This is a genomic window from Streptomyces siamensis, from assembly GCF_039543605.1.
Lineage (GTDB): Bacteria > Actinomycetota > Actinomycetes > Streptomycetales > Streptomycetaceae > Streptomyces > Streptomyces siamensis.
The window spans coordinates 1-57,278 of sequence record NZ_BAABKB010000043.1; the positions used below are offsets into that span (position 1 = coordinate 1).

Sequence of the window (57,278 nt, forward strand, 5' to 3'; positions counted from 1 at the left end):
CCGCGCGCCGGGCCGGCGCGCGGCTCCCCGCCACGGCTCAGGGCTGTGGAGTGCTCGGCGCGGGACGCTTGTACATCCGCGTCGCCGTGATCTCGCTGTGCACGGCCTCCCCCGCCTGCGGCTGCTGCGGCAGTCCCGGCCGCAGGTGCTCCTCCACGCTGATGTACTTCAGGCCGGCACGCAGGTCGGCGTCGTTGCGCAGCCGGATCACCAGCGGGAACTCGGCGAGCGCCGTCGTGTCGAACAGGCCCGTGGTGTACAGGAGCTGGACGCCGAGCGCGTCCGAGACGGCCCGCTGGAGCTCCAGCAGGTACGTCGCGTTGGCGCGGCCGATGGGGTTGTCGAGGAAGAGCGTGCCCGCGTGGCGGTGCTTGTCGCGGCCCCGGTCGTTGCTGCGCAGCGCGGCCATCGTGCAGTACAGGGCGATGGCCGCGGTGAGCAGCTGGCCGCCGGAGAAGACGTCGCCCATCTGTCCGACCGGGACACGCTCGGCGCGCAGCACGGCGTCCGGCTTGAGGATCTCGACGGCGATGCCCTTCGGCTGGAGCGCCGCGCTGACCCCGCGCAGCAGCAGCGACATGCCGTCGCGGCGCATGTCCGAGTTCTTCCTGACCGCCGCGCGGGTCGCCTCGTCGACGACCTCGCCGAGCCGCTCGGTGAGCGTGGCCTGGTCGGGCTCCTCGAAGCGGATCCGCAGGAACTCCTGTCCGGACCACTCGCCGAGCCCTTCGGGGAGGCGGGACAGCCGCTGCGCGGACCGCAGAGTGGCGAGCGACGACTCCACGAGCCCGCGCAGCCGGTCCACGATCGAGTCGCGGTTGCGCTCCAGCTGTGCCAGCTCGTCGGTCAGCACCCGCAGCCGGGGCGCGAACGCGTCCGCCCACTTCTGCGCGTGCTCCGGCAGCGCGGCGGCGGGAAGCTCGCGGATCTGCTGCCGTGCGGGGGTGCGCACCTGCTCGTACCGCGTGGAGTTGGCATGCCGTACGAGGACGTCACCGGCCTCGCGGACGGCGGACTCGGCGGCGGACAGGTCGGCGGCGCAGCCCCGCAGCGAGCGGCGGGTCTCGGCGGCAAAGTGGCGTGCCTCTTCGAGCGTGCCGGGGTAGGGCTCGGGCTCCTCCTGCTCCTCGTCGGCGTGCTCCCGCAGGAGATCCCTGAGCAGGGCAGACGTCTCGTCGAAGCCGCCGGCTGCGTCCTCGGCGGCGCGGTGGGCGGCGAGCAGTTCGGCGTGGGCCTCGCGGGCCTGGTCCAACGCCTCGACACGGGAGGTCAGTTCGCCCGTGGCGGTGCGCAGCAGGCTCTGCGCGTGCTCGGCGTCGCGGGGCAGCAGTTCCTCGGGCAGCCGAGTGTGGGCCTCGCCGTCCTCGGGCGCGTGCCGCTCGGCCTCGCCGCGCAGTCGTCCGAGCTGCTCGCTCGCGGTCGACATGCGGGTCTCCAGGAGCTGCACGAGCTCCTCGGCACGGGCGGCGGCGGCCTGCCGGGAGGGCCCGTCGGAGCCGTCGGGCGATTCGAGGAGCTGGGCCGCGCGTGTGCGTACCTTGTTGCTGAGCCGGTCCAGTTCGGCGAGCGCGGCGCTCTCGTCGCTCTCGGCGCGGGCCTGCTCGGCGCGGAGGTCGGCGCCGACGCCGACCTTCTCGTACAGCTGGGACGCGGCGCGGTAGGCCTCGCGCAGCGCGGGCAGCGGGGACTGCGACGCTGCCGTCTCGTCCTCCGGTACGTCATCGGGGGCGCCGGCGATCTCCGCTCGCTCGGCGCGCAGCGCGCGGGCCGTGCGCCGGGCGTCGTCGGCCGCGCGCTGCGCGGCACGGCGGTCCTCGTCGGCGGCACGGGCGCGCTCCAGGCAGACCTGGGCCCGAGCTTCCGACTCCGCGGCCTCGTCGGCGAGTTCACGGACCTTGACCTGCCAGCCGGCGCGCTCACGCAGCCGGAACGCGAGCCCGGCGAGCGCGTCGGCGGCACGCCGGGCACGCTGCGCGGCCTCCTGGCGTTCGTCGCGCACATGGGCCGCTTCGGCCGCGGCCTCGTCGGCCTCCGCCCGGACGGTGCGGGCCTCGGCCAGCTCCGCCTCGGCCTCGTCGGCGAACGCGCGTGCTTCCCCCGCGGCCGTCGCGAGCTCGGTGAGCCGCCCGGCCGGGCATCCGGTGCGCCAGGACGCGAGGCGTGCCGCCAGCTCTCGGTCCTTGGCGAGCCGCCCGGCCAGGACGCGGATCTCCTCGTCCCGTTGGGTGGCGCGGCTGCGCAGCGTCTGCCGCTCCTCGTCGGCGGCGTGCTCGTCGTGCATGGCCGGGTTCGGCGGTACGAGGAAGACTCCGCCGTCTCCCGCGTCGGGGGCCGGGGTGGGGGCGAGCAGCGCGGCGGCGGTGCCGACGGCCACGGCCGAACGGGGCAGCAGCGCGGCGTCGCCGAGCACCTCGCGGGCCCGCGCGTGCGTGTCCGGGTCCGTGATGATCACGCCGTCGACCAGCTCCGGGCGGGCGGCGAGCACGCGCGCGTGGTCGGCGGGGTCGACGGCCTGGGCGAGATAGCGCCAGCCGGGCAGGGCGGGGATGCCGTGTTCGCCGAGGTACTCCACGGTGGCGAGCACGTCGGGGCCCGGCGGCAGCAGACCGCCGTCACCGAGGGCGCCGAGGATGCGCGCGTCGTCCGCGGCGGCGGTCCGCAGTTCGAACAGCTGGCGCTCGGCGGCGGCGACCCCGTCGTCGAGGAGCTCGCGGAGCTCGTCGGCGTAGTGGTCCAACTCGTGCGGGGCCAGGGGGCTTTCGGCCGTGTCCCAGGTGTCGTCCGCGCCGCTCCGCCCCGCCCCGGCACCGTCTTCCCTGCCGTGGCCGACACCGCCGCGGACGTCCTCGGCCGGGCTGTCGCCGGTGCGGGGTACGGGCACGGTGCCGAGGAACGTGCGGGCGGCACCCGGCAGACCGAGCAGCTCGGCCAGCCTCTCCTCCTGGGCCAGCGTCTCCGCCGTACGGCGCTCCGCCTCGTGGGACCGCTCGGCCGCCGTGGCGGCGTCCGCCGCGCGTGCGGCCGTCAGTTCCGCGCGGGACTCGGCGGAGGCCGCCTCGCGGGCGTGCTCGAAGGCACGGCGCGCGGCCTCGCGTGCGGTGTCCCAGGAGGCGACGGCCGTCTTCTCGGCGTCGCTGGCGGCGAGCGCGGCGCGGGCCGGGTCGGCGTCCGGGGCGCTGTCGTCGAGCCAGCCGGCGCGCACCGCCTCGGCGGTCTCCTGCTCGACCTCGGCGAGGCGCTGGCGCAGATGCCCGACCTCGCTGCGGGCGCGCTGCGCCGCGGTCGCCGCGGCGGTCGAGTCCGCGTAGGCCGTCTCGCCGACCTCCTGAAGACCGGCCGAGCGCTCCTCCTCCTCGTTGGCGAGGGTCTCGGCGCTCTCGGCGGCGCGGTGCAGGGCGCGGACCAGATCGACGGCGGCCTTGGCGCGCGCAGCGAGCGCGGGCGCGGCGTCGCGTTCGGCCTCCCGGATCGCGGCGGCCACGCGCGCGGAGCGGTCGGCGGCCGCGCGGTGCCGCAGCACGGCCTCGGCGGCCTGCCAGGCGGAGTGCAGGGTGCGCGCGTCGGCGAGCTCGCGCTTCTGTGCCGCCGCGGACTTCTCGGCTCCTGCCAGCGCCAACGAGGCGTGCCGGTAGGCGAGTTCGGCGGCGATCAGGGCGCTGCGCTCGCGGGCGCCCTCGGCGTGGGTGACGGCGTACGCGGCGGCGGTCACGCGCTGGGCGAGCTCACCGGCCCGCACGCGCTCCTGCACGGCACGCGCGGACAGCCGGCGTGCCAGTGTCCGGGTCCGCCGCTCCGCGCCGGCGTGGATGTCACGCGCGTGTGCGCGCGCCTCGCTGGCCTCGACGATCCGACCGAGGAGCTCGACGGAGCCGGCCGTGAAGTCGCGCTCGGCGATGAGTTCGGCCCGGCGCCCCAGCTTGTTGCCGAAGCCGCCCACCAGGTCGGCGAGTCCGTCGGTGTCCCGGGTGTCGGTGACCGCGCGGAGCAGCAGGTCGGTGAAGTCGGAGTCCTTCTTGACCGCGAAGAGGCCTGCGGCCTCACCCTCGTCGGCATTCATCTCCCGCTGGTAGCGGAAGAGTTCGGGGTCCAGGCCCAGGTCGCCGAGGTGTTCGTTCCACCGGTCGTGGATCTCCTCCCAGTGCACTTCGAGGTGCGGGTAGGCCTTGCCCGCCTCGGTGATCGCGTCCCGGAAGCCCTTCATGGTGCGGCGGCGTCCCTGCGCCCCGGACGCGCCCTCCACGGGCGGGCGCACCGCGGTGGACTCCGCGACGGGCAGATTGTCCAGGCTCAGTCCGGGGCCGGGCCGGAAGGAGTACCAGGCCTCGGCGAACTTCCGCGGGTCGTTGGAGACCTGCCGTCCGCGCCATTCGCTGGCCTTGCCGACCACGACGCACTCGCCGGTCAGCGTGTGCTGCCACTCCAGCGCGACGTGCCCGCAGTCGTCGGCGAGCAGGAACTTGCGCAGGACGCCGGAGCTGGCGCCGCCGAGGGTGTTGCGGTGGCCGGGGAGCATCACGGAGAAGATCAGCTTGAGCAGCACCGACTTGCCGCCGCCGTTCTCCAGGAAGAGCACGCCCGCGGGAGCGGGCCGGCGCGGCGGCCCGACCGGCTCCTCCTCGAAGAACTCCGCCTGGATGGGCGCGGGGTCGGGCACGGGCTCGCCGACACCCCGCAGGTCCAGCACGGTGTCGGCGTAGCGCGCACCGGCAGGCCCGATGGAGTAGAGGCGGACCCGGGACAGCTCGTACATGGCGGCGGACTCTCGTAGTCGTGAGGGGGGTGAGTCGGTCAGGAGTGGAAGGGCAGTCCGGCGTCGGCGGCCAGCTCGAGGTCGTCGGTGTCCTCGGCGGGCATCAGGGACGCGGTGCCGTCGGTCACCGGGACGACGCCCAGTTCCAGGAGCTCGGCCATGGCCGCGCTGCCGGCCATGTCACGGACCTGGAGCTGATAGCGGGCCGTCGTGCGGTAGGTGCCTCCTGCGTCGTCCCCGGTGCGCTGGAGGAATCCCGAGTCGGTGAGGAAGGCGGCCGCCTTGCCGACGATGCCGGTGGTCGAGCCGGCCAGTCGTCTCGCGTCCTTGGTGGCGCCGGTGGAGCTGCGGCGCGCCCAGATCCGCCAGGCCGCCTCCAGCCCCGGGGCGTCCGTCGCCGGGTCGGTGTTCTCGCCCTGGTCGCCCGCCCGCTCCTCCAGGCGTCGGCAGGCCTGTCGGACGAACGCGTCGACGCCGTTGACCGAGACGCGTCCGATGTATCCGTCGTCCGCGAGGTCCTCGGGGCGCGGGAAGGCGAGGGCGGCGATCGCGAGGTGGGCGAGTCCGTGCAGGAAGCGGTCGCCGGAGTCGGCAGACGCGCGGCGGGCGTAGTCGCCCATCCGGACGGCGAACACGGAGTCCTCGGCGGCGGTCACCGCCATCCCCGCGCGCGGGGACACCTCCAGCACGACCAGCCCGAGTCCGGCGGCCACGGCGTCGGCGAGCCGTGCGAACGGCGGGTCCTCCCGGTAGCGGCGCAGCAGCTCGGTGTACTCCTGGTCGCGGGCGGGCTGGAGCTTGGGCTGGAGCCCGAAGGCGACGAGCCGCGCCGCGTCGGCGGCGTCGGCCGGGGTGACGGGGGCGTGCGCCGGAGCGGCGGTGGCCTCCGCTTCACTCCACTCGACGTGCTCGGTCACGGCTGGGGCTCCTTGGTCGGCTGGTGCTTCATCACATACGTCAATGTCAGGGGGCTGTCGCCCGGTGTCTCGTGCGGCTCGCGCCGGGCCGCGTGTCCGGTCCGGTCCTGGTCGCTCGCGCGGCTCCCCGCCGGTGTCACGCGGGCTCCGTCACGGAGCCCGGCGCCACGTCCGGCCGGGGTCAGGCGGGCGTCGGTCCGGCCCCGCGTCCGGCTGCGGTCCGGCATCTCATGCGGCTTCCGTGCGGTCCGCCGCCATCCCCGCCGCGTCCAGCAGCGCGGTGCCGACGATGAGGTCGGCGCCGCCGAACTCCGGGTCGTCCAGCTCCGTGCCGTCGTCCACCGCGAAGAGCAGCTTCTCCTCGCCCTGCCGGTAGGCGGTGCCGACCGGAGGGCTGGCCGCGTGGACGGCCAGCAGCGCGACCAGGTAGGGCAGTTCGGGATCGCGGCGGCGGGCTTCGGCGAGGAGTCCGGACAGGCGGCGCGGCGCGTCCGCGGGCAGGTCCAGCAGCTCCCTCGCGGAGGCGAGCTGCTCCTCACTGAACCGGCTGTCGTCCGGCGTGGCGATCAGATCGGGCTCGGGCATCTCGGCGCCGAGGTGCTCCCGCTCCACGGGCGGGGTCAGGAGCAGGTCGACGAGATCCCCGACGCGTACGGCGACGGGGGTGCGCAGCCCCGTCCCGCGGGCGAAGAAGGCGTCGGTGACGCGCAGGGCCTGTTCCACCGGCAGGGGCAGCACGGGGGCGACGAGATGTCCGTACAGGTCGATGCCGGACGTCGTCATGGGGGTCGCGAAGGCCTGCCGGTCCTGCTCCGCGCGGAACAGGGGGCCCGCCTCCAGCAGCCGGGACTGGAGCTGGGTGTGCCTGCGGATGCAGTCCTTGACGATGTCGACGAGCTCGGCGGCCCGCCGCTTGTGCTCCGGATCCTCGGACTCGTCCCGGGCCTTGCGGATGTTGGTGAGGATCGCGTTCTCGTGGCGGTACCGGTCGGCCACGTGGTCCAGCGCCTCGGCGATCATGTCCGGGACGGCCTGGAGCCAGTCGACGGCCCGCACATTGCGGCGGGTCGCGTCCAGCGCCCGGCGGAGCGTCTCGGAGTACTGCACGGTGCGGTAGCGGGCCTGCTCGGCGGCGAGCTGGGCGTCCGCGAGCCGGCCCCTGCTGATCAGCACCTCCAGCTTGACCTCGGCGGCGATCTGCGCGCTGGTGACGTCGGTGTCGAGGGCGCCGACGAGGACGTTGACCGCTTCGTCGGTCGTACGGAGGTAGACGCTGCCGCCGTATCCGGGCACCTCCTCGATCAGCTTGAAGTCGTAGTCGCGGCGGACGTAGGAGCCGTCGGGCGCGAAGGTGCCGTACACCGCGCGGAAGCCGCGGTCGACGCTGCCGACGTTGATCAGGTTCTCCAGGACCCAGCGGGCCACGCGCTCGTGCTCGGCGACGGGCCGTCGCGGGGCCTGCGCGGCGATGCGCGGGATGAGCCTGGCCACTATCTGGTCGTGGTCGGCACCCGTGTCGAAGTCCATGTTGAGTGTGACGAGGTCGATGGCGGCGAGGGCGATCTCCGCCATTCCGTAGACCGTGTACTCACCCGCGAGGTTCGCCTTGCGTGCGTCGAGGTCGTGCAGCGGCGCGGTGCAGGCGAGCGCGCGCAGGCGCCGCGCCAGGCCCTCGTCGGCGGCCGGGCCCGGTGCAGGACGCGGCCCCGCGCTGAGCTGGGGCGGAACGCTGTCCGTCGATGCAGGCGAAGTCACGGTGCACAGACTAGGTCCTCGGTCTGACAACGGTCGAAACGACGCAGATGCGACCGGCGGTCACGACGGGCACGGCGGTGGCCCCCGGCCCGGTCAGGCGGTGCCCTGCGCCGCGTCGGCCACCCGCCGCCCGTACACCTCGACGAGGCCTCTGAGCGAGTCGTCGAGATAGACCGAGAGCAGTTGCTCGGCACGGTCCCGGTCGCCGTCCTGGAGGGTGCCGAGAATGTCACGGTTGCGGAGGAGGTAAGGCTCGTGCAGCCGCCGGGGGTCGTCGACCACATGGAAGGCGAGGCGGAGTTCGGCGAAGACGCTGCGCATCAGCTCGTCGGTGCGGTCGCTCCCGGCGAGCGCCACCAGTTCCCGGTGGAAGTGGATGTTGGCGGTGGAAACGCCCTTCCAGTCGCCCTCGCGCGCCGCCCGCTGTCCGTCGGCGACGGCGCGGGCGAGGCCGTCCACGGCGTACGGCGGCTCGCCGAGGCCCCGGACCACGGCGCACTCGACGAGGGAGCGGGTGCGGTAGATGTCCTCGACGTCGTCGACGGTCAACACCCGTACGAAGACGCCGCGGTTGAGCTCGTGGACCAGCAGCCGTTCGTGCGTGAGCAGCCGGAAGGCCTCCCGCAGGGTGTTGCGGGAGACGCCGAGCGCCCCGCCGATGCTGTCCTCGGACAATCGCGTGCCGGGCGGGAAGAACCCGTCGGCGATGCGGCTCCTGAGGATGTCCGAGACCCGCTCGGCGGTGCTGGTGCGGCCCAGCAGGGCGCGATCGTCGGCCAGTCCCGTCAGCTCTGCCATGCCCGGAATTCAATCGCAGATACAAGAACGAAACAACATGGGTATTGAGGGATCGTTCAACGATCCTCTACCTTGACGGTCAGGCGTCATCCGCTCGGCTTCACCGCACCACCGAAACAACTGCGGACAAATCGCCCATAAAACCGCATAGATGGTGCTCGCGCGGCTGCGGGCGCACTTGCAGCGCAGCCACGAACCGCACACGCACGCACCTGCTCGCACGACCGCACATGCCAGACCGCAGGACTCGCACACGCACCCGCTCGCACGACCGCGCACGCCAAGCCGCACGACCGCACACGCCAAGCCGCACCACCCGCACGACCGCGCACGGCAGGCCGCCGAACCGCACCGCTCCGGCGTCCGCCGCCGCGCGCCGCATCGCTCAGCCCAAAGCACCCTCCGTCCCCTCACTGTGAGGTGCCCATGAGCACAACCCCTCCGTCCCAGGCCCTGACCCCGGACGCCCGGCCGGGCGCACCCGAACCCGCCGATCAGGACGGCGCGTTCGGCTGGCTGCGGGCACTCGGCCCGCGGGGCCGCCGCGCCTTCGGTGGCGCCTTCGGTGGCTACGCCCTCGACTCCTACGACTACTTCACGCTGCCGCTCAGCATGGTCGCGCTCGCCGCGTACTTCGGCCTGGACAGCGGCCAGACAGGCCTGTTCACCACGGTCACGCTGGTCGTCTCGGCGATCGGCGGCGCGGTCGCCGGCGTCGTCGCGGACCGCATCGGGCGCGTGAAGGCGCTGCTGCTCACCGTGGCCACCTACGCGGTGTTCACCGTGGCCTGCGGCTTCGCGCCCAACTACGAGACGCTGCTGGTCTTCCGGGCCCTTCAGGGCCTCGGCTTCGGCGGCGAGTGGGCGGTCGGCGCGATCCTGGTCGCCGAGTACGCGAGCCCGCGCCACCGCGGCCGTACGCTCGGCGCGGTCCAGAGCTCCTGGGCCGTCGGCTGGGGGCTCGCGGTCGTCGTCTACACGCTGGTCTTCCAGTACGTCGACGACGACCTCGCCTGGCGCGTGATGTTCTGGACCGGCGCACTGCCCGCCCTGCTCGTCGTCTGGGTCCGCCGCAAGGTGCAGGACGCCCCCGAGGCGGCCGCCCAGCGCGAGAAGAGCGCCCGGAAGGGCTCGTTCACCGCCATCTTCAAGCCCGCCGGCGCCGACGGTCCCGGCCTGCTGCGCACCACGTTCTTCGCGGTCCTGCTCTCCACCGGAGTCCAGGGCGGCTACTACACGCTGGCCACCTGGGTGCCCACCTACCTGAAGACGGAACGCGGTCTGTCCGTCGTCGGCACCGGCAGCTACCTCACGTTCCTGATCTCCGGGGCCTTCATCGGCTACCTCACCGGCGGCTACCTCACCGACAAGCTCGGCCGCAAGCGCAACATCCTGCTCTTCGCGATCCTGTCGGCGGCCTGCATCCTCGCGTACGCGAACATCCCCAGCGGCGCCGACGACCTGCTCCTCGTGCTCGGTTTCCCGCTGGGCTTCTGCATGTCGGCCATCTTTAGCGGTTTCGGCTCGTTCCTGAGCGAGCTGTACCCGGCGGCGGTGCGCGGCACGGGGCAGGGCTTCACGTACAACACCGGGCGTGCCGTGGGCGCGGTCTTCCCCACCACCGTCGGTTTCCTGGCCGACAGTTGGGGCGTGGGCGGCGCTCTGGTCTTCGGCGCGATCGGCTACGCCCTCGCCGCGGTGGCCCTCCTCGGGCTCCCCGAGACGCGCGGGAAGGAGCTCCGGTGAAGGACACCCTCCAGGTGCGCCCGTCGAGTCTCCCCGGCCGGCGACTCCCCGCGGCCGGCGCGCCCGACCGCGACGGCCACTCGCACGCGTGGACGCCCGCAGAGGCGCGGGCCCGCTACCGTTCGGGTCTGTCCGGCCCCACCGCGGGGGTTGCCGCGGGCCACACGCAGGCGAACCTCATCTCGGTCCCCGCCGACTGGGCGTACGAGATGCTGCTGTTCTGCCAGCGCAACCCCAAGCCCTGCCCGGTGCTGGACGTCACCGACGCCGGCGCCTGGACCACTCCGCTCGCCGAGGGTGCCGACCTGCGCACCGACCTCCCGCGCTACCGGGTGTGGGAACACGGCGAGTTGGTCGACGAGCCGACGGACGTGCTGGACCGCTGGCGTGACGACCTGGTGTCCTTCCTCATCGGGTGCAGCTTCACCTTCGAGTGGGCGCTGAGCGAGGCGGGGGTACCGATGCGCCACATCGAACAGGGCCGCAACGTCTCGATGTACGTGACGGCACGTCAGTGCCGTCCCGCGGGGCGGCTGCACGGCCCGATGGTGGTGTCGATGCGCCCGGTCCCGCCCGAGCACCTGGCAGCGGCGATCAGGGAGAGCAGCCTGCTGCCCGCCGTGCACGGCGGGCCGGTGCACTGCGGTGAACCGTCGGGGCTGGGCGTCGAGGACCTCGCACGCCCCGACTTCGGCGATCCCGCCGACTTCGCGCCGGACGACATCCCGGTGTTCTGGGCGTGCGGTGTCACGCCCCAGGCGGCCGTGATGGCCTCCCGACCCCCTTTCGCGATCACCCACGCACCCGGTCAGATGTTCCTCACGGACACCCGTGACGAGCAGTACCGCGTGGCGTGACACGGCCCACGACGACCGAACAGGAGGGACCGCCCCCCATGACCCCGATCGATCTCAACGCCGACCTCGGCGAGGGCTTCGGCCGCTGGCGGCTGACCGACGACGAACAACTGCTGTCCGTCGTCACCAGCGCCAACGTGGCCTGCGGCTTCCACGCCGGGGACGCGGCCACCATGCGGCGCGTGTGCGCGCTGGCGGCCGAGCGCGGCGTGCGGATCGGTGCCCAGGTCTCCTACCGGGACCTGGCGGGGTTCGGACGGCGCGCGATGGACGTGCCGTCGGACGAGCTGGCCGCCGAAGTGGCGTACCAGATCGGCGCCTTGGAGGTCTTCGCGCGCGCGGCCGGCTCACGTGTCGCGTATGTGAAGCCGCACGGCGCGCTCTACAACCGTGTGGTGCACGACGAGGAGCAGGCGGCGGCGGTCGTCGAGGGCGTCCGGCTCGCGGACACCGCCCTGCCCGTCCTCGGCCTGCCGTCGTCCCGCTTCCTGAAACTCGCCGAACAGGCCGGACTGCCCACCGCCACCGAGGCGTTCGCGGACCGCGCGTACACCGAGGAGGGCACGCTGGTGCCGCGGGGCCAGGACGGCGCGGTCATCACGGACGCCGAGGCCGTGGTCGAGCGCTCGGTGGGACTGGCCCGCCTCGGTGAGGTGAGCGCCCTGTCCGGGACCCGCATCCCGGTCCGGGCACGCTCCCTGTGCCTGCACGGGGACACCCCGGGCGCGGTCGACCTGGCCCGCCGCGTGCGCGAACGCCTGGAGTCCTCCGGCGTCCGCGTCGAGGCGTTCGCATGACGGCCGCTCCCCTCGGGGAAGGCTCCGCCCCGTCCGCCGGGACCGGGGTCGCGGCCCGGCCCCCGGAGGACGGCGTGCGGGCGCTGCCCGTCGGGGAGAGCGCCCTGCTCGTCGAGGTCCCTTCCGGCGACGCCGCCCAGGCCCTGCACGCGGAGCTGCTGCGCCGTCGCGCCGAGGGGTCCCTGTCCGTGCGGGAGATCGTCCCGGCGGCCCGTACCGTCCTCCTGGACGGTGTGGACGACCCGGTCGGGCTGGCCGGGCGGCTGCCCTCGTGGCACGTCCCGCCGCTGCCCGCGCGCGCGGACGGCACCGTCGAGATCCCCGTGCGGTACGACGGCCCCGACCTGGCGGACGTCGCGGCGCTGTGGGGTGTCGACGAGCGGGAGGTGCCCGCGATCCACGCGGCGGCCGAGTTCCGGGTCGCCTTCTGCGGGTTCGCCCCCGGCTTCGGCTATCTCACGGGGCTGCCGTCCCGGTACGACGTGCCCCGCCGGGCGACCCCGCGCACGGCGGTCCCGGCGGGTTCCGTGGCGCTCGCCGGCCCGTACACGGGCGTGTACCCGCGTTCCTCGCCGGGCGGCTGGCAGCTGATCGGCACGACGGACGCGGTGTTGTGGGACCACGCGCGTGTGCCCGCGGCGCTGCTGACACCGGGTGCCCGCGTCCGCTTCGTCCCGGTGGAGCCCTCATGACGGACCGTGCGCTGTCCGTCGTCCGATCCGGAGCCCTCACCACCGTCCAGGACGAGGGCCGCCCCGGCCACGCGCACCTCGGCGTGCCGCGCTCCGGCGCGCTCGACCCGCCCGCGGCGGCACTGGCCAACCGGCTCGTCGGCAATCCGGCGGAGGCGGCCGTCCTGGAGACGACGCTCGACGGCTGCGCCCTGCGGCCGCGTTCGGCGGTCGTCGTGGCGGTGACGGGAGCGCCCTGCCCGGTGACCGTGGACGGCCGTCCCGCCGCCTGGGGCGCGCCCGTGCACGTGCCCGCCGGGGCACTCCTGGACATCGGCTCCGCGCGCGCGGGGCTGCGCAGTTACGTGGCATTCTCGGGAGGCGTGGCCGTGGAGCCGGTCCTCGGGAGCCGGTCCACCGACCTCCTCTCGGGCCTCGGACCGGCGCCCCTCACGGACGGCACGGTGCTGCCCCTGGGCCGACCCGGCGTGCTCCACGCGCGCGTGGACGTCGTCCCGCACGTCGCGCCGCCCTCCGAACTGGTACTGCGCGTGACGCCCGGTCCGCGCGACGACTGGTTCACGGCGTCGGCGCTGCGCACCCTCACCACACGCGCGTACCGGGTGTCCTCGGCGAGCAACCGCATCGGCCTGCGGACGGACGGGCCCTCGCTGGAGAGGTCCGTCTCAGGCGAACTCCCCAGCGAGGGCCTGGTCCTGGGCGCCGTCCAGGTACCGCCGGACGGCAGACCGGTGGTGTTCCTCGCCGACCATCCGACCACCGGCGGGTACCCGGTGATCGCGGTCGTCCGTCGCGTCGACCTCCCGGCGGCCGCTCAGGCGGTGCCGGGCACGCCGGTCCGCTTCACGCTCGTACGCCGCCGCTGAGCACGCGGCCGACGAGCGCGGGCACAGCACTGAGGCGCGGCCGCACGCCGACACCGAACGCCCCTCGGCCGCTGCCACGCGGTCGCAGACCGCCACCGAGCATCCGTACGCCGCCGCCGCGCGGTCGCACACCGACACCCAGCATCCGTACGCCGATGCCACGCAGTCGCGCACCGACACCCGGCGGCAGTGCGCCGCCCCGAGGAGGTCGCGCCCCGCTCCTCATGCCACGTCCGGCTGTTCGGCCGCCGAGAGGGCGGCGAGCGCGGACGCCACGGCGTGCGAGGCGCTCAGGTCGAGCCGGGCGCTGGTGCCGCGCGCCCGGTGCCGTACCTCGGCGGCGGCGAGGGTGAGGAGCTGCGGCAGCAGGTCCGTGCACCGGCGGGCCACCCACCCCGTGCCCGCGGTGGCCAGCCACCACAGGCCGGCCGACCGGGTGGGCGGCGGGAACTCGAGCTCGGCGCCGGGCGCCGTCCCGTCGGCGACGCCCTCGCGCGTGAGCACCGCATGGAAGCGGAGGGCGAGTTGCCGGTGCCCGCGCTCTCCGGGGTGCAGCCGGTCCGCGCTCCACATCGCGCGGTCCCGCAGCCACGCGCCCTCCGCGGCGTGCAGGTGCACCGCCCCGTACCGCTCGGACAGCGCGTGCACGACGGTGTTGACGGCCCGCTGCCGCCGGGCCAGGGGGCGGGCCAGGGCGCCCGGCAGCCCGAGCATGGCGCCGGGGTCCGGCAGGCACGCGGTGAGCAGGACGGCGTCCTGGCCCCGGAAGGCCGCGTACACCTTGTCGAGCCGGGCGGCCACGGCATGGATGTCGAAGGTGCACCGCAGGGTGTCGTTGACGCCGATCACGACGGACACCACGTCCGGCCGCAGGGCCAGCGCCACCGGTGTCTGCCGCTCCAGCACGTCGCGGGTCTGCGCCCCGCTCACGGCGAGGTTGGTGAAGTCGACGGACCGGGCGAGACCGTCGGCGAGCAGCGCGGCCCATCCCCGACGGCGCTCGCCCACGGGGTCGCCCACGCCTTCCGTGAGCGAGTCGCCGAGGGCCACGAACCGAAGCGGTCTCATCCCACGCCCTCCTGGAGACGCGGCCGCACCTGGACCTCGGCGTCGTGCGCGGCGAGGAAGCCCGCCACGGCGTCGCCCCAGCCGAAGCACTCCGCACGCGCGCGTGCCGCTTGCCTGCGGTCGCGTTCGGGCCGGCCGAGCAGCAGCCGTACCGCGTCCGCGAAGGACTCCCCGCTGTCCGCCGCCGTGGCGCCGGCCGCGCCGACGATCTCCGGGAGCGCGGACAGCGCGCTGGCCACCACGGGGGTCCCGCAAGCCATGGCCTCCAGCGCGGCCAGCCCGAACGTCTCGGCGGGACCGGGCGCCAGGCACACGTCGGCGGTGGCCTGGAGGGCGCCCAGAGCGGCACGGTCGGCGACGTGCCCGAGGAACGTGACGGGCAGGTTCCGCTCCCGTGCGCGCTGTTCGAGCCGGGTCCTGAGCGGCCCGTCCCCGGCGACGACGAGAACGGCCCGCCGTCCTCGCCGCAGCAGCGCCTCCAGCGCGTCGAGCGCCGTGCCCGGCCGCTTCTCGACCGACAGCCGCGAGCACATCACGAGCAACACCTCGCCCCCGCGCGCGTGGCGGGCCCGCAGCGTCTCGTCCCGCAGCGCGGGATGCCGCCCCACCAGGTCGACGCCCAGGGGGGCGCGTACGACGTTGCGGGCGCCGATCCGGACGAACTCGCGCTCGGCGAACTCGGTGGTGCACACCACGCGCGCGTAGGTGTGCGCGGTGCGGACGTTGAGGGCGTCGGCGGTCCGCCGGGCCAGGCCTTCCGGCAGCCCCCAGGTCCGCAGCACGCCGTCGGCGGTCTCGTGGGAGACCATCACGGCGGGCACCCTGGCCCGCCGTGCCCACACCCCGGTCCAGCGCAGGGTGGTCCGGTCGGAGACCTCCAGGCGGTCGGGCGCGAGGGACTCCAGGAGCCCGGCCACCCGCCGCTTGTCGGTGAGCACCCGGTAGCCGCCCGTCCCGGGCAGCAGCGGTCCGGGCAGCGTGATCACCCGGCCCTGTTCGGTCTCCTCGTCGCTCGCGCGCTCGCCGGGGACGACCAGGACCGGTTCGTGCCCGGCCGCCCGGTAGCCGGCGCCCAGCTCGCGCAGCGCGGTGCGCAGGCCGCCGGAGGCGGGGGCGACGAAGTTGGCGAGCCGTACGATGCGCAGCTTCATGCCGCCACCGGCTTCCGTGCGAAGAGCACGTCCGTGTAGTGCCCGATGAGCTGGTCGCCCACGGCGGCCCAGGTACGGCCCTCGACCATGTCCCGCGCCGCGGTGCCGTACGCCCTGCGCAGGCCCGGGTCGGCGGCCAGGGCGGCCACCGCGTCCCGTACGGCGTCGGCGTCGCGCGGCGGCACCAGCAGTCCCGTGCGGCCGTGGGCGACCAGGTCGAGCGGTCCACCCGCTGCGGGTGCGACGACGGGTACCCCGCTCGCCATGGCCTCCTGCACGGTCTGGCAGAAGGTCTCGAAGGGGCCGGTGTGCACGAAGACGTCCAAGGAGGCGAAGATGCGGGCGAGTTCGTCGCCGGTGCGACGGCCGAGGAAGACGGCGCCGGGGAGGGCACCCCTCAGGGTCGTCCCGCTCGGGCCGTCGCCGACCACGACCACGCGCACGCCGTCGAGGCCGCAGGCGCCCGCCAGCAGTTCGATGTGCTTCTCGGGGGCGAGCCGACCGACGTAGCCCACGATCAGTCGGCCGTCGGGCGCCAGTTCGCGGCGCAGCCTTTCGTCCCGGTGTCCGGGGCGGAAGCGGACCGTGTCGACGCCCCGCGGCCACAGTCGAACCCGGGGCACGCCGTGCGCCTCCAGGTCGGCCAGGGCGGCGCTGGACGGGGCGAGGGTCCGGTCGGCGGCGGCGTGCACGGAGCGTATGCGCCGCCAGGCGGTGGCTTCGCCGGCGCCCATGTAGGTGCGGGCGTAGCCGGCGAGGTCGGTCTGGTAGACGGCGACGGCGGGGATGCCGAGCCGGGAGGCGGCGGCCATGCCGCGCACGCCGAGGACGAAGGGGCTGGCCAGGTGGACGATGTCGGCACGGTGTTCGGTGATCGCGGCGGCGACGCGTCGGCTGGGGAGGGCGACGCGGACCTGGGGATAGCCCGGGAGCGGGAGGGAGGGGACACGGACGACGGGGCACGGCGCCGAGGCGTCGGCCCCCGTCCCGGCGACGGGTTCACCGCCCCGCCCGTGGGCGTCCGCCCACCCGGGCGCAGCGGAGAACGGGGAATCGGTCGGGGACGGGACGGACTTGGCGGACGCCGAGGACTTGGGGGACGCCGAGGACTTGGGGGACGCCGAGGACTTGGGGGACGCCGGAGCGACGACGAGGGGAGCGTGACCGCGATCGACGAGGTGCCGGGCGGTCTGGAGCGCGCAGTGGGCCACGCCGTTCACATCGGGGGGAAAGGATTCGGTCACGATGACGACACGCATACCGGTGTTGTCGCCGTGCCGGACGTGGACGCGTCAAAGTGGATCTTTCCGCGCGGGGAACGTCCCATGAGCGTTGCGCTGCGCCCCTGTCCAGGTCAGCCCGCGTCCACGCCCCCCTGACTCACGGGTCACCGAACGTTCATACGGCGGGCATGTCGGGTCCGATCCGGCTGCGGACCGCTGTCTGGACATCGGCCTCCTCGGCCGGATCCGCGGCCAGTCGGCGCAATTGGTCCACCACGCGCGCGTCACCGGTCTCGGCGTGCCGTGCGGCGACCTCGCGGGTGGTCTCCTCGCAGTCCCACAGGCATTCGACGGCGAAGCCGGCGGGGAACGAGGGGTCGGTGGCGGCCAGGGCGCGTGCGGCGCGCCCGCGCAGATGGGACGACGCCGTCTCCCGGTAGATGTGCCGCAGCACGGGGGCGGCACAGGCGATGCCGAGCCGTCCGGCGCCGTCGACGAGGGTCCACAGGGTGGGTGCGTCGGGGCCTTCGCCGCGTACCGCCTCGCGCAGTGCGCCGAGGACCAGTTCGCTGTCCTGGGCCCCGCCCCGGCAGGCGAGCATCCGCCCGGCGGCGGCCCCCAGGACGTCGGGCCGGTGCGCCCAGCCGCGCGCCCGGTCGACGGCGGCGACGCTGCGCATCCGCTCGAAGGCGTCGACGGCGGCGTCCACGACGGCCGTCGAACCGGTGGCGACGGCCGTCTCGATCAGGTCGGGGGCTTCGGGGTCGTTGCCGTCGGCGAGATAGCGCAGGGCGGTGCAGCGCGCACCCTCCCCGCCGTCGCGTGCGGCCGCGACGATCTCCGCCCGGTCCTCGGGACCCGCGACGGCCATGAGGCAGCGGGCGGCGGGGACGTGCAGTGCCGCGCCGCGGTCGATGCCCTGCTGCGCCCAGTCGAAGACCGCCTGCACGCTCCAGCCGGGCCGGGGCCCGCTGGGTCGCATCTGGCGCTGCCAGCGGTCGAAGGAGCCGGCCTCCTGGGCGCCGCGCACACGCGTGCCGACGAATGCGCGGGGATCGTCGGCCCACAGCCGCCAGGGCCGGGGTTCGAAGGCGTCGCGCACGGCGGTGGCGAGGGCGGCCTCGCCCTCCGGATCGGCCGGGAAGCGGGCGAGCACGGGCTCGGCCAGGGCGCGCAGTCCCGCGTCGTCGTCACGCAGCGCCAGCTCGTCCAGGGCCCAGGCCCAGTTGGTGCCCACGGCGGCGTACCTGCGCAGCAGTTCGAGCGCGTCGCGCCTGCCGTACGAAGCGAGGTGGCCGAGCACCGCCAGGGCGAGCCCGGTGCGTGACTCGCACTCGTCGAGGGTGTCCTCGACGTCGAAGAGGTGGCGCTCGATCTCGTCGAGTTCGCCGCTCAGGTCGAGGTAGAGGCGGGCGTAGTAAAGGGAGCGGTTCTCCACCTGCCAGTCGTGGCGGGGGTCCCGCAGCACACAGTGGTTCAGAGCCGCGAGCGCTTCGGCTCGCGGTGCGGTGAGCGCGTGCAGCGTGCCGTCGCCGCGGCCCCTCTGGAGCAGGCCGAGCAGCGTGGCGCTGGGCGCTATGACCGGATCGAACATGGGAAACAGCCTCACATCAAGCGTCGACGCAACCGGGAACCTGGATTACCTGGCCGCGTGACAACACGTCGGAGCGCCCGCCGTTTCTTGCTTGCTGTAGACCATCTTCCTCTGCCTCTCGTCGGTGGCCCATGCGGGCCGCATCACGGCCCGCGCGGTGCGGCAACACCTGCCCAGCCATCGCGTCCGTGAATCACGACGTCATGATGACTCGGCAGTTCTTCCTGCCGCGACCGTATTTCCGGCGGCCCCGTACCGCCTCCCCCGTTTTTTACGTTTCGCCTGGTCAGGACATACGCGTCAGTGCGCGCCGAACAATTCGAGCAGTTCGGTCTTGCCGAACATGCGCGCGGTGTCGACGGCCGAGGGCGTCCCGGCGGCGGGATCGGCACCGGCGTCCAGGAGCACCCGGATCACGGCCTCCTCGCCCTTGAAGACGGCACCGGCGAGCGGTGTCTGGCCTCGGTCGTTCACACGGTCGGCCTCGGCGCCGCGCTCCAGCAGGGCGCGGACGGCCTCGGCGTGGCCGTGGTAGGCGGCGAGCATCACGAGCGAGTCGCCGCGGTCGTTGGTGAGGTTGGCCGGAACACCCGCGTCGACGTACGCCACGAGCGTCTCGGTCTCGCCGCGGCGGGCCAGATCGAAGATCTTGGTCGCCAGCTCCACGACCTCGGGGTCGGGGGCTTCACTCATCGGCCGGACCGCCTCTCACAACGACTACAACGGGGACTGCGGGAGCTTACGACAGCGAGCGGAGCTGTCACGCCCGGACCTGCACGGGGCCGGGGATGCGCCCGTACGGGTGAATCGCCAGCGTACTGGCTCCGGCGGCACATGACCGGCCCCGCCGACGGCAAAGATCACAGCGGATCCACGGGCCGACGACGGACGCATCAGGCCCGCCCGGGCGCCTCAGGACGACTCTGCCACTTGGATGAAATCGCCAGAAAATCACCCAGTTGCACCTTTTATCGTATGGATACATCCTGTGATCCTGGAAGTACTCATGGTGACTGTCCCCACGAACCAGGAGAGCTCAAATGATCCTGTCCATCTCAGGTGTGGTCCTGCTCGGCGTCATCGTCTTTCTCTTCTTCCGCAAGGACGGCCTCAAGGCGTCGCACTGCCTGGTGTCGACCCTGTTCGGCTTCTACCTGGCGAGCACGGCCATCGCACCGAGCATCAAGGCCGGTGGCGAGAGCCTGGCGAGCCTCCTCGGCGGGATCAAGTTCTGACGCCCCTCCCCCTCGCACGCACCACCAGGAGACAGCAGTGGCCCGGCGCCCCCTCCCCCGCATTCTCAGCAACGGCAGCGCGCAGATCGCCCGAAGCCGGGAGCTGGCCAGGACGGCGGCCGACAGCGCCACCGATGTCCTCCACCCGCTGATCACGATCACCCGTGGACTGCGCCGGCTGGCCGGGGCCGGACGGCGCAAGTGGGCCGACACCCCCAAGGACCGGCGCGGGCCGCTGCTGTTCCTGGCGGCCTCCGCGGTCCTGGTCGTGGCTCTGCTGCCATACGGACCGCTGCTCGCCGCCATCAGCCTGATGGCGGCGGCAGCGTGGACCGGACGCGAACGCGCGGCGCCCGCGCCCACGGGCCCCGACGAGTCCCAGATCCAGCGCCTCCAGTCCCTGTACGAGGCCCTGGTCCCGTACTTCTCGACAGCCGACGACCCCGCTCCCCTGTACGCCCACGGCGGCGACTGGGAGAAGGCCTTCCCCACGTTCGAGTTCGACGACGACGGGCGCGTGTCCCGTCTCCTCGTCCGCTATCCGGCGTACTTCACGGACGGCGAGGCGGAGTCCCGGGCCCGGATCGAGCAGTTGCTGCACGCGAAGTCGGGGCGCGGTCGCGAGTACCACTTCGCGTGGGACGAGGAGGGCAACGAACTCACGGTCGACGTGCTGCCTCCCCTCCCCACCGACATCGCCGCCCAGCGCTTCGTCACCGCGCCGGGCGAGACGGTCCTCGGCTTCACCGACCCGGCCGACGTCCAGCGCACGCTGCCCCTCACCCACGGCGAGGAACAGCGTGACGTCCCGCCCGTCGTCTGGCGCACGGGTGTCCGCTCGACCGAGCCGCACCTGCTGATCGCGGGCCAGCCCGGCAGCGGCACGACCACCCTGCTGCGCTCCATCGCCCTCCAGGCCCTCCAGCACGGCGACGTGGTCGTCGTCGAGGGCGCGGGCACCGGCGAGTACGCCTGCCTGACCGGCAGGGACGGTGTGCTGGCCGTCGAGTGCGCGCCGGCCGGGGCTCTCGCGAGCCTCGAGTGGGCGGCGCACGAGACGGAGCGGCGGCTGATCGCCGCCAACCGCGCCCGGCAGGCGGGGCACCCCGCTCCGGACGACGTCAAGAACCCGTTGTGGATCCTGCTGGACCGGCCCAGCGCTCTGGGCCACCTCGCCGCCGCCGACGGGCGCAACGACCCGCAGGGGCTCCTCCAGGTCCCCCTCCGCCACGGCAGGGCGGCCGGCGTCATGGTGGTGGTGGCGGAGCACTTCGACAGCCTCGACTGCCTCAGCGACGCCGTGCGGCAGCACACCCGCGCGCGCGTGGTGCTCGGCGCGGCGTCCTGCGAGCAGCTGGAAGCGGTGCTCGGGGCCCCGCCGCACACCACGCCGACCCGGGACGTCCCGCCCGGGCGCGGCTACGCCCGGCTCGGGAGCGGGCCCGTCCTCCGCCTCCAGGTTCCGGCGACTCCGGACCCGTACGACGACACGACCAGCGAGGCGCAACGGCAGGCCGTGCTCGGCCTGCTTCCCGGACGGACGACTCCGGGTGCGCCGGACGCCCGGCCCGCCGAGGCACTCCCCGTGGAGGCGCAACCCACGAAGTCCCTCACCGCGGACGCCCAGCCCACGGCGTCCCTCCCGGTGGTGGCCGAGGGCTGAGACCCCCGTCCCGTTCCGCACCTTCTCGTCAGGCCTGAGCCGAAGTCCCTCGGCTCAGGCCTGACGCTGTCGAAGCCCGGTGCACGCGCGGCGGCGTGGTCCTCGGCCGTACGGTTTCGGGGCTTCGGGGCTTCGGGGCTTCGGGGCTTCGGGGCTTCGGGGCTTCGGGGCTTCGGGGCTTCGGGGCTTCGGGGCTTCGGGGCTTCGGGGCTTCGGGGCTTCGGGGCTTCGGGGCTTCGGGNGGCACTACGCCACGAACGTGCGCGGCGCCTCGTTCCCGGTGCTCGCGCCGCTCTCGACCAGGCGGGCCGCCGCCGCCAGGCGCACCGCGGCCTCCTCGGCCACGGCGCCCCCCACGGTGAACGGCAGGCGCACATAGCCCTCGAAGGCGCCGTCCACACCGAAACGGGGGCCGGAGGGGACGCGTACGCCGACGCGTTCGCCCATCTCGGCCAGGCGGGAGCCGGACAGCCCACCGGTCCGCACCCACAGCGTGAGGCCGCCCCGGGGCACCGAGAACTCCCATCCGGGCAGCTCACGCCGCACCGCGGCCACGAGGGCGTCGCGGTTCTCCCGGGCCTGGCCGCGCCGGATGTCCACGGCCTGCTCCCAGCCCCCGGTGCTGAGCAGCCAGTTCACGGCGAGCTGCTCCAGCACGGGTGTGCCCAGGTCGGCGTAGGCGCGGGCGGCGACCAGGCTGCGGATGACGTCGGGAGCGGCGCGCACCCAGCCGATCCGCATCCCGGCCCAGAAGGCCTTGCTCGCGGAGCCGACGGTGATGACGGTCGATCCCGCCGGGTCGAAGCCGCACACCGGGCGCGGCATGTCCAGACCGTCCTCCAGATGCAGCTCGCTCATCGTCTCGTCGACGACGAGCACCGTGCCCGCCGAGCGTGCCGCCTCCACGAGCCCCCGCCGTCGGCCCTCGTCCGCGAGGGCACCGGTCGGGTTGTGGAAGTCGGCGACCACATAGGCGAGGCGGGGGGCCGCGTCGCGCAGGACCTGCCGCCAGCGGTCCATGTCCCAGCCCGCGAGCCCCTCTGCCATGGCGACGGGCACCAGCCGGGCTCCGGCCTCGCGCATCAGCTGGAGGATGTTGGCGTAGGAGGGGGACTCGACGGCGATGCGTTCGCCACGTCCCGCGAACAGGTGACAGATGGCGTCGATCGCGCCCATCGCGCCGGTGGTCACCATGATCTGCTCGGGCATGGTCGGGATCCCGCGCGCGGTGTACCGCTCCGCGATCATCGAGCGCAGCGCGGGCAGTCCGGCGGGATAGTCGCCGTGCGTGTGCGCGTACGGCGGCAACTCCTCCAGGGCGCCCTGCACGGCGCGGGTGAGCCACGGCTCGGGCGCGGGCAGCGCCGCGCAGCCGAGGTCGATCACGGACCCGAGGGCCTCGGGGGGCAACGGTTCCAGGCCGCGGGCGGGCAGCGGGTTGCCGGCCGGCACGGCGGTCCAGCTGCCCGCGCCGCGCCGGGACTCCAGGAATCCCTCGGCACGCAGCGCCTCGTAGGCCGCGGCGACGGTCGTACGACTGACGGAGAGGGACAGCGCCAGTTCCCGCTCGGCGGGCAGCCGCGCGGCGACCGGCACCCGGCCCTCCAGCACCAGCAGCCGGATGCCGTCGGCGAGGGCGCGGTAGGCGGGCGGGCGGCGGGTCCCGGGGCCCGCGGGCCGCTCCTGCTGGGAGTTGAGGAGCCGGGCGAGCTGTGCGGCGCCCACCGCCGAGGTCCACTGCGCCATGATTTCCAGTCCACCTTCCCCGAATTGGCCATGGATGGCTTTTCTTCTCAAGCCACAGAGTGTCACGAGCCAGGCCAGTCCGACCACAGGGGGCACCACTTGTCCATCCGCTCCGCGCTTTCGCACCCCGTCGGGAGCCCCTCGGGCCCCCTGTCCCGGCGGCTGCCGCGCCGCCTCGTCCAGCTGTACGTGGGCCTGGCCCTGTACGGCGCGAGTTCGGCGCTCCTCGTGGAGTCGGGGCTCGGCCTGGAGCCCTGGAACGTGCTGCACCAGGGGCTCGCCGAGCTGACCGGTCTGACGATCGGCGTGGTGTCGATCATCGTCGGGGCAGCGGTCCTGCTGCTGTGGATCCCGCTGCGCCAGCGCCCGGGCCTCGGCACCGTGTCCAACGTCTTCGTGGTCGGCATCGCCATGGACGGCACATTGGCGCTGCTGCCGGACGCGCACACACTGGCGGTGCGGATCCCGCTGCTGGTGGCGGGCGTCCTGCTGAACGGCGTGGCGACCGGCCTCTACATCTCGGCGCGCTTCGGCCCGGGGCCCCGCGACGGCCTGATGACGGGCCTGCACCGGCGCACCGGCCGCTCGATCCGCGTCGTGCGCACGGTCCTGGAAGTGGCCGTCGTCGCCACCGGCTTCGCGCTCGGCGGCACGGTCGGCGTCGGCACGGTGCTGTACGCGGTGGCGATCGGCCCCCTCGCCCAGCTCTTCCTGCGCGTGTTCGCCGTCCCCACGGCACCGCCCGGCAGCGCCGTCGTTGCCGCCGGGCAACCGGAGCGCGCGATACTGCCCGGGTGAGCACGCGCATACGCCATCCGTACCTCGACCATCCCGGCCCGATCGCGTTCGCGCACCGGGGCGGGGCGGCGGACGGCCTGGAGAACACCCTCGCCCAGTTCCGCCGCGCGGTGGAGACGGGCTACCGCTACATCGAGACCGATGTGCACGCGACGGCGGACGGCAGGCTCGTCGCCTTCCACGACGACACCCTGGACCGGGTGACGGACGGGGCGGGCCGGATCGCGGACCTCCCCTGGGACGACGTGCGCCACGCGCGCGTGGCGGGCGAGGAACCGGTGCCGCTGTTCGAGGAGCTGCTCGACACCTTCCCCGACGTGCGCTGGAACGTGGACGTGAAGGCCGAACCCGCGCTCCGGCCGTTCCTCGACCTGGTCGAGCGCACCGGCGCCTGGGACCGCGTCTGCCTCGGCTCATTCTCCGAGGCACGGGTCGCGCGTGCCCAGCGCCTGGCCGGGCCTCGCCTCGCGACGTCGTACGGCACCCGCGGTGTCCTCGGCCTGCGGCTGCGCTCCTGGGGAGTGCCCGCGCCGCTGCGCCGCTCCGCGGTCGCCGCCCAGGTGCCCGAGTCGCAGTCCGGTGTGCCGGTGGTCGACCGCCGCTTCGTTCGGACCGCGCACGCGCGCGGGCTCCAGGTGCACGTGTGGACCGTGAACGAACCGGAACGGATGCACCGGCTCCTGGACCTGGGAGTCGATGGCATCATGACCGATCACATCGACACGCTGCGCAAGGTCCTGGAAGACCGGGGCACCTGGTTCTGAGCCTCCTCGCGCGGTCCGTTCACGGGGAAGCGAGGGGCACGGGTGAGCACTGACACCGTGCGCACGGAGCCGGCCGACGAGGCCGCCGAGCGCCGCCGCGAGCAGCGCGGCTGGTACTTCTACGACTGGGCGTGCTCCGTCTACTCGACGAGCGTGCTGACCGTCTTCCTCGGCCCCTATCTCACGTCGGTCGCGGAGCACGCGGCGGACGCGGACGGCTTCGTCCATCCCCTGGGTATCCCGGTCCGCGCCGGCTCCTTCTTCGCCTACGCGGTCTCGGCGTCCGTCGTCCTGTCGATCCTCGTGATGCCCCTGGCGGGCGCGGCGGCGGACCGGACGGGCCGCAAGAAGCCGCTGCTCGCGGCCGCCGCCTATCTGGGCGCCGCGGCCACCACGGGCATGTTCTTCCTGGACGGCGACCGCTATCTGCTGGGCGGGGCGCTGCTGGTCGTCGCCAACGCCTCGGTGGCCGTGTCGATGGTCCTCTACAACTCCTACCTGCCGCAGATCGCCCCGCCTGAGGAACGCGACGCCGTCTCGTCCCGGGGCTGGGCCTTCGGATACGCGGCCGGTTCCCTGGTGCTGGTCGCGAACCTGGTCCTGTTCACCGGCCACGACTCCTTCGGCGTCTCCGAGTCGACGGCCGTCCGCATCTGCCTGGCGTCGGCGGGCATCTGGTGGGGCGCCTTCACCCTCGTCCCCCTCAAACGGCTGCGCGACCGCCGTACGACGCCCGCCGGGCCGTCGACGCACGGCTGGCGGCAGCTGGCGGCCACGGTGCGGGACATGCGCGGCAAACCGCTCACCCTCGCGTTCCTGCTCGCGTACCTCGTCTACAACGACGGCATCCAGACCGTCATCTCGCAGGCCTCCGTGTACGGCTCCGAAGAGCTCGGGCTGAGCCAGTCCACCCTGATCGTGGCCGTCCTGCTGGTCCAGGTGCTCGCCGTCGGCGGCGCGCTGGGCATGGGGCGGCTGGCCCGTGTCTACGGCGCGAAACGTACGATCCTCGGCTCGCTCGTCGCCTGGACGGTGACCCTGGGGGCCGGGTACTTCCTCCCCGCGGGCCGGCCCGTCTGGTTCTTCGTCCTCGCCGCCGGCATCGGCCTGGTCCTGGGCGGCAGTCAGGCGTTGTCGCGCTCCCTGTTCTCGCATCTGGTGCCGCGCGGCAAGGAGGCGGAGTACTTCTCGGCGTACGAGATGAGCGATCGCGGGATGAGCTGGCTCGGGCCGCTGCTGTTCGGTCTGACGTACCAGCTCACCGGAAGTTATCGGGACGCGATCATCTCGCTGGTGGCCTTCTTCGTCATCGGGTTCGTGCTGCTCGCCCGGGTCTCGGTGGCGCAGGCGGTCCGCGACGCGGGGAATCCCGTACCGGACAGGATTTAGCACCCGGCGCCAAAGAGCGGTAGTGTACGCGTTTGGCCTGCCAGGCGTACCGTTACTGCGCGTCAAAGATGCTGAAGCGTTGGGTGACATCTGTTCCCAGATGTGACAAACCGGGCGGCTGTGGGTACAACAAGGGGCGGCTACGACGGCGACGCATGACCCGGAACGGGAATCTTTACCGCCGACCGGACGTTGACCGGATGACGACGACAGCGACACCTGTCCTGTGGGCGACAAGCCCGGGAGGCACGATTCATGAGTGAGCGAGCTCTTCGCGGCACGCGCCTCGTGGTGACCAGCTACGAGACGGACCGCGGCATCGACCTGGCCCCGCGCCAGGCCGTGGAGTACGCATGCGAGAAGGGGCACCGGTTCGAGATGCCCTTCTCGGTCGAGGCGGAGATCCCGCCGGAGTGGGAGTGCAAGGTCTGCGGGGCCCAGGCACTCCTCGTGGACGGCGACGGCCCTGAGGAAAAGAAGGCCAAGCCTGCGCGTACCCATTGGGACATGCTGATGGAGCGGCGTACCCGAGAGGAACTCGAAGAGGTCCTCGAAGAGCGCCTGGCCGTCCTGCGCTCCGGCGCGATGAACATCGCGGTGCATCCGCGGGACAGCCGCAAGTCCGCCTGACCCCACGGGGCCGGACGGCATACACATAGCACGCCGAGACCGCGGGCACGTACGTCAGTCGTACGGGCCCGCGGTCTCGTGCTGCCTTGGACCCGTCTCGCGTGCGGCCCGGGCACGTACGTCTCGCGTACGGGCCCGCGGTCTCCTGCTGCCTTGGGCCCGTCTCGCGTGCGGCCCGGGCACGTTCATCGTGCGCCCCGGGCACGTCTCGCGTGCGGCCCCGGGCCGTGTCGCGGGCCGTCCCGGCCTCCGGGCGCCCCACGAACCGCTCGTCCCGCGCCCCCAGGCCCACACAGCCGCCCGGCACAGCCCCGGCCCACCCGTCGCCGCTCGTGCGCATCCCGGTCGCGCCACGCGGGCACCTCGCCCCGCATGCGCGAGGACCCCGCCCTCGGCTGGGCGGGGTCCTCGCGACGGGCGTACGGCGCCCGGAGGTCAGCGGGTCAGCGGCGGGTACTCACCGTGCTGCGGGCTCGGCCGGTCCTCGTCCCTGATGACCTCGCCCGGCACCACCTTGCCGTCGGGGCGATGGATGCGGGCCTGCTGGAACGCGTCGCCGAAGGTGCCGGGGACGGCCTCCCGCATCTTGCGGTCGAGGGTGCGCTCCGCGTACCGGCCGACGGCCTTCTGGACGGCCGGGATCAGCAGGAGAAGACCCACGGCGTCGGAGATGAGCCCCGGGATCATCAGCAGCAGACCGCCGAGCATCATCAGGCCGTTGCCCCGGCCGCCCTGGCCGGCGGGCGCGACACCGCTCTGCTGCCGCTGCAGCGTCTCGCTGAGGTTGCGGAAGGCACGGCGCCCGGCGCGCTTGATGACCACCCCGCCGAGCACGAATCCGGCGGCCAGCAGCAGGAACACGGCGAAGCCGCTCGCCGTCCCCGCGACCATGGTCAGCAGCCAGATCTCCAGCACCAGCCACGCCGCGATGCCGAGCGGCAGGAAGGTGCGCAGCCGCGATCGCCGCGGCCGGGCGGGGTAGGAGGAAGTCGGAACGCCAGTCGTCATGCTCCCAGTGTGCCTGGACCCGGCTCAGTACGGGATAAGCGGATGATCGGCCGCCCCACCCTCCACGGGAGAGCGTCCCCGCCTGGGCGAGGGGCACGAGGGAGGGCGGCCGGGCGCCGGGGGGATGCCCCGCGGTGGCGTCCGGGGTGCGTCAGGAGGACTTCCGCCCGGTGATCCGTCCGACCCGCTCCCCCACACCCCACGTGGTGACGCGCCACAGCGCCTCCACCAGGATGTCGCGGCTCATCTTGGAGTCGCCCAGTTCCCGCTCCACGAAGGTGATGGGGACCTCCACGACGTGGTAGCCCGCCTTCACCGCGCGGCGCGCGAGGTCCACCTGGAAGCAGTAACCCTGGGAGGCGACCTCGCCGAGTCCGAGGCCTTCGAGGGTCTCGCGCCGGAAGGCACGGTAGCCGCCGGTGACGTCACGGATCGGCACGTCGAGCAGCACGCGCGAGTAGAGGCTGCCGCCGCGGGAGATGAACTCGCGGGACTTGGGCCAGTTCACCACCCGGCCGCCCGGCACCCAGCGGGAGCCGAGCACGAGGTCCGCTCCCTTGAGCGCGGTCAGCAGCCTCGGCAGTTCCTCGGGCTGGTGCGAGCCGTCGGCGTCCATCTCGATGAGTACGCCGTAGCCGTGGTCGAGGCCCCAGCGGAAGCCCGCGAGATACGCGGCGCCGAGTCCTTCCTTGCCCTTGCGGTGCATCACCTGGACGTTGTCGTCCTCGGCGGCCAGCTCGTCGGCGAGCTTGCCGGTGCCGTCCGGACTGTTGTCGTCGGCCACCAGGACGTGGGCCTCGGGCACGGCGGCGCGTACGCGACCGACGATCCGCTTGATGTTCTCCGCCTCGTTGTAGGTCGGGATGATCACCAAGGCCGTGCCGAGCGGGCCGAACTGCCTCCCCTGGGCTTGTGCCGCGAGGGTCCCGTCGCCGTCGTTCACTGCTGCCCCTTCAAGTCCGTACGCAGAGGTCCACCATAGTGCGCCCAACCTGCACTGCTGCGTCGGCGCGTCACTACCGGGGTGTCGATTCGACAAGAACGGGGTAAGACTGCGTTTTCCGGAGGCCGGAGGCGTGTGCTGCGGGATCGGGGCCCGGCGCCCTTCGGGCCGACCAGGGACTCGCTGGCTGCGAGTCGACCGAAAGCCGTTGTCTACTGAACGTCCGGGCCCCACCCGGGTCACACCTGCCGACTTGTCGGAACGTTCCCTCGCCTCGTGGCGCGGGCGCTGGGCCTGGCTCCCAGTGGTGGTGCGCCGGTGCGGCACATCACCCCTGACCCAGCGGCGCCTCGACGGCCGCGCGGAAGTTCCCCGGTCGGACGTCCGGTGGTGGACCCGGCCGAACCTACCGGCCCCCTGCGGCCCGGTGTCAACAGTCGTTTGAGCTGCGGCTTTCCACACAAACCCCTGGTCAGTGCGGAGGATGCGCAGGTCGCGCGACAGGGCCGCGAACGACGACGGGGGCCACGCCACCCCCGGACATCACTCGTTAGGCCGTACGAATACCGTCCGGCCGCCGACGACGGTGCGCAGGCAGACGGGCAGGTCGCCTCCCGGGGTCAGGTCCGGCAGTCCGGGCGTGCCGGACCGGGGGTCCGTCGACCAGCGGGCGACGCGGTCGTCCGGGGCCTGTACGACGAGGTCGCCGGTGCGCCATACGGCGTAGTCGGCGGGCGCTCCGGGCACCAGGATGCCCGCGTCGTCACGTCCGACGGCCCGCCAGCCGCCCCGCGTATGCGCCGTGAAACCGGCGCGTACGGACACCCGGTGCTCAGGTGTGCGGTGGAACGCGGCGGCCCGTACGGTGCCCCACGGGTCGAGCGGGGTGACGGGGCTGTCGGAGCCGAACGCGAGCGGTACGCCGCTGCGCAGGAGGGCGGCGAAGGGGTTGAGCGCGCGGGCGCGTTCGGCGCCGAGACGCTGCGCGTACATGCCGTCCTCGCCGCCCCACAGCGCGTCGAAGGCGGGCTGCACGGAGGCGGTCAGGCCGAGCTCGGCGAAGCCCGCGATCGTCTCGGGGGTGAGCATCTCGGCGTGCTCGACGCGGTGCCGGGCGGCCCGGACCCGGGCCAGGCCGACCTTCTCGGCGGCTGCGCGCACGCCCTCGACCACCGAGGCCACAGCGGCGTCGCCGATCGCGTGGAAGCCCGCCTGGATGCCGGCCTCGGTGCAGGCCACCACGTGCGCGGTGACCGCGGCGGCATCGAGGTAGGCGGTGCCGGTGTGCCCCGCGTCGGCGTACGGCTGGTGCAGGCAGGCGGTGTGCGAGCCGAGGGAGCCGTCGGCGAAGAGGTCACCCGCCGCGCCCAGCGCGCCGAGCGCCCGGGCCCTCTCGATGCCCTCCTCGCCCGCCTCGGCCCAGTAACCGACGACCCGGGGGCCGGGCTCCTCGGCCGCGAGCCGCAGCAGGGCGGCGAAGTCGTCCTCGGAGGAGATGTCGGGGCCACCGCATTCGTGCACGGATCCGATGCCGAGCGAGGCGGCGTGCGCGAGGGCGGCGCGCTGGGCCCGGCTCCGCTGCTCGCCGGTGACGGCGCCGAGGGCCGCGGCGCGCACGGCGTGGTGGGCGTCCCGCGTCAGCGGGCCGTCGGGTGAGTAACCGGCCTGGTCGGTGACGCCCGGGACCAGGTCGAGGAGTGCGGTGGTGACCACGGCCGAGTGCACGTCGATGCGGGAGAGGTAGAGCGGCCGGCCGCAGGTGGCCTCGTCGAGTGCGGCGCGCGTCGGGGGCTGTCCGCCGGGCCAGCGGGCCGCGTCCCAGCCGTGCCCGAGCAGCACCCGGTCGCCGGGGTGGGCGGCGGCGAAGTCGCGCACCAGGGCGAGGGCCGTGTCCAAGGTGCGGGCGCCGGACAGGTCGAGGCCGCTGAGCGCGAGCCCGGTGGCGGTGGTGTGCACGTGCGCATCCGTGAACGCCGGGGTGACCAGGGCGCCTTCGAGGTCCACGACTTCGTCGACCCCGTCCACGAAGGCGTCGGCCGCGCCCTCGGAGCCGACCCAGGCGACTTGCCCTCGCTCCACGACCATCGCGGTGGCGAAGGGGTCGGCGGGACTGTGGACCTCTCCACCGCGCAGCAGCACGGTGTCCGACGAGGCGGTGCTCTCACTCATGGAGACAGTCTCGCGCCTGTCGGCACGCTCCCCGCGCGCGGGGCCCGCAAAAAGGGGCGAACGACGTCAGATCCGGGGCGGTCGCGCCTCGTAGGGCGTGGACAGCACGACCGTCGTACGGGTCGACACACCCGCCAGGGTGCGCAGCCGGGCGAGAAGCTCCTCCAGCTCGTGCGGGGTGGAGACGCGCACCTTGAGGATGTAGTTCTCGTCGCCGGCGACGCTGTGGCAGGCCTCGATCTCCGGGACGTCGGCGAGGCGCTCCGCGATGTCGTCCGGGGCGCTGGGGTCGAACGGTTTCACCGAGATGAAGGCGGTCATGGGCAGACCGACGGCCTCCGGGTCCACTACCGCCGCGTAGCCGCGGATCACGCCGCGCTGCTCCAGCCGGCGCACGCGCTGATGCACGGCGGACGTGGACAGGCCCGTGGCCTTGCCCAAGTCGGTGTAACTCATCCGCCCGTCTGCGACGAGCAGCTGCACAATCTGTCGGTCCAGCTCCTCCATGACGCAAGAACCTACAGGGCGCTTGATCCCCCGGATACCTCAGCAGCGCAGGTCATACCCGGTTTGTGATGTGTCTGTGCGTGAGCCGTGCGGCGCGCGGGGGACAAAACGACCGGGCCGGGCACCTGCACACGGCATGTGACGAACACCACACGCATGCAACCGGGTCCGAGATGTTCTCGTGATTACCGCAGAGACCGGACGGGAAGTGCTTGCTGTGGTCGAGGCCGCAGCGCCTTGTCGGCCCACCCGAGGGGGAGAATCCCATGCAGAGTCTTAAGCGCCCTGGCCGTACGGCACCCAAGCGGCAGCAGCCGGTTGTCGAGCCCGAGCCGGAGGGCGTCGAACCGGACGCCCTGGACGGCGAGGAGTTCGACGCGTACGACACCTTCGAGATGTACCGGGTGATCTGCCCGGACTGCGCGCAGCCCATCGCGCTCCTGGCGGACGAGGAGTTCCTGCCGGAGCACGCGCTGTGCGCCTCGCCGTGGAACCCGTTCGGGCTCACGGTCTGCTCGGGTACCGGTCGCGCGGCGGCCGACGCACGACCCGCGGACGAGTCCGCGGAACCCCAACAGCAGGACATGGCCCTGCTGTTGACGCTCCCTCAGGGGCTCGACTGGCGCACGCAGCCGTTCTCCCACGTGGGTGGTCCGGGCTCGCGCCCGATGCGCATCCCCGTGATGCCGCGCCAGGCCGCCTGACGCCGCGGCCTCAGCGGCCGACGCCCGGTCCGTCCCAGTAACTGCCCTGCACCATGGCACGCAGGCTGCCGTGGTGCAGGATCAGTGTGTCCGGGTCCGTGGGCACGGCGACCTCGCCGAAGTGCGCCTGGCGGTAGGCGACGCGCAGCATGACGATGGCGTGCCGCAGCGCGGCGTACAGGGTGTAGAAGTCCATGTCCCGCGGTACGTGGCCGGTGAGTTCGGCGTAGCGCCGTTCGACGCGGTCGCGGCGCAGGAAGCCGGGCAGGCCTGCCTGGCCGAAGCCCACGGTGAGGTCCTGGAAGAAGCGGTGCAGATAGACGGTCCAGCCGAGGTCGACCTCACGCGGGGCCGGGGCCGCCATCTCCCAGTCGAGGACGGCGGCCGGTTCGAAGCCGTCGTAGACGACGTTCCCGATGCGCGCGTCACCCCAGTTGAGCACCGCCTCGCCCTCCTCGCGCGGCCAGAGCTCCTCGAGACGTGCGAAGGCGCTCTCGATCAGCGGCGAGCGTGACAGGCCGTCAGTCACCCACGCGTAGTAGGCATGTTGGGATGCGACATGGCGGCGCAGCGGACTGCCGTCGCCGGGCAGCGCCAGGAAGTCGGCCTCCTTCACGGGCACCTGGTCGTGCAGTCGGGCCAGGAGTCCGATCGACGCCGCCTCCAGGTGCGCGCGCTCGTCGTCGCTCGCCGCGTGCAGCCAGTTCCCCTCGTACGTGTAGGGCATCACGTCCGGTGGCACGCGCCCGTCGACCCGTTCCATGACGAAGAAGGGCGCCCCCAGCGGCGCCGGGTCCTCCTCGAGCCAGAGCACCCGCGGCACCGGCAGGTCGGTGCGCTCGCCGACCAGGCACATGGTGCGGTACTGCCGCGGCATGTCGTACACGGGGAACACGGTGTACGCCGACGGGTCCGCCGCGAGTCTCAACGCGCAGCCGCGCAGGGGTGGTTCGGGATGCTCGATGTCGAACAGCAGGGTCTCGCTGGACATTCCGTTGGACGCGGGGACGGTCACGTCGACGGCCTCGGCGCCGGGCAGTCTCGTGCGCAGCCAGGCGGTCAGCCGGCGCGCCAGTTCCTCGGGTTCGCGGGTGGTCGTGCGGGGACGTGGTGCGGTGGCCATCTGACCACTCCCATCAGGGCGCTACGGAGTCGAAGCCGGTGAAGCCGCTCGGGTCGTGGCGGCCGAACGAGCCGTGCTCGAAGATCCCGTGACCGACCTGCCCGTCGAGGGTGAAGCGGGCCGCGTGGTCGACCACCCCGTACGCGGCGAGCGGATGCGCGGCGGGGTCGGAGAGGTCGTAGACGCGGCGGTCGGTCCAGTCGCGACCGCGCCAGGTGCCGTGCTGCCAGTCGTCGGCGGGTGGATAGCCCGCGCCGACGGCGAGCGGTGACGAGGCCAGCACCTGCACGCCCAGTTCCAGGGGTTTGCGGCCGACGGGGTCCGTGAGGTGCACGACGGCCGAGGTGGGCTCGCGCGTGCCGGACCGGTAGGTGATGTCGACCTGGGGCCAGCCGAGTTGGAGATCGCGGTGACCCTCGCGCACGAGGGTCGCGTCGTTGAGCGTGCGATGGCCGTCGGCGTCCTCCTGCACGACGACCATGAGGAAGCGGTCGTCGAAGCGGACCGGGCACCAGATCCAGTGGAACCCCTCGGTGGGGTTCTCCTCGGCGAGCCGGCCGCCCTCCTCCCCCGGGGTCGGACGCACTCCCCAGCTGCGGTCACGGGTGCCGGTCCACTCGCCCGCCGAGACGGGTATCTCCTCGCCGTCGACGCGGATGACCCCCTGGACGCCGCCCGCCTGCACGAAGCGGCGCCCTTCCAGCGTCAGACGGCCACCGCGGCGCTGGATGTGGTGCGGCTCCCACAGGGCCGGGAAGTCGGCGGTCCAGGTGATGTCGTAGGACAGGGAGTCGTCGTCCGACCGGAGGCGCAGACGGCGCAGCGGCTCCTCGACGGTGATCCGCAGCGGGCCGACGGCAAGGTTCATGCGGTCGTCGCCGAGCGCGTCCGACGCCCGTATCGCGTGCAGGCGGTCTCCGAGACGCAAGGTGGCGTAGGCGTCGATCACACCGAGGTTCGGATAGACGCCGAGGCCGAGGATCAGCAGCGCTCCGCCCTGGTGGTCGAGGACGTGGAAGATGCACCGGTCGTACGCGTTCCGGTCGCCGGTGGCGACGTGCCTCATGGACAGGGGCACCTGGTGCACCGGGTACTCGTCTAGGGCAACGGGACGGTCGTCGGGCACGGCAGGCCTCCCTGGACGCACGGCGGTCGACATCGCGCGACAGGGTGCGGCCCGGGCACGACGGCGAATTGACGGTACGTCAGATATTGCCGCACGGCCAGATCCCGCACGCCGGGCGATACGTCCCGCGACCGCATGCCGCGGCCCGGGCGATACGTCCCGCGACCGCATGCCGCGGCCCGGGCGGAGCGCCTCGGCGTCGCGTGCCGCGTCCCGGCCCGGACGCCGGACGTCGCCGCGCCGGACGACGCCCGGCGAGGGCACGGGCGCCCGGCTCCGCACGCCGCGGGGGCACACCCCGGCACCGGGAGCCTCGACCGGGCCCCGGGGCGGCGGAGCACCCCACCCAGGACCGCAGGACCTCGGCGAGGCCCCAGCAAGGCCGCACACCGCTGTCGGCACCCATACCCGAGCACGACACCCATCCGGGCCGGAGAACCCGCGGGCAATACCCCGCGCGAAGCCCCGGCCGGGCCGCACGCCCCAGCCGGGACCCCTGCCCGAGCACGACACCCATCCGGGCCGGAGAACCCGTGGGGCGACCACATGCGGCCGGGGGACCGCTCGATCGCGGACCGCCTCACCGGATGCGCGCGCCCCACAGACCCGCCGCGAAAGCACCGGTCACGGACCGGCCGCGCGAGATGCGCGTGCCCCCACGGGCGGCCGCGAGCACGCCGACCACGCGGTGGGGCACGCCGGGCAGGGGGCCCGCCCGCCGGCGTCCAGGCGCCGCGCCCGACAGGCCCCCGTACGGGCTTCGAGTGAACTCACGGTCGATTCCGTGCGCGGGTGACCTGCCCGGCCGCCCGCGCGTTGCCCCGGTATGACCCCCACCTACTCCGCGACCGGTCGTCGGCGCCGGATCTTCGTCCCCGCTCCGACAGAACCGGTTCGGCAGGGGCCCCCGCCGAACCCGGATCCGCCCATCTACCGCGCCCTGATCCGCACCTGGGCCGATCGCGGACGCACGCTGCCGGGGCGGCACGACCCGGAGTGGGTCAGGCTGGCCGCCCCGTCGGCGATGTACGGGTACGCGCAGTTCAGCGCGAGTCGGGACCCGCGAGGTGACGCGCGATGACCATGCGCTGGATCTGATTGGTGCCCTCGACGATCTGGAGCACCTTGGCCTCGCGCATGTAGCGCTCGGCGGGGAAGTCCGCGGTGTAGCCGTAGCCGCCGAGCACCTGCACGGCGTCCGTGGTCACCTTCATCGCCGTGTCCGTGCACAGCAGCTTGGCCATGGCCGCCTGCTTGGAGAACGGCCGTCCCGCGTCGCGCAGCCGTGCCGCGGCCAGGTACAGCGCCCGGCCGGCCTCGATCTGCGTCGCCATGTCCGCGAGCATGAAGCGCAGCCCCTGGAAGTCCGAGATGGGACGCCCGAACTGCTGACGGCCGGTCGCGTAGGCCACGGCCTCGTCGAGCGCCGCCTGGGCCAGGCCGATGGCGCAGGCCGCGATGCCGAGGCGTCCGGAGTCGAGCGCGGACAGGGCGATGGCGAACCCCTGGCCCTCGTCCCCGAGCCGGCGGTCGTCGGGGACCCGCACCCCGTCGAGGTGGACCTGGGCGGTGGGCGAACCCTTCATGCCCATCTTCTTCTCCGGCGGCGCGGCACTCAGCCCCGCGGCGTCCCCCGGCACCAGGAAGGCCGTGATGCCGCGGGGGCCCTGGCCGCCGCTGCGGGCGAGCACGGTGTAGAAGTCGGCGACACCGCCGTGCGTGATCCAGGCCTTGGTGCCGGTGATCACCCAATCTCCCCCGCCCTCGGCCCCGCTCGCGCGGGAGGGGTCCCCTTCCTCGCGCACGGCCTTGGTGCGCAGCGAGGCGGCGTCCGACCCGGAGGACGGCTCGGAGAGGCAGTACGCGCCGAGGAGTCCGCCGCCGAGCATCGCGGGCAGGTGCTCGACCTGCTGTTCCTTGGTTCCGTAGTTCGCGAGGGCGTGGCAGGCGAGGGTGTGCACGCTGACGCCGAGGCCGACGGTGAGACGGGCCGCGGCGAGCTCTTCGAGCACCTGGAGGTAGACCTCGTACGGCTGGTCACCGCCGCCGTACTCGGAGTCGTAGGGCAGACCGAGCAGACCCGATTCGGACAGCAGCCCGAAGACGTCCCGCGGGAAGCGTCCGGCGTCCTCCTCCTCGGCCGCCTTCGGGGCGATCTCACGCTGCGCGATGTCGCGGACGAGCGAGATCAGATCCCGGGCCTCGTCCGTGGGCAGTTGACGGTCCACCGGCTGCGGGGCGCGGTCGGGCATGGCGACGCTCTCCTCCCTGTCGGGCACATCGGCGGACGCACACCTGGGTGGGGCTGCTCCGCCGGGTCTCACCTGGCCCAGCCGATGCTCCCGCTCCGGGTTGCGGAACGCGCTGATCAGCGGCTGTGGCGCTGTGAGTATGCCCGATCGGAGGCATCGAGTCACCAGTTAACGACCGCTTACTCAAAGAAAGGGAAATTGGTCCGAACCATTGACGCACTGGTCTAGTCCTCCTAGGGTTCCTCCAACGCCTTAACGCGTTCATGCCAAGCAGCATCGACAGGCCCCCGTGGCCTGGCGTCCGACGGGCCGAGCGGCCCGCAACAGGCGGGCCCCGCGGCCGTCGGCAGGTCCAAGCACCATCGCCCCCACACGCTCCCCTCCCCCACGAGGAGACACGATGCTCAGACCGCACCGCCCCCGCGCCTCCTTCCGGGCGCTCCTGTCCGCCGCCTGTTGCGCCGTCCTGGGCGCGGGACTGCTCGCCGGTGCCGGCACCGCGACCGCCACGCCCGAGTCCCGCACCGCCGGCACCGCACAGGCCGGCACCGCGCAGGCGGCCGCGGCCGGATCCAAAGTCGTCGGCTACTTCACCGAATGGGGTGTCTACGACCGGAACTACCACGTCAAGAACATCGAGACCTCCGGCTCGGCCGCCAAGCTGACCCACATCAACTACGCCTTCGGCAATGTCACCGGCGGCAAGTGCGCCATGGGAGACGCGTACGCGGCGACGGACAAGGCCTATACGGCCGACCAGTCCGTCGACGGCGTCGCCGACACCTGGGACCAGCCTCTGCGCGGCAACTTCAACCAGCTGCGCAAGCTCAAGAAGAAGCACCCGGGCCTCAAGGTCCTGTGGTCCTTCGGCGGCTGGACCTGGTCGAGCGGGTTCGGCGAGGCCGCGCGCAACCCGGCCGCGTTCGCCCAGTCCTGCTACGACCTGGTCGAGAACTCCAAGTGGGCGGACGTCTTCGACGGCATCGACATCGACTGGGAGTACCCGAACGCCTGCGGCAACACCTGTGACACCAGCGGCAAGGCGGCGTTCAAGAACCTGATGTCGGCGCTGCGGACGAAGTTCGGCAGCGGCAACCTGGTCACCGCGGCGATCACGGCCGACGCCACCGCCGGCGGCAAGATCGACGCCGCCGACTACGCGGGCGCGGCGCAGTACGTCGACTGGTACAACCCGATGACGTACGACTTCTTCGGGGCCTGGGACGCGGCCGGCCCGACGGCTCCGCACTCGCCGTTGAACTCGTACACCGGCATCCCGAAGGCGGGCTTCCACACGTCCGCGACCATCGCGAAGCTCAAGGGCCTCGGCATTCCGGCCTCGAAGCTGCTGCTCGGCATCGGCTTCTACGGACGCGGCTGGACCGGTGTGACACAGGCGGCGCCGGGCGGCACGGCGACGGGGCCGGCGGCGGGCACGTACGAGCAGGGCATCGACGACTACAAGGTGCTCAAGACCAAGTGCCCGGCGACCGGCACGGTCGGCGGCACCGCGTACGCCAAGTGCGGCAACAACTGGTGGAGTTACGACACCCCGTCGACGATCGCCGGCAAGATGAGCTACAAGAACGCGCAGGGCCTGGGCGGCACCTTCTTCTGGGAACTGAGCGGTGACACCTCGAACGGCGAACTGATCAAGTCGATCAACTAGCCGCAGTCGTACGGCGACAGGGGCGGGGGCCCACGGCGGCCCCCGCCCCTGTCGCGTGCGCGCGGATACCCAGTGATCCCGGCGCGGGAACGCTCAGACGCCGTCCCGACGGGCCGCCTCGGGAGCCGGATAGGAAGGGTCGAGCTCCTCGACGGCGCGCATCGCGCCGCCCAGCATCTTCACCAGCAGTTCGCGCATGGTGTCGCGCGGCAGCGCCGGATCGCCGATCCAGTCGAGGGTGGCTCCCTCGACGCTGTACAGCCACCCGAGCAGGGCCATGCGCGGCAAAGGGGCGATACCGCGCCGTCCGCCCGCGCTCCCGGCCTCGCCGCCAAAACGGCGCGCACCCCACGCCCCTTCGGCGATGGTCTCGACGATGACCTCCCGGACACCATCCCGGATGGCCTGCACCTCGGTGTCGAAGCCGACACCTCCGGTGATGATCGTGCGGTACGCGGCCTGATTGTGCTCGGCGTAGCGCAGATAGCCGTCGATCGTGCGGTGCACCCGTTCCTCGGGGGGCAGTTCGAGGCCGCCCGCCGCCCGGGAGATCAAATCCGCCACGGAGTCCTGGACGATGGCGAGGTAGTAGCCGCGCTTGGACTTGAAGTAGTAGTAGATCAGCCCCTTGGCGACATGCGCCTGCCGCGCGATGTCGTCCATCGACAGCGCGTCGTACGACGTGTCGGCGAAGAGCTTCCGTCCGATGGCGATGAGTTCGGCGCGGCGCGCCAGTGAGCGGTCGGTGCCGCGCGCCCGGGGACGGTCGACGTCGCGTTGTTGACTATTATTCAATTCCGGCCCAAGTCTCCACCTGCCGACAGGACATCGGAAGTATGGCAGACCAGGGCCACCTGCTCGATCGACTCCCGTCGATCGCCCACGCGCTCGCCCGGCGCATGGGCCGGGAGTGGAGGTCGCAGGCGCACGAGCGATCCGAGGTGTGCGCCGCCCCCGAAGGGCGCGGAGCCGCCGACGGCGATCAAAGACCTCCGAGCCGGGCGATCAGACAAGTCCGAGCCGGGCGATCAGAGCAGTCCGAGCCGGGTGATCAGAGCAGTCCGAGCTGGGTGATCAGCATCGCCACTACGACCACGAGGGTCCAGCCCAGCACGTGCTCAAGGATCTTGGGGCCGTCTTCCTGCGGCCCGCCGGTGCGGGCGCGGGCACGGGAGCTGGTGGCGGAGGTCGCGGTCATGGCATCTCGCTGACGTAGTGGTGCGGTGGCGTCCCCCGCTTCGGCCGGCTCCCCACCGGCTCGTCCACCTTGCCACCGGCAGGGGTCGCGGCGGTAGAGACCTCCGTCACGCACACACTTCGACGTGGTTCGAATGGCCCGTGATTCCACAACGATGCGCGGGGACTGTGCGTCTCCTCACACGAAAGCGGTCAGCCAACCGAAAGGTCTTCGATGAGCACGTTCCGGACGCCCCGCCGCAGAGCTCGCCTGGCCCTCGCGGCGGCGATCACCGTGGCGGCCGCCCTGACGGGTCCCGTCTCCCAGGCCGCGCCTGCCACGTCCACGGCTCCCTCGCCCGGTGCGCCCGGGCTCGGCGACCCGATCTTCCCGCTCGACGGCAACGGCGGCTACGAGGTCGGCCGCTACACCCTCGACTTCGACTGGCAGGCCCCGAGGACGCCCTTCGAGGCCTCCGCCACTATCAGGGCGACCGCGACGCAGGCCCTGTCCCGCTTCGACCTCGACTTCGCCGGCAACACCCTGCACTCGGTGACCGTGAACGGGAAGACGGCCACCACCGTGCGCGACGGGGACGAGCTCGTGATCACCCCGAAGGCGGCCCTGCCCCGGGGAAAGGCCTTCACGGTCAAGGTCACCTACACCGCCGACCCGACCCGGATCCGGCACCGCGACGACGCCATCGAGGACTACGGCTGGATCCCCACACCGGACGGCACGGTGCTCTATCCGCAGCCCGACGGCGCCAAGATGATCTTCCCGTCGAACGACCATCCGAGCCGGCGCGCACCCATCACCTTCCACATCACGACTCCGGCCGGACTGTCCGCGGTCGCCAACGGCAAGCTCACCGGGCGCACCGAGCAGGCCGACGGGCGTGTGAAGTGGACGTACGACTCCGAGCAGCCGCTGGCGACGCAGCTCGCGCAACTGGCGATCGGCCGGTTCACCTTCGTCGACGGCACCGGCCCGCACGGGCTGCCGCTACGTGATGTGGTGCCGGACGACCTGGTGGCGCCGACCGAGGAGTACCGCAAGCTCACCGCCGACCACATCGCCTGGCTGGAGGAGCGCCTCGGCCCCTACCCGTTCGACCGCTACGGCGTCCTCGTCGGCGACACCGACCTGGGCGTGGCGCTGGAGACGCAGTCGCTCTCCCTGGTCCCGAAGGCCGATCTGCTGGGCACACGAGTCGACGCCGAGCGCAATCTCGTGCACGAGCTGGTCCACCAGTGGACCGGTGACAGTGTCGGCATCAAAACCTGGTCCGACCTGTGGCTGAGCGAGGGCCACGCGCGGTTCTACGAGCGGCAGTACTCGCAGGAGCACGGCGGCGACGACTTCGAGACCACCATGAAGACCGCGTACACGAGCCACGACCAATGGCGCCACGACTACGGTGCCCCGGCCGAGCCGACCGAGCCGAACCTCTTCAAGCGGATGCGCTACGACGGCTCGGCGCTCGTCCTGTTTGCGCTGCGCGAGAAGGTCGGCGAGGAGACCTTCGGGAAGATCGAGCGCGCCTGGGTGACGACGTACAAGGGGAAGACCGCGAGTACGCAGGACTACGTCGATCTGGCCTCGAAGGTCGCGGGCGAGGATCTCGACGGCTTCCTGCACCCGTGGCTGTACGGGGCGAAGACCCCGCCGATGCCGAACCACCCCGACTGGGTGGTCGCCCCGGTCCAGGGCTGACCACCCGGGGCGGCCCCTCCACGGCGGGGAGGAGGGGCCGCCCTCCCGGGCTCAGCGGATGCCCACCGCGGCGAGCGCCTTGCGCTGCCGTGCCGAGGGCTGCGCCGGGAAGTACAGGTAGCAGACGCCGCCCGTGCCGGAGACGACGTTGCCGGAGGCGTTGTACCGCTTGGTCCGCAGCCAGATGTTCTCCCACTCGCGCCGCTTGTAGACGCGGCGCACGGCCTGGTCGCTGGGCGACGCGGGGTCGTTGGCGATCACGTCGCCGTCGGCCGTGAACCCTATGACGGTCATGAGGTGGCCCGAGGTGCCGTAGCCCGCGCCCGTCAGTTCGGTCTTCAGGAACGACTGGGACGTTATGGCCGGGATGCCGGCGGCGATCAGCGTCTCCAGGTCGGTGAGCGAGCCGAGTCGGGTCACCACACCCTGGAGGTCGGGGTACGTCGACGCGTAGGCGGCGTTGAAGGGCCAGTTGCCGCAGCCGCCGTACTGGTAGTCGTACGTGAAGCGGGCCGCGTGGCACACCTGGGGGTCGGCGTACGCGGGGTCGACCCAGGACAGTTGCTCGGCGGTGGGCCGGCGGCCCCAGTACTCGATGATCATCTGCGAGGAGGTCGGACTGCACCAGGCCTCGCCGCCGTTGTCGTACTCGGGGTACTGCCCGGCGTGGATCTCCTGGGACAGGCGCGGGACGGCGAGTTCCTGGGCGAGGCCCGGGGTCGAGGCCGGGACGGTGAAGCGGTCCGGGACGTCGGAGCCCATCGCGCCGAGCCGCCACACGACGGGCGTGATGCGGCTGCCCGGGGTCCGGTACAGGGTCAGGCGCAGCCGGTAGGAGACGAGGCGCAGGCCCGAGGCGGCGTCGTCGATGGAGAAGGTGTCCGTCCAGATGCTGCTCTTGCCGTCGCTCTGGTCGTCCAGGGACGTCCGCTTGATGTCCTGGTCGCCGGCGGCCCAGCGGCCCATCACGTACCAGGGGGTGTTCGTGCCGTCGGAGTACGTGCCCGTCAGTTCGACCTGGAGCCAGGTGCCCGCCGGTGTGTCCGCGTTCCAGGAGGCGATGGCCTCGGTGGCGGGGACGGCGAGCTTGTGGACCGGCGAGGTCCACGTGGCGTACTCCCAGGTGGAGGTCGTGCCGGTGTGCGGGTCGGTGTAGTCCGTGGTGCCGGCCGGGGCCGCGATCACCACCCCGGGGCGGGCGCCGGACACGCTGCGCGTGCCCTTCGCGGTGCCGCCGCGCCAGTCGGAGTACGAGGTCCAAGCGCGGTTGTCCACGAGGCCGCCCGGCGCTTTCCCGCGGCGCGCCGGTGCGGCGGCGGCCGGCGGGCTCGCGGCGCCCACGGCCGCCGCGGCGACGGCGGCGGCCAGGACGGTTCTGCGGGACGGCTGTTCGGCTCTGCTCATGGGTGGATGACCCCCAGGTGTCCGGAACGGGCGGGCCCAATGCACGGTGGTGGGCCAACTATGGACGCCGGACACCGAGTTCTGCCAGCACTTCGGCTCGCGTCGCGCCCACCAATATTGGTCGGGACCACTGGCATGACCTGCGGAGCCTCTCCCCGGTCCGGCGAGGGCCGGGCCGGGGAGGGGACGTCGGACGCGCCGTAGGAAGGCCGTCGGGCACCGAGGGGGCGGCCGTCAGATGAGGTCCATCGCCGCGACCTCGTCGGGCCGGCCGTAGCTGACCGGTCCCTGGAAGCGGCGGCGGGCGGTGGCGAACCACCAGACCGTGGCGACCACGAGCACCACGGCCAGGGCGATGGACGCGTAGTTGAAGGTGTCGCCGGTGATGGGCGAGACCTGCGGCAGCATGAACAGCACACTGCTGGCGAGGATCCAGATCACCGCCACCCAGCCGATGAGCGTGCTCCAGCGGCCCAGGTTCCAGGGGCCGGGCCGGAACTCGTCGCCGAGCCGCAGCCGAAGGAAGATGGGCACGGCGTAGGCGAGGAAGAGTCCGACGACGTTGACGCTGACGATGGCGGTGAAGGCGGTGTGCGACCACCAGCCGGGCAGGACGAGCGCCAGCGAGCAGCCGACCGCCAGCCAGACGGCCTTGACGGGGGTGCGGGTGCGCGGCGAGACCGAGTGCCACCACCGCGAGCCGGGCATCGCGCCGTCCCGGGAGAAGGCGAAGATCTGCCGGGTGTTGCTGGTCAGATTCGCCAGGCCGCAGAAGAGCATGGCGCCGATGACGATGAGGAGGATGGCCTTTGCCGTGCCCATGCCAAGTCCGTCGATGAGAATCTGCACCGGTGGCGCCGAGGAGCCCGCCACCTGGTCATAATCATGAATGCTGTACACAAGGGCGAGCATGAGGACGAGTCCGGTGACCGCCGAATAGCCGATCGCGCGCGTGATCCCCTTCGGCGCGTTGACCGTGGCCCGGACCGTTTCCTCGGACATGTGGAAGCTGCCGTCGAAGCCCGTGAAGGTCCAACTGGTGACCAGCAGGCCGAGCATCCCCCCGTAAAGGCCGTTGGTGAAACCGGTGTTGTTCTCGAAATGCGTGACGAACGAAGCCGACTGGTGATGATCGGGCATCACGACGAGTGTGCTCACGATCACGACGAGCCCGATCAGCAGCCACCACACCGAGATCCGGTTGAGCACGGCGACCAGCTGCACCGTGTAGGTATTGGCCAGACCCTGGAGCACGATGATCACCATCGTGATCAGGACGGTCTGGTGCGCGGTCGGCTCGTACGAGTCCCACTGGAGCGCGATGAAGGCCTGGATGAACGTGGCGGCCGCGTACCCGGTGGCCGCGGTGCCGCCCACCTGACCCACGAAATTCAGCCATCCCGTGTACCACGACCATGCGCCCTTGTGACGCTTGGCGAGCTTTCCCGCGGAGAAATAGAGCGCCCCGCTGGTCGGATAGGCGGATGCCACTTCCGCCATGGCGGCGCCGATGAACAGCACCATCACGGACACGCCGATCCAGCCGAACACGAGAATGCGCGGACCACCGGCATTCATTCCGAATCCGAAGGACGAGAAGATTCCCGAGATGATGTTGATGATGGTGAAGGAGATCGCGAAATTGTCGAACGCCTGGAATCGGCGCGTCAGTTTTCGCGGATATCCCATCGCATGAAGTGTCGCGTCGTCGTCGAGCGCGGCGGATTCCTCACCCGTGCGCCCTCCGGTACGTGGGACCGATATCCGTTCTGACACAACTGACCTTTCTCTGGGGGTTGGCCGGAAGACTGTGGGGGCCGGCAGCCGGTCCGTCAGGTGGCTCCCGGCACCGGCATGCCGCACGTCCGGCGGGCACGGGAGAGTTGCTCCTCGGGCTCGCCGAACACGCTCCATGGCATGCGGCAGGCGTACGGCCCCATGGCGGTGAAGACCGCGCGCGCCTCGAACTCGCGCTGGGACATGAACAGGGCGTGCGCCAGGTAGGACAGGTCGAGCACCGGGGTGAACCGGTAGCCCGGCACCTCGGGGAGCCAGTTCTGGTAGATCGCGAGCGCGGTGGAACGCCACTGGGGCTGCTCCCAGGTCCGGTCGACCAGGAGCTGCGAGGGGTTGTAGCTCTCCACCAGGGCCACCAGCGGAAGGAGTCGCAGCGGCGAGGAGGCGGGGGCACGCTGGCTCAGGAAGGCGGCCACGTCCCAGGCGGCGTTGACCGAACCGCCGTGGCGGGTGAAGAAGAAGGCCAGGAACCGATGGTGGCCCTCGCGGTGCCAGGGGTCGAGGCGGAGGATGTGCGAGAACAGCCGCCAGGGGCCGGGTGGCGCGGTGAGCAGCCCCTGCGGGGCGGGTTCGCGCAGGTCGTGCAGCCGGGCCATGGACAGTTTGGCGGCCCAGGGCGTGGGATCGGCGGGGATCATGGCGGCGGCCCGCTCGCAGGCGGTCAGCGCGATCCGTTCCAGGGCCTCGGCGCGGCCGTCCTTGATGTCGGCCGCGCGCAGCGCCCGCAGCACGGCCACGCGTGCCCACAGCAGCGCCGCCTCGGGGGACGGCTCTTCGGCCAGCCAGCGTTCGGCGAGGTCGGAATCGGCGGCCTCGGAGGCCACCACCAGGGAACGGTGGGCGCGCAGTCCGAAGTCGGCGCGGGTCTCCTCCAGGGCCTCACGGGCACTCAGATAGCGACCGGCGCGGACATCCACACAGACACTCGCGAGTGTGCGGTCGTCGGCCGCCGGATGCCACACATACTGCCCCTCGAATAACCCCGCGGCCATCTTCCCCTGTCCGTCCCCGTACGACACTTCGCAGTTGCGCAACAGGCACCCTACTCAGCATCAAGGGGAGCCGGAACGGGGTTTCCGAAATACCTGGTTCCGCCGTGTCGACATCTTATGGAGGAAGCGAAAGCAGACACTGGGGATTGTTCAAAAGGTAGTTCAATGCGGCACTATTGTGCGGCCGCACATCCGCCACGAACAGCAGTCGATAGAATGTTCCCCAGGAATATGCCCGACCCCTCCCCCGCACAGCCGTCCACGCCCTTGCCGACCCCACGTCCCCCGGGAAGCACCATTCACGACCTCGCCGCACAGCTGCTCCGGCTGCCGCCGTCCTGCGGCCCCGTCCGCCTCGTCGGCATCGACGGGCACGCGGGCTCCGGAAAGACCACATTCGCCGGGCAGTTGGCGGCGGCACTGGACGGCGCCCCCGTGCTGCACCTGGACGACGTCGCCACGCACGAGGAGCTCTTCGCCTGGACCGGACGGCTGCTGCGCCAGGTGGTCGAGCCGCTGCACCGCGGGGAGCCCGCCCGGTACGCCCCCTACGACTGGACGGCCCGGAGCTTCGGGGCGTCCCGCGAACTGCCGGCCGCGCCGGTGATCCTGCTGGAGGGTGTCGGCGCGGGCCGCCGGGCGTTGCGGCCGTTCCTCGCGCGACTGCTGTGGATGGAGTTGCCGCACGAGGAGGCCTGGACGCGAGGGCAGCGACGGGACGGCGAGGCGCAGAGCGCGTTCTGGGACGGATGGGTCCGCGCCGAGCGCCGGCACTTCGCCGAGGACCCTTCGCGCCCCTTCGCCGACCTCCTGGTGCGGCAGTGTCCTGAGGGATACGAGGTGCTGAAGGGGCCTGTTGGGGCCCCCGGACCGGACACCTCCATCACTCACGGTGACGGACCATCCGCAATGTGCTGAACTTGTGAAGACCCTTGCGAACGAACTTCCGTGAGTGCTCCAACTCGGCTTGACCGGGGGGCCGTACAGGACTTACGTTCTGAATGTGCGGCCTTTGGGAGCCGCCCGCATTCGCGAAGCCCCCGGTTGTTCCCCCGTGATCGGGGGCTTCGTTCTGCCCAGACGCCCTTTTTCGGACGCCGCGCGCCGCGATTCGTTCACCCTCGGTGACCGAGCACAGTGCGCCCCATCTGCTCCCACCTCGTGGAACGGGGTGTGCGGCACCCTTCGGCCCGCCCCTGTGCCGCAGGTACGATGCCCTCGGTGCGACCTTCGGACGGCTGCTCTGCGCACCGGTGCAACTCCCGTCCGCGGCACAGCAGTTCGACCAAGCTGCCGACGGGCACCGGCCCGGCGGCGAGGGGGTGCCGGGCCACGAGGCACTCCCCGATCATCGGGGGCACGGTTTGTGGGGGGACGCGATGGACTTCGGCACGCAGGGCCCCGAGGCCCCGGCCGACCTCGCCTGGCTGCGAGGCGTGGACGCCTACACGATGGGCGCCTATCCGCAGGCGGAGGAGGAATTCCGTACCGCGGTCCGGATCGACCCGGGCATGGCGGACGGCTGGCTCGGCCTGCACGCGCTGCGCGTGGACACGACGACCGCGCTGCTGCGGATGTTCCGCCACCGCGACCGCTTCGGCGAGCAGCGCGCCCGCCACCGGCGCACGCTCAATTCCTGGTACTGGCTCGGCTGGTGGGTCCAGCCGGTGCTGGAGAGCCCGCGCGACCTGCTGCTGGCGCACGCCTCGCACTGGCTCGACGGACGCCATGTCCCCGAACTGGACCGGGCGTTGGCCGGCCTGCCGCCCGTGGACGCCGATCATCAGGTGCGGTTCCTGCACGCCTGTCGCGCCTATCTGGTCAAGGACTGGGAGCAGCTGGTCCGGCACACCGACCCGCTGATCGACGATCCGATGCTCGGCATAGAGGCCGGGCTCTTCGGCGGTATGGCGCGGGTGCGTCTGGAGATGTACGGGCAGGCTGAGCCGCTGCTGTCCTCCGCGCTGATGCGCTGCCGCAGCGAGCAGCCGCAGCGCAAGGAGCTGCGGTACTGGCTGGCCCGGGCCCACGAGGGCACCGGACGCTCCGCCGCGGCGCTGCCGCTGTACCGGGCGGTGCACCGGGTCGACCCCTCCTTCATGGACACCTCGGCCCGGCTGGCGGCCATCGCCGAGGGCGACGGGTACGACGACGCCGCCGCCGACCTCGCGGCGATCAGCCTGGCCGGCATGGGACAGGACGTCATGGAGGGCCCGGACGGCGTGGACCCGCTGTTCGGCGTCGAGGGGCGGGACCTGAAGATCTCGGAGCCCGGACTCGCGCCACCGGGCGGGCTGCCGCCCGAGGCCGACTCGGTGCGGGAGAAGGCCGTGCTGCCGGTGCAGCCGCTGCCCACGGGCCCGACGGACCCCGCGTTACTCGAGGAGGCACTCGCCGAGCTGGAGCGCATGGTGGGCCTGGAGCCCGTGAAACGCCAGGTCAAGGCGCTGTCCGCGCAGCTGAACATGGCGCGGCTGCGGGCCGGTCAGGGCCTGCCGGTGCAGCCGCCCAAGCGGCACTTCGTCTTCTCCGGCCCGTCCGGCACCGGCAAGACCACCGTGGCCCGCATCCTCGGCCGGGTCTTCTACGCGCTCGGCCTCCTCGGCGGCGACCATCTGGTGGAGGCCCAGCGCGCCGACCTGGTCGGCGAGTACCTGGGGCAGACCGCCGTGAAGGCCAACGAGCTGATCGACTCCGCGATCGGCGGTGTCCTCTTCGTGGACGAGGCGTACTCGCTGTCCAACTCCGGCTACGGCAAGGGCGACGCGTACGGCGACGAGGCCCTGCAGGTCCTGCTGAAGCGGGCCGAGGACAACCGCGACCACCTGGTCGTCATCCTCGCCGGCTACCCGGAGGGCATGGACCGCCTGCTGGCCGCCAACCCCGGTCTCTCCTCCCGGTTCACGACCCGCGTGGACTTCCCCTCCTACCGCCCCCTCGAACTCACCTCCATCGGCGAGGTGCTGGCCGCCGAGAACGGCGACGTCTGGGACGACGAGGCACTCGACGAGCTCCGCTCCATCAGCGGTCACGTCGTCGACCAGGGCTGGATCGACGAGCTCGGCAACGGCCGCTTCCTGCGCACGCTGTACGAGAAGAGCTGCGCGTACCGGGACCTGCGGCTCTCGGGCTACCCGAGGACCCCGTCGCGCGACGACCTGTCCACCCTGCGGCTGCCCGACCTGATGCAGGCGTACGGGGAGGTCCTCTCCGGCCGGGGGCCCCAGGATCCGTCGGCGCTGTGACCGGCACCTCGCTTCGGGGCGGCACCTGCGGGCCTGTCCGTGAACGCGAGGATCCCCGGGCCCCCTCAGGGACACGGGGAACCTCGCGACGATCCCTCACCGGCCCGCCGCCGAGCGGCGGGCCGAAGGCGGCTCAGCCGGCCAGCGCCTCCTCCGGAGCCTCGCTCGGGCGCGGCTCCGCGACACGCAGCGGCGGGGCTTCCCGGTGCGCCGGGTCGCGGACCTCGCCGACCAGCAGCTCCAGGACGTCCTCCAGCGCCACGAGCCCCAGGACCTTGCCGGACGCGTCGGCGACCTGAGCGAGGTGCGTGGCGGCGCGGCGCATCACCGTGAGGGCGTCGTCCAGGGGAAGCTCGGCCCGCAGGGTCGTCATCGGGCGCCACATCTGCTGCGGCACCGCCCGGTCGGAGTCCTCCAGGTCGAGGACGTCCTTCACGTGCAGGTAGCAGCCCATGAAGGCGCCGTTCTCGGCGACCACCGGGAAACGCGAGTACCCGGTGCGCGCGGTGAGAGCGACGACCTGGCCGGGAGTGACCGAGGGATCCACCGTGATCAGCAGATCGCGGTCCAGCAGGACGTCGGTGACCGGGCGGGAGCCCAGCTCAAGGGCGTCCTCCAGGCGTTCCTGCTCCTCGGGGTCGAGGAGACCGGCCTGGCCCGAGTCCTCGACGAGACGGTTGAGCTGTTCGCTGGTGAAGACCGCCTCGACCTCGTCCTTGGGCTCGACGCGGAACAGCTTGAGGATCACCCGCGCGCAGGCTCCCAGGGCGACGGTCACCGGACGGCACAGCCGCGCGAAGGCCACCAGACCGGGGCTGAGCCACAGCGCGGTCTTCTCGGGCGCGGCCATCGCCAGGTTCTTCGGCACCATCTCGCCGATGACGAGGTGGAAGAAGACGACGAGGGCGAGCGCGATCACGTAGCCGAGCGGGTGGATCAGCCCGTCCGGCAGATGCGCCGCCTCGAAGACCGGCTCCAGCAGGTGCGCGACGGTCGGTTCGGCGACGGCGCCGAGCGTCAGGGAGCAGACGGTGATGCCGAACTGCGCGGCGGCCATCATCTGAGGAAGGCGTTCGAGGCCGTACAGGACCTGTCGGGCCCGTGCGGTCCCGAGCGGTTCGATCTGGCTGCGCCGCACGGAGACCAGGGCGAACTCGGCACCGACGAAGAAGCCGTTGGCGAGCACCAGCAGGGCGGCGAAGAGAAGTTGGAGCACGCTCATCGGACGGCCTCCGGGACGGGCGCGGCCCGCACCAGGCGGACGCGTTCGGCGCGGTAGTGCCCGACCTGGCGCACCGACAGACGCCAGCCCGGCAGTTCGGCCCGGTCGCCGGGGGCCGGGATCCGGCCGAGCAGATCGGCGACCAGGCCGGCCACCGTCTCGTACGGCCCCTCGGGCACGTCGAGGCCTATGCGCTGCAGGACGTCGACGCGGCAGCTGCCGTCGGCGTCCCAAGCGGGCCGCCCGTCCTCGGGCGGGGCGGGGGCGAGCTCGGGGAGTTCGTTGAGGACGTCGTCGTGCTCGTCGTGGACCTCGCCGACGAGCTCCTCGACGATGTCCTCCAGGGTGACGACGCCCGCCGTACCGCCGTACTCGTCGACGACGACGGCGATGGGCTGTTCGCTGCGCAGCTGTTCCAGCAGCGGCTGCACGGGCAGCGTCTCCGGGACGAGCAGCGGTGCCTGGGCGATCCTGCCCACCGGGGTGCGCAGCCGGTCGTGCGAGGGGATCGCCAGGGCGTCCTTGAGATGCACCATGCCGACGATCTCGTCGATCCGCTCCCGGTAGACGGGGAATCGGGACAGGCCGGTGGCGCGGGTGAGGTTGACGACGTCCTCGGCGGTCGCCGACGACTGGAGCGCGCTGACCTTCACGCGCGGCGTCATGACGTGCTGGGCCGTCAGGTCGGCCAGCGAGATGGTCCGCACGAACAGGTCCGCCGTGTCCTGCTCCAGGGCGCCGGCCTGTGCCGAGTGCCGGGCCAGGGAGACGAGTTCGCCGGGGGTGCGGGCGGAGGCCAGCTCCTCGGCGGGTTCGACGCCCAGTGCGCGCACCAGCCGGTTGGCGACGGTGTTGAGCGCGGCGATCACCGGCCGGAAGAGCCGGGAGAAGACGTGCTGGGGGCCCGCGACGAAGCGGGCGACCTGGAGGGGCCTGGACACCGCCCAGTTCTTGGGCACCAGCTCACCGACCACCATCTGCACGGCCGAGGCGAGCAGCATGCCGACGACCACGGCGACACCGGGCACGGCGCCTTCGGGGAGGCCGATCGCGGTGAACGGGCCGTGCAGCAGTTCGGCGAGCGCCGGTTCGGCGAGCATGCCGACCACGAGCGAGGTGATGGTGATGCCGAGCTGGGTGCCGGAGAGCTGGAAGGACAGCTCCTTGAGGGAGTCGACCACGGTACCGGCCCGTCGGTCGCCTTCGGCCGCGGCCTTCTCGGCGTCGGGGCGCTCGACCGTGACGAGGCCGAACTCCGCCGCGACGAAGAAGCCGTTGGCGAGGATCAGCAGGAACGCCGCTCCCAGGAGCAGCAGGGGGATGGTCATGCCGCCGCCTCGGTATGTCGGGAGGGGGCGGCGCAGGTACTACAGGACGATCCGTCCATCGCTGGAGGGAGTCACTCCTCGGGTAGCAGGGGGCCTTGGAAACGCCGGGTGGCAGATCGAAGGCGGAGGCGCAACGAAAACGCCTCCGCCAACAGGTTAATCAAGACATGGGCCCTCGGGGCAGGGTGGAAGGGCGAGAGTCAGCCCTGATGTTCGTCACGTCGTCCGTGCGGCTCGCCGATGGCCCGGGCCTCGGCGAGGGCGCGCAGGGCTCGGGCGTCCTCGATCGCGCGCTGCTTGGCGATGCCCGGCTGGATGCCGAGCGCGGGCAGGCTGGTGCCGTCGCTCAGGTTGAGGAACACCCAGGGGTCGCCCGGGCGCAGGTTGACCTGGAGGATCTCGGCCCACTCCAGGTGCCTTCTGCTGGCGATGTTGACCACGGTGACACCAGTCTCGTCGGCGACGACCTTGGGCCGGGCGAGCAGCAGGAGTACGCCGAAGAGCAGCGCCGCGGTGAAGACGAAGCTGGTCCGCTCCCCCGGGCTGAGCTGTTCGAGGAGCAGTGCGACCGTCGTGATGACCACGAAGATGGCGGCCCCGCCGATGAGCAGCACGGCCCGGGTGCGGGACGGCCGGAAGGTGACGGGGAGCGCGGGAGGCGCGGAGTTGTCCGACATGTTCTGCGTCCCGTCAGAGCCGGCAGGCGTGGATGGCCGTGGTCAGGATGGCCCGCGCGCCGAGGGCGTACAGGTCGTCCATGATCCGCTGGGCCTCCTTGGCGGGGACCATGGCGCGGACGGCCACCCAGCCCTCGTTGTGCAGCGGCGAGATGGTCGGCGACTCCAGCCCGGGGGTGAGCGCGACGGCCTTCTCCAGGTGCTCGGCGCGGCAGTCGTAGTCCATCATCACGTACGTCCGCGCGACCAGGACGCCCTGGAGGCGGCGCAGGAACTGCTGGACCTTGGGCTCGGCCTCCTCCGAGGTGTCGGCGCCGACGCGGCGGATGACGACGGCCTCGGACTTCATGATCGGGTCGCCGAAGACCTCCAGGCCCGCGTTGCGCAGCGAGGTGCCGGTCTCGACGACGTCCGCGATGACCTCGGCGACGCCCAGCTCGATGGCGGTCTCGACAGCCCCGTCGAGGTGGACGACGGAGGCGTCGATGCCGTGGTCGGCGAGGTGCTTGGCGACGATGCCCTCGTAGGAGGTGGCGACCGTCATGCCGGAGAGGTCGGCTACGCCGTTCGCGGTACCGGGCTTGGTGGCGAAGCGGAAGGTGGAGCGGGCGAAGCCGAGCGGGAGGATCTCCTCCGCGTTGGCGCCCGAGTCGATGAGCAGGTCCCGGCCGGTGATGCCGATGTCGAGTCGGCCGGAGGAGACGTAGATCGCGATGTCGCGGGGGCGGAGGTAGAAGAACTCGACCTCGTTCTCCGGGTCGACGATCCGCAGCTCCTTGGACTCCCGGCGCTGCTGGTAGCCGGCCTCATGCAGCATCTCCGCCGCAGGGCCTGACAGGGAACCCTTGTTGGGGACGGCGATGCGCAGCATGAGGTCGGCTTCCTTCGTTCGTGCGTGTGGTGTGCGGATTGCTGGAGCGGCTCAGAGGTGGGCGTACACGTCGTCGAGGGAGATCCCGCGCGCGACCATCATCACCTGGACGTGGTAGAGCAGCTGCGAGATCTCCTCGGCGGCGGCGTCCTTGCCCTCGTACTCGGCGGCCATCCAGACCTCTGCGGCCTCTTCGACGACCTTCTTGCCGATGGCGTGGACACCCTTGCCGACCAGCTCGGCGGTACGCGAAGTGGCGGGGTCGCCGTTGGCGGCCTTGTGCTGGAGCTCGGTGAAGAGCTCCTCGAACGTCTTCTTGGACATGGTGCTGCCCACCCTACGCGCTTGTGGCCGTACCTCAGCGCCAGGGTTCGGATACTGAGCGGAGCGTGGCCGCCGTCGCCACGGCGGCGGTCACCGCCTCGTGGCCCTTGTCCTCGTTCGAGCCCTCGATGCCCGCGCGGTCCAGGGCCTGTTCCTCGGTGTCACAGGTCAGCACGCCGAAGCCGACGGGGACGCCGGTGTCGATGGAGACCTGGGTGAGGCCCTGGGTGACCCCCTGGCACACGTAGTCGAAGTGGGGGGTCCCGCCGCGGATGACGACTCCGAGCGCGACGATCGCGTCGTAGCCGCGTCCGGCGAGGACCTTGGCGACGACCGGGAGCTCGAAGCTGCCGGGGACCCGCAGCAGGGTCGGCTCGTCGATCCCCAGCTCGTGCAGGGCGCGCAGCGCACCGTCGACGAGGCCGTCCATCACCTTCTCGTGCCACTGTGCCGCGATGACCGCGACGCGCAGGTCGCCGCAGTTGCGTACGGACAGTTCGGGTGCACCCTTGCCGCTCACGTCTCTCCTCAGTGCCGCTGTGCTGTGTTGCCGTTGGTGCTGCTTGTCAGATGGTGTTGCCGTGTTACTGGTTGCTGCAGGCCGACACGGTGGTCGTGTCGAGCCAGGGCAGATCGTGTCCCATCCGGTCCCGCTTGGTGCGCAGGTAGCGGAGGTTGTGCTCGCCCGCCTGGACGTGCATCGGCTCGCGTCCGGTGACCTGGAGGCCGTGCCGGACGAGCGCGTCGGTCTTGTCGGGGTTGTTGGTCATCAGGCGCAGGCTCCGCACGCCGAGATCCTCCAGGATCTGGGCGCTCGCGCCGTAGTCCCGGGCGTCGGCGGGCAGGCCCAGCTCCAGGTTGGCGTCGAGGGTGTCCCGGCCGCGTTCCTGGAGTTCGTACGCGCGCAGTTTGGAGAGCAGCCCGATGCCGCGTCCCTCGTGACCGCGCAGGTAGACCACGATGCCGCGGCCCTCGGCCTGGATGCGCTGCATGGACGTCTGGAGCTGGGGGCCGCAGTCGCAGCGCTGCGAGTGGAAGACGTCACCGGTGAGGCACTCGGAGTGGACGCGGACGAGCACGTCCTCGCCGTCGCCGACGGTGCCGTGGACGAGGGCGACGTGCTCGACGCCGTCGACGGTGGAGCGGTAGCCGTAGGCGGTGAACTCGCCGAAGGCGGTGGGCAGGTGCACCTCGGCCTCGCGGCGCACGGTGGGCTCGGCCGCCGGTCCCCCCTGCTCGGGCGGGGCCGAGAGCTTGAGGGAGCGCCGGTAGGCGATCAGGTCCTCGATGGAGATGATCGTCAGGCCGTGCTTGCGGGCGAACGGGATCAGCTCGGGCAGCCGGAGCATCCGGCCGTCCTCGCCGGCGATCTCGACGATCGCGCCGGCGGGGCGCAGTCCGGCGAGGCGGGCCAGGTCGACGGCGGCCTCGGTGTGGCCGTTGCGGACCAGGACACCGCCGGGCCTGGCGCGCAGCGGGAAGATGTGCCCGGGGCGGACGAAGTCGTCGGCCTGGGCGGTCCCGTCGGCGAGGAGCTGAAGCGTGGTGGCCCGGTCGGACGCCGAGATGCCGGTGGTCACACCGTGGGCGGCGGAGGCGTCCACGGACACCGTGAACGCGGTCTTCATCGACTCGGTGTTGTCGTCGACCATCTGCGGGAGCCGGAGCCGGTCGAGTTCGTCGCCCTCCATGGGCGCGCAGATCAGCCCGCGGCACTCGCTCATCATGAAGGCGACGATCTCGGGGGTCGCCTTCTCGGCGGCGATGACGAGGTCACCCTCGTTCTCCCGGTCCTCGTCGTCGACGACCACGACGGGGCGGCCGGCCGCGATGTCGGCGATGGCCTGCTCGATCGGGTCGAGAGCGAAGTCGGAGGCATCCTGGTCGTGCCCGATGCTGTACCGAACCGGCGCGGTTGTCATGCCGGGGCTCCTTCCATGACGGGCTGCCCGGCCTTTCGGGAGCGCAGCCACCAGTCGCGCATGCCCCACAGGACGAGCGCGCCGTACAGGACGTAGACGAATCCGGAGAAGGCGAAGCCGTTGGCGAAGTTCAGCGGTACGCCCACGACGTCGACGAGCAGCCAGGCGAACCAGAACTCGACCATGCCGCGCGCCTGGGCGTACATCGCCACGATCGTGCCGACGAAGATGTACGCGTCCGGCCAGGGGTCCCAGGACAGGGACGGGTAGGCGAGGAACAGGCCGGCGACGGCGACCGTGCCGACGGCGGCGGCACCGGCCATCGCCGCGCGCTCGCGCCAGGTGGCGAAGCGGACCGCGACGGAGCCGTCCTGGCCCTTGCCGCGGTTCCACTGCCACCAGCCGTACACGGCGACGACCATGACGACGACCTGCTTGCCCGCGCTGCCGGAGTAGTGGGCGGTCGCGAAGGCCGCGAAGAGGATGACGCCCGAGACGAACTGGGCGGGCCAGCTCCATATGGAGCGCCGCCAGCCGAGGGCGAGGGCGATCAGACCGATCACGTTGCCCGCCATGTCCGACCACTTGATGTGCTGGTCGAACAGGACGAAGGCCTCGGAGTTGAGCCAGTTCACCGGGTGGCTCCCTCGGTGCCGGGCAGGCCGGCCGACTGGTCGCCGCGCCCGCCGAGCAGTCGCTCGACGTACTTGGCGATCACGTCGACCTCGAGGTTGACCGGGTCGCCGGGCTGCTTGTGGCCGAGCGTGGTCAGGTCGAGGGTGGTGGGGATGAGGCTGACCGTGAAGTGGTCGGGGCCCGCGTCGACGACCGTGAGGCTGATGCCGTCCACGGTGATCGAACCCTTCTCGACCACGTAGCGGGAGAGGTCCGCGGGGAGCGAGATCTTGACGATCTCCCAGTTGTCGGACGGCTTGCGCTCGATGATCGAGCCGGTGCCGTCGACGTGCCCCTGCACGATGTGTCCGCCGAGGCGCTCGCCCACGGCCATGGGGCGTTCCAGGTTGACGCGGGAGCCGACGGCCAGGGCACCGAGGCTGGAGCGGTTCAGGGTCTCCGCCATGACGTCGGCGGTGAACTCGTCGCCCTCGTGCTCGACCACCGTGAGACACACGCCGTTGACGGCGATGGAGTCGCCGTGCTGCGCGCCCTGCGTGACGACGGGGCCGCGCAGACGAAAACGGGAGGCGTCGTCGAGGATCTCGACGGCGGTGACCTCACCCAGCTCTTCGACGATTCCGGTGAACACTTCCCGGGTCCTCCTGCCTCATGGGGCACGGACTCCGGGGCCTGTCGATGACGACAGAATGAGCGGACGAGAACACCGGGAACGTCGCCGACAGGGACACGTCCGACAGGACGTGTCGCAACATACGGCGGCGCGCACGAATGCCCGCCCGCCGCGCACTGCCTCCCATCCGGACTTTAACCGTCGGTCCAGGAATTTCACCTGGTCAACCGGCCGCTGGAAGCGACCGGGTCGCGGACTGTAACCGCCGGTTCGGAATTTCACCGACCCCGGAGTGCGCTGCTTCTGGTACAGGGCCAGTGTGCCACGCCTGATCGACGTCCATGGGGGTGAATCCCTGTGGGGTGCCTCACAGGCCAGGCGAATGGACTTCTGCGACAGGCCTGTCGGCCCAACTCCCTTGCCGCGAAGCCATCTTGCTATTGGTCCATACCTATTGACCCTGCTGGTCTAGTCCACTTAGGGTCTGCGATCACTGCGCTGTGCCCCCCAGATCGACCCGGCGGCGGTGACGAAGGCCCTTGCCCCGCCGCCGGGTCCCCCACCCCGGCCGCCCCGGGTCTCCCGGCACGGGCGAGCCGGCCCGAAGACACGTACGGGCCCGGGGACATGGCAGGAACCGCCTCTGCCAGGCTGGGAGCGTGACGACAAGCCTCGCCGACGAGTTCGAGACGCACCGCCCGCAGCTGTTCGGGCTCGCCTACCGCATGCTCGGCTCCGCCGCGGACGCGGAGGACGTCGTGCAGGACGCGTATCTGCGTTTCAGCAGGACCGACCGGGCGGCCGTCGAACAGCCGCGCGCCTGGCTGGCGAAGGTCGTCACCAACCTCTGTCTCAATCTGCTCGCCTCGGCCCGCGCGCGGCGCGAGCGCTACACGGGGACATGGCTGCCCGAGCCCGTCGTCACCTCGGACGGGACGCTCGGCCCGCTGGAGTCGGCCGAGCGGCGCGACGCCGTGTCCCTGGCCCTGCTCGTCCTCCTGGAGCGGCTCACCCCGACGGAGCGCGCCGTGTACGTGCTGCGCGAGGCCTTCGCGTACGACCACCGGGAGATCGCCGGCGTACTCGCGCTGGGCGAGGCCAACTGCCGCCAGCTGTACCGGCGGGCGGTGCAGCGGCTCGCCGTGCCCGAGGCCCGCTTCGAGGCCCCTGCGGAGCAGCAGGAGGGGCTCGTGGACTCCTTCCTCACAGCGGCGCGCGAAGGAGACCTGGCCGGCCTGGAGCGGCTGCTGGCGGCGGACGTGACCTGGTGGTCCGACGGCGGGGGCAAGGTCAGAGCGGCGCTGCGGCCGATCCGGGGCCGCGACAAGGTCCTGCGCTTCTTCGCGGGCGTCACGAACAGGATCGAAGCGGGAGCCGAGTTCACGACGGCCGAGGTCAACGGCAGTGCGGCGCT

49 protein-coding genes and 1 riboswitch (1 of these 50 running past the window's edge) are annotated in these 57,278 nt (G+C 72.3%); of the genes, 17 read left to right on the forward strand and 32 right to left on the reverse strand.

Features of this window, described 5'->3' with window-relative positions; genetic code table 11:
* Nucleotides 1–37 precede the first annotated feature (37 nt).
* The 5 genes from ABEB03_RS39150 to ABEB03_RS39170 form a co-directional block, all read right to left on the reverse strand.
* Nucleotides 38–4,750 (reverse strand): hypothetical protein, encoded by a 4,713-nt coding sequence (locus ABEB03_RS39150; protein ID WP_345657743.1) that lies wholly within the window; start codon nt 4,748–4,750, stop codon nt 38–40.
* Between the two features lie 38 nt (nt 4,751–4,788).
* Nucleotides 4,789–5,667 (reverse strand): hypothetical protein, encoded by an 879-nt coding sequence (locus ABEB03_RS39155; protein ID WP_345657744.1) that lies wholly within the window; start codon nt 5,665–5,667, stop codon nt 4,789–4,791.
* Nucleotides 5,664–5,807 carry a hypothetical protein gene (locus ABEB03_RS39160; RefSeq protein ID WP_345657746.1) on the reverse strand — a complete coding sequence of 48 codons (144 nt, stop codon included), beginning with the start codon at nt 5,805–5,807 and terminating at the stop codon, nt 5,664–5,666. The genes ABEB03_RS39155 and ABEB03_RS39160 overlap by 4 nt, the downstream gene beginning before the upstream one ends.
* A gap of 88 nt (nt 5,808–5,895) precedes the next feature.
* Nucleotides 5,896–7,422, reverse strand: coding sequence for a hypothetical protein (locus ABEB03_RS39165; RefSeq protein WP_345657747.1), 1,527 nt, complete (start codon nt 7,420–7,422; stop codon nt 5,896–5,898).
* 93 nt (nt 7,423–7,515) lie between these two features.
* Nucleotides 7,516–8,220: a GntR family transcriptional regulator gene (locus tag ABEB03_RS39170; protein ID WP_345657748.1), complete on the reverse strand. Its 705-nt coding sequence runs from the start codon at nt 8,218–8,220 to the stop codon at nt 7,516–7,518.
* 426 nt (nt 8,221–8,646) lie between these two features.
* Between ABEB03_RS39170 and ABEB03_RS39175 the strand changes: the two genes are divergently transcribed.
* The 5 genes from ABEB03_RS39175 to ABEB03_RS39195 all read left to right on the forward strand — a co-directional run bounded on the left by ABEB03_RS39175 (nt 8,647) and on the right by ABEB03_RS39195 (nt 13,178).
* On the forward strand, nt 8,647–9,966 hold the full coding sequence (locus ABEB03_RS39175) for an MFS transporter (protein ID WP_345657749.1): 1,320 nt from the start codon (nt 8,647–8,649) through the stop codon (nt 9,964–9,966).
* 14 nt (nt 9,967–9,980) lie between these two features.
* A complete protein-coding gene (locus ABEB03_RS39180; RefSeq protein WP_345657823.1) occupies nt 9,981–10,823 on the forward strand; it encodes a putative hydro-lyase in 843 nt (280 codons plus the stop codon).
* A 38-nt stretch (nt 10,824–10,861) separates the two neighbouring features.
* Nucleotides 10,862–11,620, forward strand: coding sequence for a LamB/YcsF family protein (locus ABEB03_RS39185; RefSeq protein WP_345657750.1), 759 nt, complete (start codon nt 10,862–10,864; stop codon nt 11,618–11,620).
* Nucleotides 11,621–11,694: 74 nt separating this feature from the next.
* Entirely contained in the window at nt 11,695–12,312 is a 618-nt protein-coding gene (locus tag ABEB03_RS39190; protein ID WP_345657824.1) for a 5-oxoprolinase subunit B family protein, read from the forward strand.
* Nucleotides 12,309–13,178 carry a 5-oxoprolinase subunit C family protein gene (locus ABEB03_RS39195; RefSeq protein ID WP_345657752.1) on the forward strand — a complete coding sequence of 290 codons (870 nt, stop codon included), beginning with the start codon at nt 12,309–12,311 and terminating at the stop codon, nt 13,176–13,178. Before ABEB03_RS39190 ends, ABEB03_RS39195 begins: the two co-directional genes overlap by 4 nt.
* 222 nt (nt 13,179–13,400) lie before the next feature.
* On the opposite strand, the gene ABEB03_RS39200 is transcribed toward ABEB03_RS39195, so the two are convergent.
* The 5 genes from ABEB03_RS39200 to ABEB03_RS39220 all read right to left on the reverse strand — a co-directional run bounded on the left by ABEB03_RS39200 (nt 13,401) and on the right by ABEB03_RS39220 (nt 18,907).
* Complete coding sequence (locus tag ABEB03_RS39200) at nt 13,401–14,246, reverse strand: SGNH/GDSL hydrolase family protein (protein WP_345657753.1); 846 nt, start codon at nt 14,244–14,246, stop codon at nt 13,401–13,403.
* A complete protein-coding gene (locus ABEB03_RS39205; RefSeq protein ID WP_345657754.1) occupies nt 14,243–15,397 on the reverse strand; it encodes a glycosyltransferase in 1,155 nt (384 codons plus the stop codon). Before ABEB03_RS39205 ends, ABEB03_RS39200 begins: the two co-directional genes overlap by 4 nt.
* Nucleotides 15,394–16,656 carry a glycosyltransferase family 4 protein gene (locus ABEB03_RS39210; protein ID WP_345657755.1) on the reverse strand — a complete coding sequence of 421 codons (1,263 nt, stop codon included), beginning with the start codon at nt 16,654–16,656 and terminating at the stop codon, nt 15,394–15,396. The genes ABEB03_RS39205 and ABEB03_RS39210 overlap by 4 nt, the downstream gene beginning before the upstream one ends.
* A 139-nt stretch (nt 16,657–16,795) precedes the next feature.
* A complete protein-coding gene (locus ABEB03_RS39215; RefSeq protein WP_345657756.1) occupies nt 16,796–18,214 on the reverse strand; it encodes a HEAT repeat domain-containing protein in 1,419 nt (472 codons plus the stop codon).
* 300 nt (nt 18,215–18,514) lie between these two features.
* Nucleotides 18,515–18,907, reverse strand: coding sequence for an ankyrin repeat domain-containing protein (locus ABEB03_RS39220; RefSeq protein WP_095932966.1), 393 nt, complete (start codon nt 18,905–18,907; stop codon nt 18,515–18,517).
* A 347-nt stretch (nt 18,908–19,254) separates the two neighbouring features.
* Between ABEB03_RS39220 and ABEB03_RS39225 the strand changes: the two genes are divergently transcribed.
* Together ABEB03_RS39225 and ABEB03_RS39230 are read left to right on the forward strand one after the other, a co-directional pair.
* Nucleotides 19,255–19,449 (forward strand): hypothetical protein, encoded by a 195-nt coding sequence (locus ABEB03_RS39225; RefSeq protein WP_028803620.1) that lies wholly within the window; start codon nt 19,255–19,257, stop codon nt 19,447–19,449.
* Nucleotides 19,450–19,486: 37 nt separating this feature from the next.
* Entirely contained in the window at nt 19,487–21,112 is a 1,626-nt protein-coding gene (locus ABEB03_RS39230; RefSeq protein ID WP_345657757.1) for an ATP-binding protein, read from the forward strand.
* Between the two features lie 246 nt (nt 21,113–21,358).
* On the opposite strand, the gene ABEB03_RS39235 is transcribed toward ABEB03_RS39230, so the two are convergent.
* A complete protein-coding gene (locus ABEB03_RS39235) occupies nt 21,359–22,858 on the reverse strand; it encodes an SCO1417 family PLP biosynthesis transcription factor (RefSeq protein ID WP_345657758.1) in 1,500 nt (499 codons plus the stop codon).
* A gap of 99 nt (nt 22,859–22,957) precedes the next feature.
* Here ABEB03_RS39235 and yczE point away from each other — a divergent pair, with 99 nt between their 5' ends.
* From yczE to ABEB03_RS39255, 4 genes are all read left to right on the forward strand, one after another.
* Nucleotides 22,958–23,656, forward strand: a complete 699-nt coding sequence (gene yczE, locus ABEB03_RS39240; protein ID WP_459115357.1) for a membrane protein YczE — start codon at nt 22,958–22,960, stop codon at nt 23,654–23,656.
* Nucleotides 23,653–24,420, forward strand: coding sequence for a glycerophosphodiester phosphodiesterase (locus ABEB03_RS39245; RefSeq protein WP_345657759.1), 768 nt, complete (start codon nt 23,653–23,655; stop codon nt 24,418–24,420). Before yczE ends, ABEB03_RS39245 begins: the two co-directional genes overlap by 4 nt.
* A 42-nt stretch (nt 24,421–24,462) precedes the next feature.
* The gene (locus tag ABEB03_RS39250) at nt 24,463–25,809 is read left to right on the forward strand and encodes an MFS transporter (RefSeq protein WP_345657760.1); all 1,347 of its coding nucleotides are present in this window, start codon (nt 24,463–24,465) and stop codon (nt 25,807–25,809) included.
* 255 nt (nt 25,810–26,064) lie between these two features.
* Nucleotides 26,065–26,439, forward strand: coding sequence for an RNA polymerase-binding protein RbpA (locus ABEB03_RS39255; RefSeq protein WP_003977404.1), 375 nt, complete (start codon nt 26,065–26,067; stop codon nt 26,437–26,439).
* Between the two features lie 435 nt (nt 26,440–26,874).
* Here ABEB03_RS39255 and fxsA read toward each other — a convergent pair whose 3' ends face one another.
* From fxsA to ABEB03_RS39275, 4 genes are all read right to left on the reverse strand, one after another.
* Entirely contained in the window at nt 26,875–27,447 is a 573-nt protein-coding gene (fxsA, locus tag ABEB03_RS39260; RefSeq protein ID WP_345657761.1) for an FxsA family membrane protein, read from the reverse strand.
* Between the two features lie 151 nt (nt 27,448–27,598).
* Nucleotides 27,599–28,390: a polyprenol monophosphomannose synthase gene (locus ABEB03_RS39265; protein WP_345657762.1), complete on the reverse strand. Its 792-nt coding sequence runs from the start codon at nt 28,388–28,390 to the stop codon at nt 27,599–27,601.
* A gap of 543 nt (nt 28,391–28,933) precedes the next feature.
* Nucleotides 28,934–30,559 (reverse strand): amidohydrolase, encoded by a 1,626-nt coding sequence (locus ABEB03_RS39270; RefSeq protein ID WP_345657763.1) that lies wholly within the window; start codon nt 30,557–30,559, stop codon nt 28,934–28,936.
* Nucleotides 30,560–30,625: 66 nt separating this feature from the next.
* A complete protein-coding gene (locus ABEB03_RS39275; RefSeq protein WP_028803629.1) occupies nt 30,626–31,066 on the reverse strand; it encodes an Lrp/AsnC family transcriptional regulator in 441 nt (146 codons plus the stop codon).
* Between the two features lie 266 nt (nt 31,067–31,332).
* On the opposite strand from ABEB03_RS39275, the gene ABEB03_RS39280 reads away from it, so the two are divergent.
* Complete coding sequence (locus ABEB03_RS39280; RefSeq protein WP_345657764.1) at nt 31,333–31,770, forward strand: hypothetical protein; 438 nt, start codon at nt 31,333–31,335, stop codon at nt 31,768–31,770.
* 10 nt (nt 31,771–31,780) lie between these two features.
* On the opposite strand, the gene ABEB03_RS39285 is transcribed toward ABEB03_RS39280, so the two are convergent.
* From ABEB03_RS39285 to ABEB03_RS39300, 3 genes are all read right to left on the reverse strand, one after another.
* A complete protein-coding gene (locus ABEB03_RS39285; protein WP_345657765.1) occupies nt 31,781–32,893 on the reverse strand; it encodes a phosphotransferase family protein in 1,113 nt (370 codons plus the stop codon).
* Between the two features lie 13 nt (nt 32,894–32,906).
* On the reverse strand, nt 32,907–34,019 hold the full coding sequence (locus ABEB03_RS39290) for a hypothetical protein (RefSeq protein ID WP_345657766.1): 1,113 nt from the start codon (nt 34,017–34,019) through the stop codon (nt 32,907–32,909).
* A gap of 1,043 nt (nt 34,020–35,062) precedes the next feature.
* A complete protein-coding gene (locus tag ABEB03_RS39300) occupies nt 35,063–36,271 on the reverse strand; it encodes an acyl-CoA dehydrogenase family protein (protein WP_345657768.1) in 1,209 nt (402 codons plus the stop codon).
* Nucleotides 36,272–36,671: 400 nt separating this feature from the next.
* Here ABEB03_RS39300 and ABEB03_RS39305 point away from each other — a divergent pair, with 400 nt between their 5' ends.
* Nucleotides 36,672–37,940, forward strand: coding sequence for a glycoside hydrolase family 18 protein (locus ABEB03_RS39305; RefSeq protein WP_095932978.1), 1,269 nt, complete (start codon nt 36,672–36,674; stop codon nt 37,938–37,940).
* A gap of 93 nt (nt 37,941–38,033) precedes the next feature.
* Here ABEB03_RS39305 and ABEB03_RS39310 read toward each other — a convergent pair whose 3' ends face one another.
* Together ABEB03_RS39310 and ABEB03_RS39315 are read right to left on the reverse strand one after the other, a co-directional pair.
* Nucleotides 38,034–38,735, reverse strand: a complete 702-nt coding sequence (locus ABEB03_RS39310; protein ID WP_345657769.1) for a TetR/AcrR family transcriptional regulator — start codon at nt 38,733–38,735, stop codon at nt 38,034–38,036.
* A gap of 256 nt (nt 38,736–38,991) precedes the next feature.
* On the reverse strand, nt 38,992–39,138 hold the full coding sequence (locus ABEB03_RS39315) for an SCO1431 family membrane protein (RefSeq protein WP_107469320.1): 147 nt from the start codon (nt 39,136–39,138) through the stop codon (nt 38,992–38,994).
* 213 nt (nt 39,139–39,351) lie between these two features.
* Here ABEB03_RS39315 and ABEB03_RS39320 point away from each other — a divergent pair, with 213 nt between their 5' ends.
* Entirely contained in the window at nt 39,352–40,833 is a 1,482-nt protein-coding gene (locus tag ABEB03_RS39320; protein ID WP_345657770.1) for a M1 family metallopeptidase, read from the forward strand.
* A gap of 51 nt (nt 40,834–40,884) precedes the next feature.
* Here the strand turns inward: ABEB03_RS39320 and ABEB03_RS39325 are convergent, their stop codons facing one another.
* The 3 genes from ABEB03_RS39325 to ABEB03_RS39335 all read right to left on the reverse strand — a co-directional run bounded on the left by ABEB03_RS39325 (nt 40,885) and on the right by ABEB03_RS39335 (nt 45,026).
* A complete protein-coding gene (locus tag ABEB03_RS39325; protein ID WP_345657771.1) occupies nt 40,885–42,237 on the reverse strand; it encodes a peptidase C39 family protein in 1,353 nt (450 codons plus the stop codon).
* Nucleotides 42,238–42,471: 234 nt separating this feature from the next.
* Entirely contained in the window at nt 42,472–44,013 is a 1,542-nt protein-coding gene (locus tag ABEB03_RS39330; protein ID WP_345657772.1) for an amino acid permease, read from the reverse strand.
* A 56-nt stretch (nt 44,014–44,069) separates the two neighbouring features.
* A complete protein-coding gene (locus ABEB03_RS39335) occupies nt 44,070–45,026 on the reverse strand; it encodes a hypothetical protein (protein ID WP_345657773.1) in 957 nt (318 codons plus the stop codon).
* Nucleotides 45,027–45,257: 231 nt separating this feature from the next.
* Between ABEB03_RS39335 and ABEB03_RS39340 the strand changes: the two genes are divergently transcribed.
* Both ABEB03_RS39340 and ABEB03_RS39345 read left to right on the forward strand, forming a co-directional pair.
* On the forward strand, nt 45,258–45,944 hold the full coding sequence (locus ABEB03_RS39340; RefSeq protein WP_345657774.1) for a uridine kinase family protein: 687 nt from the start codon (nt 45,258–45,260) through the stop codon (nt 45,942–45,944).
* Nucleotides 45,945–46,405: 461 nt separating this feature from the next.
* On the forward strand, nt 46,406–48,271 hold the full coding sequence (locus tag ABEB03_RS39345) for an AAA family ATPase (protein ID WP_345657775.1): 1,866 nt from the start codon (nt 46,406–46,408) through the stop codon (nt 48,269–48,271).
* A 133-nt stretch (nt 48,272–48,404) separates the two neighbouring features.
* Here the strand turns inward: ABEB03_RS39345 and ABEB03_RS39350 are convergent, their stop codons facing one another.
* The 9 genes from ABEB03_RS39350 to ABEB03_RS39390 form a co-directional block, all read right to left on the reverse strand.
* Nucleotides 48,405–49,493, reverse strand: a complete 1,089-nt coding sequence (locus tag ABEB03_RS39350) for a hemolysin family protein (RefSeq protein ID WP_345657776.1) — start codon at nt 49,491–49,493, stop codon at nt 48,405–48,407.
* Entirely contained in the window at nt 49,490–50,821 is a 1,332-nt protein-coding gene (locus tag ABEB03_RS39355; protein WP_345657777.1) for a hemolysin family protein, read from the reverse strand. Before ABEB03_RS39355 ends, ABEB03_RS39350 begins: the two co-directional genes overlap by 4 nt.
* Nucleotides 50,822–51,021: 200 nt before the next feature.
* Nucleotides 51,022–51,498, reverse strand: a complete 477-nt coding sequence (locus tag ABEB03_RS39360) for a PH domain-containing protein (RefSeq protein WP_345657778.1) — start codon at nt 51,496–51,498, stop codon at nt 51,022–51,024.
* A gap of 13 nt (nt 51,499–51,511) precedes the next feature.
* Nucleotides 51,512–52,369 carry an ATP phosphoribosyltransferase gene (hisG, locus tag ABEB03_RS39365; RefSeq protein WP_345657780.1) on the reverse strand — a complete coding sequence of 286 codons (858 nt, stop codon included), beginning with the start codon at nt 52,367–52,369 and terminating at the stop codon, nt 51,512–51,514.
* A 51-nt stretch (nt 52,370–52,420) separates the two neighbouring features.
* Entirely contained in the window at nt 52,421–52,693 is a 273-nt protein-coding gene (locus ABEB03_RS39370; protein WP_028803646.1) for a phosphoribosyl-ATP diphosphatase, read from the reverse strand.
* 34 nt (nt 52,694–52,727) lie between these two features.
* Nucleotides 52,728–53,213 carry a 6,7-dimethyl-8-ribityllumazine synthase gene (gene ribH, locus ABEB03_RS39375; RefSeq protein ID WP_095932990.1) on the reverse strand — a complete coding sequence of 162 codons (486 nt, stop codon included), beginning with the start codon at nt 53,211–53,213 and terminating at the stop codon, nt 52,728–52,730.
* A 64-nt stretch (nt 53,214–53,277) separates the two neighbouring features.
* A complete protein-coding gene (locus ABEB03_RS39380) occupies nt 53,278–54,615 on the reverse strand; it encodes a bifunctional 3,4-dihydroxy-2-butanone-4-phosphate synthase/GTP cyclohydrolase II (RefSeq protein ID WP_345657781.1) in 1,338 nt (445 codons plus the stop codon).
* The gene (locus ABEB03_RS39385; protein ID WP_345657782.1) at nt 54,612–55,250 is read right to left on the reverse strand and encodes a nicotinamide mononucleotide transporter family protein; all 639 of its coding nucleotides are present in this window, start codon (nt 55,248–55,250) and stop codon (nt 54,612–54,614) included. The genes ABEB03_RS39380 and ABEB03_RS39385 overlap by 4 nt, the downstream gene beginning before the upstream one ends.
* Entirely contained in the window at nt 55,247–55,882 is a 636-nt protein-coding gene (locus tag ABEB03_RS39390) for a riboflavin synthase (protein WP_345657783.1), read from the reverse strand. Before ABEB03_RS39390 ends, ABEB03_RS39385 begins: the two co-directional genes overlap by 4 nt.
* Nucleotides 55,883–56,033: 151 nt before the next feature.
* Nucleotides 56,034–56,164: riboswitch (FMN riboswitch) on the reverse strand.
* A 359-nt stretch (nt 56,165–56,523) separates the two neighbouring features.
* Between ABEB03_RS39390 and ABEB03_RS39395 the strand changes: the two genes are divergently transcribed.
* A protein-coding gene (locus tag ABEB03_RS39395) for an RNA polymerase sigma-70 factor (protein WP_345657784.1) crosses the window boundary here: on the forward strand, nt 56,524–57,278 show its 5' portion. 133 nt of this gene lie beyond the right edge of the window; 755 of the gene's 888 nt are visible here — the first part of the coding sequence; it begins with the start codon at nt 56,524–56,526; its stop codon lies beyond the right edge, outside the window.

Coding starts and splice junctions, on each gene's coding strand:
- ABEB03_RS39150 (WP_345657743.1), bottom strand. CDS start 4,750: ATGTACGAGCTGTCCCGGGTCCGCCTCTACTCCATCGGGCCTGCCGGT.
- ABEB03_RS39170 (WP_345657748.1), bottom strand. CDS start 8,220: ATGGCAGAGCTGACGGGACTGGCCGACGATCGCGCCCTGCTGGGCCGC.
- ABEB03_RS39175 (WP_345657749.1), top strand. CDS start 8,647: ATGAGCACAACCCCTCCGTCCCAGGCCCTGACCCCGGACGCCCGGCCG.
- ABEB03_RS39185 (WP_345657750.1), top strand. CDS start 10,862: ATGACCCCGATCGATCTCAACGCCGACCTCGGCGAGGGCTTCGGCCGC.
- ABEB03_RS39195 (WP_345657752.1), top strand. CDS start 12,309: ATGACGGACCGTGCGCTGTCCGTCGTCCGATCCGGAGCCCTCACCACC.
- ABEB03_RS39200 (WP_345657753.1), bottom strand. CDS start 14,246: ATGAGACCGCTTCGGTTCGTGGCCCTCGGCGACTCGCTCACGGAAGGC.
- ABEB03_RS39205 (WP_345657754.1), bottom strand. CDS start 15,397: ATGAAGCTGCGCATCGTACGGCTCGCCAACTTCGTCGCCCCCGCCTCC.
- ABEB03_RS39210 (WP_345657755.1), bottom strand. CDS start 16,656: ATGCGTGTCGTCATCGTGACCGAATCCTTTCCCCCCGATGTGAACGGC.
- ABEB03_RS39215 (WP_345657756.1), bottom strand. CDS start 18,214: ATGTTCGATCCGGTCATAGCGCCCAGCGCCACGCTGCTCGGCCTGCTC.
- ABEB03_RS39220 (WP_095932966.1), bottom strand. CDS start 18,907: ATGAGTGAAGCCCCCGACCCCGAGGTCGTGGAGCTGGCGACCAAGATC.
- ABEB03_RS39225 (WP_028803620.1), top strand. CDS start 19,255: ATGATCCTGTCCATCTCAGGTGTGGTCCTGCTCGGCGTCATCGTCTTT.
- ABEB03_RS39235 (WP_345657758.1), bottom strand. CDS start 22,858: ATGGCGCAGTGGACCTCGGCGGTGGGCGCCGCACAGCTCGCCCGGCTC.
- ABEB03_RS39255 (WP_003977404.1), top strand. CDS start 26,065: ATGAGTGAGCGAGCTCTTCGCGGCACGCGCCTCGTGGTGACCAGCTAC.
- fxsA (WP_345657761.1), bottom strand. CDS start 27,447: ATGACGACTGGCGTTCCGACTTCCTCCTACCCCGCCCGGCCGCGGCGA.
- ABEB03_RS39270 (WP_345657763.1), bottom strand. CDS start 30,559: ATGAGTGAGAGCACCGCCTCGTCGGACACCGTGCTGCTGCGCGGTGGA.
- ABEB03_RS39275 (WP_028803629.1), bottom strand. CDS start 31,066: ATGGAGGAGCTGGACCGACAGATTGTGCAGCTGCTCGTCGCAGACGGG.
- ABEB03_RS39280 (WP_345657764.1), top strand. CDS start 31,333: ATGCAGAGTCTTAAGCGCCCTGGCCGTACGGCACCCAAGCGGCAGCAG.
- ABEB03_RS39285 (WP_345657765.1), bottom strand. CDS start 32,893: ATGGCCACCGCACCACGTCCCCGCACGACCACCCGCGAACCCGAGGAA.
- ABEB03_RS39300 (WP_345657768.1), bottom strand. CDS start 36,271: ATGCCCGACCGCGCCCCGCAGCCGGTGGACCGTCAACTGCCCACGGAC.
- ABEB03_RS39305 (WP_095932978.1), top strand. CDS start 36,672: ATGCTCAGACCGCACCGCCCCCGCGCCTCCTTCCGGGCGCTCCTGTCC.
- ABEB03_RS39315 (WP_107469320.1), bottom strand. CDS start 39,138: ATGACCGCGACCTCCGCCACCAGCTCCCGTGCCCGCGCCCGCACCGGC.
- ABEB03_RS39320 (WP_345657770.1), top strand. CDS start 39,352: ATGAGCACGTTCCGGACGCCCCGCCGCAGAGCTCGCCTGGCCCTCGCG.
- ABEB03_RS39325 (WP_345657771.1), bottom strand. CDS start 42,237: ATGAGCAGAGCCGAACAGCCGTCCCGCAGAACCGTCCTGGCCGCCGCC.
- ABEB03_RS39335 (WP_345657773.1), bottom strand. CDS start 45,026: ATGGCCGCGGGGTTATTCGAGGGGCAGTATGTGTGGCATCCGGCGGCC.
- ABEB03_RS39340 (WP_345657774.1), top strand. CDS start 45,258: ATGCCCGACCCCTCCCCCGCACAGCCGTCCACGCCCTTGCCGACCCCA.
- ABEB03_RS39345 (WP_345657775.1), top strand. CDS start 46,406: ATGGACTTCGGCACGCAGGGCCCCGAGGCCCCGGCCGACCTCGCCTGG.
- ABEB03_RS39350 (WP_345657776.1), bottom strand. CDS start 49,493: ATGAGCGTGCTCCAACTTCTCTTCGCCGCCCTGCTGGTGCTCGCCAAC.
- ABEB03_RS39355 (WP_345657777.1), bottom strand. CDS start 50,821: ATGACCATCCCCCTGCTGCTCCTGGGAGCGGCGTTCCTGCTGATCCTC.
- ABEB03_RS39360 (WP_345657778.1), bottom strand. CDS start 51,498: ATGTCGGACAACTCCGCGCCTCCCGCGCTCCCCGTCACCTTCCGGCCG.
- hisG (WP_345657780.1), bottom strand. CDS start 52,369: ATGCTGCGCATCGCCGTCCCCAACAAGGGTTCCCTGTCAGGCCCTGCG.
- ABEB03_RS39370 (WP_028803646.1), bottom strand. CDS start 52,693: ATGTCCAAGAAGACGTTCGAGGAGCTCTTCACCGAGCTCCAGCACAAG.
- ABEB03_RS39380 (WP_345657781.1), bottom strand. CDS start 54,615: ATGACAACCGCGCCGGTTCGGTACAGCATCGGGCACGACCAGGATGCC.